The organism is Campylobacter sp. CH186 (genome assembly GCF_004378925.1).
Lineage (GTDB): Bacteria > Campylobacterota > Campylobacteria > Campylobacterales > Campylobacteraceae > Campylobacter_D > Campylobacter_D jejuni.
Genome location: NZ_RYYB01000002.1, coordinates 1 through 56,644, shown reverse-complemented (window position 1 = coordinate 56,644; position 56,644 = coordinate 1). Strand labels below are relative to the sequence as shown.

The window sequence follows — 56,644 nt, the reverse complement described above, 5'->3', positions numbered from 1 at the left end:
AAAAAATTTTAAAATTTTTTGTTATACTTTCATTTATGCAAAAAAAAGAGCTTGAAAAACTGCAAGAAAATTTACTTCTTTGGTATGAAAAAAATGGACGCAAAACTTTGCCTTGGCGTAATTTACAAAGTCAAAATTGTGATGAAAATTTAAAGCATATTGATAGAGCTTATGGGGTTTATATCAGCGAAATTATGCTTCAACAAACTCAAGTTAAATCAGTTTTAGAAAGGTTTTATTTTCCCTTTTTGCAAAAATTTCCTACTTTGCAAAGTTTAGCTAAAGCCAATGAAAATGAGCTTTTAAAGGCTTGGCAAGGGCTTGGTTACTATACTCGTGCTAGAAATTTAAAAAAGGTGGCCTTAGAATGCGTGGATAAGTTTGGAGCTAAATTGCCCAAAGAAGTTGAGGAACTAAAAAAACTAAGCGGTATAGGAGCTTATACAGCAGGTGCTATAGCTTGTTTTGGCTATGATCAAAAGGTTTCTTTTGTTGATGGTAATATACGCCGTGTGCTTTCTCGTCTTTTTGCTTTGGAAAATCCTAGTATGAAAGAACTTGAAAAAAGAGCTAAAGAGCTTTTAAATATAAATCATGCCTTTGATCATAACCAAGCTTTGCTTGATATAGGAGCATTGGTTTGTGTGAGTAAAAATGCAAAGTGTGGAATTTGTCCTTTGTATGATTTTTGTCAAGGCAAATTTCATACAGAGCTTTATCCAAGAGCTAAAAAAATACTTTATCAAAGTGTAAATTTAAATCTTTTTTTGTTTGAATTTAATAAAAAATTTGCCATAGGGCAAAGTCAAGATAAGCTTTATAAGGGTATGTATAATTTTCCTTTTTTTAAAGAAGGAGAGTATAAACTTTCTAAAGATATGAGTTTTGTAGGGGAGTTTAAGCACAGCTATACTAAGTATAAACTTAATATCAAGGTTTATCATCAAATTTTAAACAATGAAAATAAAAATTATGAATTTCAAACCTTAAAAGAGTTAGAAAGTACCGCACTTTCAGCACTTTCTTTAAAAGCGTTAAAATTAATTAAGCTCTGATTTTTTAGGCAAGCATAAAGTAGCTATAAGCATGATGATTGTAAAAATAGCTATATATATAAAAAAGCCATTTTCTATACCTGCATTTTTAAATTGCAAAGCAACCCAAGGAGCAGATCCTCCAAAAACAGCATTTGAAATAGCATAACCCAAACCTGTCCCTAAAGCCCTTACATGTTCAGGAAAAAGTTTTGCTTTAAAAATCCCGGCAACTGAAGTATAAAAACTTAAAATAACAAACAATAATACTACTAACATAAATGTCAAAGAAGGATTATTTTGCACGTTATTGGCTATAAGTGAAAAAATAGGATAAATTCCTACCAATGCCAAAATACAAAATACAATTAAAGAACGTTTGTGACCTATTTTATCTCCTATATATCCAAAAAGAGGTTGAATGATCATTAGTATAAATAAAGCACCTAAAAAAAGATTATTAACAAGCATTTTATCCATACCCGTATTTTCCATAAAAGTTTTAGTATAAGTTGTAATAGTATAAAAAGCTAAAGAACCCCCAGAAGTAACCCCAAGCACCATTAAAAAAGATTTCCAAGATTTGCATAATGCTTTTAAAGTACCACGATCTTCATGCTGGTGAAGTTTTGTAGCACTTTCATTCATCATTTTTCTTACAAAAAGCGAGCCTAGTGCTAAAATTCCACCTATTACAAAAAGTATTCTCCAAGCGTAATCTTTCATATCATCAATACTAAAAAATAAAAACATTATGCTAGTGCTTGCAACGGCCAAAAGTTGACCACCTATTAGGGTTACATACTGAAAAGATGAGTAAAAACCGCGTTTTCCTTCTGTAGCAAGTTCTGAAAGATAAGTAGCTGCTATGCCATACTCCCCACCTACACTAAGACCTTGAATGAGTCTTGCTATTAAAAGTAAGATAATAGCAAGATCGCCCACTGTATCTTTGCTTGGCAAGGCTGCTATCATAAAAGAGCCCAAAGCCATTAAAACCACTGATATAACCATAGATTTCTTACGACCTACTTTATCAGCTAAAGAGCCAAAAAGCCAAGAGCCTATAGGACGCATAAAAAATCCTGCTGCAAAAACCCCAAAGGCATTGATTTGCTGGATAACAGGATTATCTGAAGTTGAAAAAGTATGAGCAAAATAAGTTGCTGTAAAAGCATAGATATAAAAGTCAAACCACTCTACTAAATTTCCACTACTTGCAGCAATAATAGAGCGAATTTTTTTTGTGCGAGTAAGCTCTTGCATAAACCCTTCCTTAATTTTAGATTTTTATTTAAGTATAGTGTGATTTTTGCTTAATATATTTAAAAATAAAGAAGAGAAATAAAAAAGATAAAAATATTGATAAAAATGTTACATATTTTAATAAATTTCATAAATTTTGGTAAAATGTTTACTCTAGGAAATATAATGAAATTTAAAAAAATATATATAGAATTAAGCGATATTTGTGGTTTAAAATGCGATTTTTGCCCTTCTCAAAAAGGAATTCGCGGGGTAATGAGTGAAGAAAAATTTCAAAACTTAGCTTATGAAATTTCTAATAAAGCTGAGCTTTTTACCTTTCATCTTTTGGGTGATCCTTTGCTTTTGCCTAATTTTGAAAATTATCTAAAAATCGCAAAAGGTGAAGCTATGAAACTTGAAATTACTACAAGTGGCTTTTATCTAAATTCTAAAAATCAAGCTTTATTGTTAGGGTATGAGAATATCCATCAAATCAATATTTCTTTAATGTCTTTTTTAAGTCAAAGCAAAATTTCTTTAGAACAGTATTTTAAGCCTATTTTAGAACTTTGCAAAAAGCATTTAGAGCAAAAAAGCCTTTCTTTTATCAATCTAAGACTTTGGAATTTAGATGCTAATTTTAAAGCACCTAAGTCAAATTTAAAAATTTATGAGTTTTTAGCCAAAGAATTTGAAGTTAAGATCGATACAAACTTAAGTAAAAATCGCTTGCAAAGACATATTTTGCTTCATCAAAATAAACTTTTTAAATGGCCAAATTTAAAAGATGAACCCCTTTATAAAAAAGGAAAATGTCATGCTTTAAAAGAGCAAATTGGGATTTTAAGTGATGGAAGTTTAGTGCCTTGCTGTTTGGATACTAAAGCAGATATTAACTTGGGAAATGTTTTTGAAAATAACTTTGATAAGCTTTTTAAATCACCGCGTATAAAGATGATGAAAAAAGCTTTTAAAGAAGATGAACGCATAGAAAAGCTTTGTCAAACTTGCGAATTTTTTAAAGCAAGATTGGGTGATTAAAAATTGTTATTTTCTAGCTTTGTTTTAAATTCTTGAATTCTATCTATTATCTTAGGACTAAGACGTAATAATATATGTGTATCTTTGTTAAAATAAATACTCCCTGTTTTAACTGCTTTGGTATTTTTCAATAAAGCATTTGTATCCAAAAGATTGTTTTTAGCATTAATTCCAAGAATGAGTATGTCTGGATTTTGTTTCAGTATATATTCTGCTGATATAACAGGTCTTGAAATTTGACTTTGCGGACTTAAATTTTTAATCCCTATAAGTCTTAAAATATCAGCTATTAAAGAATTATTATTAAAGGCCATTAAAGGGTTGCTAGAATAAAGATAAATCGCACTTTTATTTAGGGGTTTATCGCTTAATTTTTTTAAATTTTGGGTAAATTCTTGTTTTAAAAGCTCTGCTTCTTTTTCTTTTTTGGTGATTTGGCCTAAGGTTGTGATATTTTTTGTTATATCTTCTAAACGCTCGGCTTTTAAATTGATACTTTTGATACCAAAATTTTTAAGTCCTTCTTCTAAATTTAAAGAATAAGAGCTTAAAATCACCAAACTTGGTTTTAATGCTACTATTTTTTCAAGTGAAGGATTTGAAAAAGTGCCTACACTTGTAAGTTTTGAGGTTTGATCTTTAGGATAGATATTTGAGTGTTGTAAAGTGGCAATGCCTACGATTTGATCTTCAGCCTTAAGCATAAAAAGGGTTTCTATGCTTGCAGGATCAAGCACTACAAGGCGTTCTTTTGCATTTAGTGTGATTAAAAATAAACTCATAATAATTAAAATTTTTTTCATTTTTTCTCCTTTAAAGCTAAAATATAAGGTTTAGAATTTTTATAAATAATCTCGCAGTTTAAATCATAAATTTCTTTTAAAATTTCTTGAGTAAAAAGCTCTTTGCTCGTTCCAAAATACTTTATTTCCCCTTCTTTTAAAAAAAGGATTTTATCGCAAAACATGGAAGCTAAATTTAAATCATGCAAGATAGCAACAACGGCTATATTTTTTTCTTTAACTAGTTTTTCGCAAAGAGTTAAAAGCTCTATAGCATAGTTTAAATCAAGGGCTGAAGTAGGTTCATCTAAAAAAAGAATTTTTGGCTTTTTAAGCAAAGCTCTTGCTAAAAGCATTCTTTGAAATTCACCTCCGCTTAAAGAAAGTATACTTCTTTCTAGAAAATTTTCAAGTCTTAAATCCTTAGCAAATTCTTTAATTTCTAAAATATCTTCTTTGGAATAAGAACTAAAAGCGTGTTTTAAATTCGCATATTTGCTCATTAAAAGCACATCGATGACTTTTAAAGGGGTGTTTAATTCTGATTTTTGAGGTACAAAACCACAAATTTTGGCAAATTCTTTAAGAGAAAAATCCTTGATATTTGTATTAAAAAGACTTATTTCTCCTTTATTTGGACTTAAATTTTTAAGTATAAGTTTTAAAAGAGTGCTTTTGCCTGAGCCATTTGGCCCTAAAATTCCTACAAAAGCCTGATTTTTAAGTTCTAAATGAATGTTTTTTAGTAAATTTTTTTGGTGATAAGCAAAGCTTAAATCATGTATTTTTAGCATTATAAAAATCTCCTAGCGCTTAAAGCCAAGTATAAAAAAATAGGAGCTCCAAAAAATGCAGTTAGGATTCCAATCGGAATTTGTACAGGGGCTAAAAGAGTTCTTGCTAAAGTATCACAAATAAGTAAAAATAATCCTCCAAATGCTGTACATAAAGGGATAACTAAGGCATTATCATAATTTTTAAGCAAAAGTCTTATAGTATGAGGAATGATGAGTCCAACAAAGCCTATAAGTCCGCTAAAAGCAACCGCAAAAGATACAGCCAAGGATGAGACAATGAGTAAATTTATTTTTAATTTTTGAGCATTTACCCCTAAATTTCTAGCTTCATCATCTCCGCTTAAAAGTATGTTTAATTCGTTTTTATGAGCGTAAAAATAAAACAAACAAAAAATTAAAGGCAAGATTAAAATTCCCACACGAAACCAAGAAGCATTGCCTATATTTCCCATAAGCCAAGCGACTATTTTAAAAGAATCCTCGCCTATAAGATAGGTGAAAAAAGAAGTAAAAGCCCCTAAAAAAGATGAAGCTGCTATGCCGATAATGAGTAAAGTCGCTATAGAAGCCTTAGAAGAAATTTTAAAAACTCCTAGGGCAAAAAAGGCAGAGCAAACAAAACCTAAAATTCCATAATAATAATCATTCAATTTTAACAAATACGCCAAAACCGCTCCAAAGGTTGCCGCAGAAGCTATACCTATGATATAAGGATCGGCTATAGGATTTGAAAATACATTTTGAGTGATAGCCCCACTACTAGCTAAAAGCATACCGATTAAAATCGCCATTATAATGCGTGGTAAGCGTCCATCTATGATGATTTGTCTTAGAATTTCATCTCGGCTAAAGATATATGAAAAAAGTTCTTTTGGGTTTAAATTCTCATCTCCTAAGCAAAGTGCTGTAAAAGAAGCGATTATATAAGCTGCTACAAGCCCTATAATCACTAAAATTTTAGAATGCGTATTTAAATTCAACATAGTAGTTTCTGCCATTCCCAGCTAGGTATTGATCATTTATACTGTCTTGGTATGTGTAGTATCTTTTATCGAAAAGATTGCGAATTCCTGCTAAAATTTGTAATTTTTTATAATTATATTTCATGCCAATATCTGTTAAAAAATAATCCCTTATCCAAGAATTTTTAGACATTTTTCCTGTATTTTCATCTATAATTCCACCATCTTTTGCTCTAGAAAAATAGGTTAAATCAATAAAATTTGAGAAATTTTTATTCCAAGCGTATTCGAGCCCAGCTGTGGCTTTGATTTTTGAAACATAAGGAATTCTCATGCCGTCATTAACGCCTTTAGAAATTTTAGCATCAAGATAAGTTAGACTTTCTCTAAAGATTAAATCATCATCTAAAAAATTTTGACTCAGGCTTAATTCTACTCCTAAACGGCGAGTTTGATCTATATTATAATATTGCCAAAATCCTCCACCTGTTGCGTGAGGGTTTCCAAGATAAGAAATTTCATCTTTGCTTTGGGTGTAAAATAAAGTTAGATTAAAGCCGTAAAAATCCCACCAAAAATCATCAATTCCTAGTTCAAAAGTATCAAAGATCTCAGGATTTAAATTTGCAGAATAATACTTTTGTGAATCTTTATCCTTATTCACAAATTGTGCTGGACTTGGAGAGACAAAACCTCTTTCGTATTTGATATAAAGCTTTCCTGTGTCTGAGTATTTAAAATTTGGAGTAATTTCAAAGGCGAAGTTATGACTTGTATCATCGGTTGAAAAAAGCTCTGGAGTGCTTGGTCTAGGAACGCTTGATATAATCATATTGCTAGTGTAATTTCTATTTGTGTCATAAAGACTATATTCATATCTTGCTCCACCTGAAATACTAAAAATATCGTTAAATTCATGAGAATCAAGAGCGAAAATAGAATGGCTTTGTTTAGTCATATCCATAAGCGTTGTCATAGTATGACTCATTTGAAACCTAGGGCTATTTACATCATAATGAATAATGCTTGTTCTTTTTGCATCATGGTTTGCAAATTCATAACCAAAAATAAAATAAGAATTATTTGCATAATTTAGCTTGTTTTTTAAACTTACCCCTGTAAGTGTGTCTTCAAAACCACTTCCATTTTGATATACAGGAAGATTCATATCTCTATAACTCATTGTAGAAACATCTTTTAGATAATTGATCTTTTGATTTTGCCAAAAAGCTTCTAGGTTAAATTCCCATATATCATCAAAATAGTAATGATAATCCAAAGAAATTTCAGGGCGATTGATTTGTGTGATATTGTCACTATTGCCTTTTTGAGTTGGATCGCTTTGAGCTTGTGCTTTTGTTAGATAGCCACTGCTGGTATTTTTGCTTTTAAAATAATTATAACCCAAAGTTAAATCGCTATTATCATTGATATCAATATAGGTTTTTGTGTTAATAAAATAACCTTTTTCATTATAACCTTCTTGATATCCATCAAGGTTAAAACTTTGTATATCAAAGCTAAAAGCTAAATTTTCATTTATTTGTTTGGCACCATTGATACCTAAATTTCCACCTAGTCCACCATGATCATAAGCACTGCTTTTTAAATTTATAGCAAAAGCATCTGATTTTTGTTTTTTTGTAATGATATTAATCACACCCCCTCTAGTACCACTTCCATAAAGCACAGACCCACCTCCAGGTATGATTTCTATGCGTTCTACATTATCTAAATTGATACTATCTAGCGGGGTTACACCATGGGAATTATCAAGAACATTAATAGCACGCCCATCGATCATAACTTTTACAGCTATATTGGATTTATCTCCTTGTCCACGCATATCTATATTGCGTCCAAGTCCAAAATTTACAAAGCTAATACCCGAAATTCTTTCTAAGGCTTGTTCTAAGGAAACATAACCTTTATTTTGCAGATCTTTGCCTTCTATGCTGATTACATTGCGTAAATTTGAGTCTGCATCTTGCTCAAAACCTGTTGCACTAACAACAACTTTTTGTAATTTAATAGCTTCATTTGATTCTTGCGCATTTAAATTAGTTATTAGCAATAATGCAAATAAAGATAACTTAAAAGCTTTTTTATTTGGATGCAAATTTTACTCCTTAAATAAAATAAATAATGATAATTTATATCATAATAATTTAGAATGAAATTTATCCTTTATTAACTTAATTTAGTATAAATTTTTGTTAAAATAGATAATTTGTATATTTTAAGTGCTTTTTAATTTGATAATTGATACCATTTTTTTTAATATTTTATTTTAAAATCAAGAAAGGATAAAAATGAATTTTCAAAGCATTATTTCTCATATGAATGATCATCATAAATCAAATTTAGTTGATCTTTGTAAAAAATTTGGTGGTATTGAGCAAGTGCAAGATGTTTTTCTAAAAAGTGTTGATTTTAATGGCTTGGATCTTGTTTACAATGATAAAGAAAATTTACGAGTGGAATTTCCTAAAAAAGCCGATGAAAACACAATTAAAGATACTATAATATCCCTTTGCATGAGTGCAAAGAGTGAGCAAAATTTTAGTGGTGTAGAAAAAGAATTAAATGAATTTATGCTAAGTTTTAATTCTGTAGCTTTGGCAACTTTAAATACAAATGGAGAAGTTGTTTGCTCGTATGCACCTTTTGTAAGCACAGAATGGGGAAATTATATTTATATAAGTGAAGTAAGTGAACATTTTAACAACATCAAAGTAAATCCAAACAATATGGAAATAATGTTTTTAGAGGATGAGAGTAAAGCTGCTTCTGTGATACTTCGCAAAAGATTGCGCTATAGAGTAAATGCAAGCTTTTTAGAGAGAGGTGAAAGATTTGATCAAATTTATGATGAGTTTGAAAAACAAACCGGAGGAGAAGGAGGCATTAAAACTATACGCAAGATGCTTGATTTTCATCTAGTAAAGCTTGAATTTAAAAAAGGACGCTTTGTAAAAGGTTTTGGTCAAGCTTATGATATAGAAAATGGAAATGTTGCACATGTAGGTGCTAGTGGAAATCCACATAAATTCCCACATAAGCATTAATTTGTATAAAACTTATAAATTTTGTTCTTGTAAAGCTTGGGCTTGATGATGAGTGATTAAAGGTTCTATGATTTCATCAAAAAGCCCATCTTGCATAATGGCATCTAAGCGATATAAAGTAAGATTTATTCTATGATCGCTGATACGATTTTGTGGAAAATTGTAAGTGCGAATGCGTTCGCTTCTATCTCCGCTTCCTACTTGTGATTTTCTTGCTTCACTTTCTTTTGCTAGTCTTTCACTTTCTTGCATTTCATAAAGCCTTGCTTTTAGGACTTTCATCGCACTTTCTTTATTTTTGTGTTGGCTTTTTCCATCTTGATTGACTACAACTATACCTGTGGGGATATGAGTGATACGAACAGCTGAATCAGTAGTATTTACACTTTGTCCACCATGTCCTGAAGATCGCATAACATCAACTTTAAGATCGTTTGGATTGATTTCGATTTCTATATCATCAACTTCTGGCATTACTGCCACGGTGATAGCAGAAGTATGCACGCGTCCTTGGGATTCTGTTTGAGGAACTCTTTGAACACGGTGCGTTCCACCTTCATATTTAAGTCTTGAATAAGCCCCTGTTCCTTTAACAAGCATGATGATTTCTTTAAATCCACCTACACTTCCTTCACTAGAGCTTACAATCTCAAGTTTATAGCCGCGATTTTCAGCATATCTTGCATAAGCTTTTACAAGATCTCCTACAAATAAAGATGCCTCATCGCCACCTGTACCTGCACGAATTTCAAGAAAAATATTTCTTTCATCATTTGGATCCTTAGGAAGAAGTAAAATTTTAATCTCTTCTTCAAGTTTTGGTTTTAATTCTTCTAAAGTTTTTAGTTCTTCTTTTGCAAGTTCCCCAAGTTCTGGATCGTTTAGCAAAGCTTTATTTTCTTCTATATTGTCTAAAGTTTTTAAATACTCTTTAGCTTTTAAAACGATAGGTTCTAAATTTTTTTGTTCTTTAGAGAGTGTAGTCATTTTACTGATATCGTTGAGTATATCAGAACTGCTAAGAAGAGAATTTAACTCTTCAAAGCGTTTTAAAAAAGGATCTAGTTTGCTAGCTAACATTAAAAACTATATAGAAAATTATGCGATTTTATTTACTAAAAGGGCTAAGCGGCTTACACGGCGAGAAGCAGTTTGTTTTTTAATGAAACCGCGACTTACCATAGCATGAATGCTTTTATTAGCTACTTTTAAAGCTTCATTAGCAGCATTTTTATCTCCATTTGCTGCAGCTTCTCTTACGGCTTTAGTTATATTTTTAAGTCTTGTTCTATAGAATCTATTTCTTTCTGTTTTTTTAATAGTTTGTCTTGCTCTTTTTTCAGCAGATTTATGGTTTGCCATTTATATTTTCCTTTTTTGAAATTAAAGACTAAATTATATAAGAATAAAATTTAAAATTTAATTAATTTAAGCAAAATTTCAAAATAAATCCTTTAAATTTATATCCCAAAAAACTAAATTAAATTTAAGTAAAAATCCATAAATTACCGCACTTAAAAGTCCAGCAAACAATCCTGCTAGCATATCATCAAGCATTACACCTAGTCCGCCTTTGACTTTTTTATCTATCTTGCCAATAATAGAAGGTTTTGTAATGTCAAAGAGTCTAAATAAAACAAAAGCCAAAATAAAATTGACTATCGAGTTTTCAACACTTGCTGCAATAGCACAAGCAAGAAAAACCCCAGCAACTTCATCGATAACTATGTGTTTGTCATCGTGAATTCCTGTTTTTTTTTCATAATCATCTATAACACGAATACTTGCAACAAAAATTAAAATACTTAGTAAAAACAAAGTATTAATTCCGAGATATTTAAGTATAAAAAAAGCAGGTATTAAAGCAGCGATAGTACCAAAAGTCCCACTTGCCTTTTTTATAGAACCTGAATAAAAAAAAGTTAAAAATAATTTTTGCATTTTGTTACACCATATAAGACATTTGATGAATTTCTAAAAGTTTTTGATAAAATTCTTCATCATTTTTGTATTCTAAAATTCCATCAGTTGGAAAAAGCTCATTATAAATTTTTTGCATATTTTTTAATCTATTTGGAAAAAGAGAAGTTAAAATAACACTAGATACTTCCTTGCGCATGAAAATTGCTGGAGGAATGATACCCGCTCTTAGTAAATCTTTTAAAGACTGAGAATTATAGTGCAAATGGTGATGACAACCATGAGGGCAAGATCTTGTGCTAACAATCATGCGACATTGATCGCAAAATACAAATTCAGGCAAAACAATCACTTCTATGCCATAATCCTTGGAAAAATCATCAAGTATGGTTTTTGGTTGATTATCATCATAAAACATTCCAAGTCCTGTATGATTTTGTCCTACTACTAGTTTGGTACAACCTAGACTTTTTGCGATAATGCTTTCTAAACCAGGATTTAAATGAGCGTGAAAAATATTAATATTTTTTAATGGAAAAATGAAAATTCTATCCGGTGGAAGATAGTTTTGAATAAATTTTTTCAAATAAGCTTCTTTAAGTTCGAATTCAAACCCATTTGCATCAAAAGATTCTACAAGAAAAATTACAACTAAATCTGCTTTATCAATAGTCCAACGAAACATTCTTTCATGGGCACGATGCAAAGGATCAAAACTTGAAACTATAGCGGTAATTTTTTGTGCATTAAGATTGTTTTTGATTTGTTGAAAATTTTCTTTTATTTTTTTAATTTGAGAATTGTAAATTTCTATTTTTCCACTTATACAAGTTGTTCCCATATCTTCCAAAGAGCAAGTGTTAGGACTGAAAATATCAGAAAAATTTTTATTATTTTTAAATCGGCTTTTAAAATCTATATGTCCTACTACTTTTTCGTCTAGTATGAGATCGATTCTATCGCCAGATTTTATATCATTTAGTGCTTCTTCAGCATTTTTTGGCGCAAAGCTTAAGGGATAGGGAAAACTTTCTCCTTTAAATTTTCCTGATTTAATGATTTCATTGACTTCTTTTTCATTCATTAAATGAGTGCAAGCACCTAGCAAACCTTCTTTAATAAGTGACAAGATACCAAATTCATTTTGATCTATGGTAATGTTTTTATTTTTTCTTGCTGATTTCATATTTCTTCCTTTTTTCCCATAAAGATTTACGTGAAATGCCTAATTTTTTTGAAAGATCAGTATCAGGAAATATATTTTGGTAATTTATAATAACATATTTTACATACTCATCTATGGTTAAAATTTCATTGCTATCGATATTTTTTTCATTATCATTTAAATTAATGCAGTTTATTTTTAAATCATCTGTATTTGAATTGGTATGCAAAATAACATTTTTGTTTTGTATAAAATCTAGGAGTTTTTCCTTTTCTGCTGCTTTTAATGCTTGAAAGTTACTCAAAAATAAGAGATTGTTTTCTGTGGGAAGTTTCATAACTTTTTCAACTGAATTTGTAGATGTTAAATCAATAAAAGAAAGAGTAATGTCACATTCATTTGCATAATTAAAAACAAAAGCATCAGCACTGCTTTGCTTGTTGGATTTTAATATCAATGGAAGTTTTAATTTTTTATAATTATACTCTGGAATTTTGATTGTTTCTAATCTTGATTTGATGTAGCTTTGATAAGCTTTATTAAGGATTGAAAGTTTTCTAAAATCTTGATAATGCTTTATTTTTCTAATCAGCTCTTCTATCATAAAGGGTTTTTGAATATAATCACTAGCACCTAATTTCAAAGGATTTGAAACTGTATCTGTACTTATATAAGAAATAAGCAAAATAATAATACTATGTTTAAACTGACCTACGGCTTTTAGAAAGTTATTAGTATTTGTAGAAAGCAGTACAATATCATAGTATTTTTCACCATTGTATTCATCAAACGAGTTGATAATTTCACAGCTATATCCAGCATCGCTTAGTTTAATGCTAATGCTTTGTGCTAGATAAATTTCATTTTCAATAATTAAAACTTTCATAATCTTGTCCAATCAAAATATTTTAAATTTACACTACTAAGCACCGCCATACCTTCTTTTCTTCCAATAAAACCCAATTTTTCCGTTGTTGTGGCTTTAACATTGATTCTAAATTCATCTAAATCTAAAGTATGAGCTATATTGCTTTGCATAGCTTGTTTAAAGTCTTTAAGTTTAGGGCTTTGTGCCATGACGCAAATGTCTATATTAATGAGTTCAAAACCTACTTCTCTGACTTTATCATAAGCCTGTTTTAAAAGCTCCATGGAGTTGGCATTTTTAAATTTCATATCAGTATCAGGATAAAGCTCTCCTATATCTCCAAGTCCTGCAGCACCTAAAATCGCATCGGTTAAAGAGTGAGCTAAAACATCTCCATCGCTGTGTGCTTTAAGCCCCATAGTAGGATGAATTTGCACTCCTGCTAAAAGCAAAGGGCGATTCTCTCCAAATTCATGCACATCAAAACCATTGCCAGTAAAAATTTCAAAGCTAGGTGTAGGCAAATCAAGCTTTTTAAGATCTTCTTTAAAGGTTAGTTTTCTTGCATTTTCTTCACCTTCAACAAACCAAATTTTTCCACCCATTGCAGCTATAGCTGTGCTATCATCTGTAAATTCTAGGTTTTGATCCAAGGCTTTTTTAAGCAATTTGGTTTTAGAAATTTGCGGGGTTTGAATGAGTTTGATTTTTTCTCTTTGCAAGGCTTCATTGTCAAAAAGTGTTGTATCTGCAACTTTTAAAGCAGGGGTAATACAATCTGCTTTATCTAAATTTTCAATCAAACGATCAAACAAATTTTTACTCACCAATACCCTTGCTACATCACTTACCATAACAAATTCGCTATCTATGAGCTCTAAGGCTTTTTTTAAGGATTCTGCTCTGGTATCACCACCTTCTATGAATTCATAGTTTTTAGTAAATTTTTTCATATAAGTGATATTACTAGAGGTAACAACTATTTTTTTAAAAGGATAAAAAGAGCTTAAATTTTTTGTTGCATAAAGCCAAAGAGGGTCATTTCCAAGTCGTAAAAATTGTTTTTTTACCTTTGTGTTAAAACGAGTAGAATTTCCAGCTGCTAACATAATGAGGCTAATTTCACTCATTTTTTCATTCCTCTTTTTAATATTGTTGGTTTTTATAATGTTACCATATTATACACTTATAAAAAGCTAAATTTTATCATTTTATTAGTAAAATTTATTTTTTTAAAAGACAAGGAAAAAATATGAAAGAACAAATTTTAGAGAAATTAAAAACTGTAAAATATCCTGGTTTTGAAAAGGATATAGTGAGTTTTAACTTTGTAAAAGATATTAAAATTCAAGATGATGGTGTATTTATTGATATAGAAATCGTTTCAGCAAATCCTGAAGTAGCTAATGAAATTCGTAAAAATGCTATTGAAGCTTTATCGAGTTTGGCTTTAAAAAATATTGAACTTAATATCATTACTCCAAAAATTCCTGAAGAAAAAAGCAATTCAAGAAGTGGAAAAAATATCGCTCCACAAGTAAAAAATTTCATCATGGTTTCAAGTGGAAAAGGTGGTGTGGGCAAATCTACAACTACAGTAAATTTAGCAATTTCCATGGCTAAAATGGGAAAAAGAGTAGGGATTTTAGATGCAGATATTTATGGGCCAAATATTCCAAGAATGCTAGGCGAAACCAAAACTCAGCCTGAAGTAGTAGGGCAGAGATTAAAGCCTATTTTAACTCATGGTGTTTATATGATGAGTATGGGGGTTTTGATCGAAGAGGGTCAAGGTCTTATGTGGCGTGGAGCTATGATTATGAAAGCAATCGAGCAACTTTTAGCCGATGTGATTTGGCCTGAACTTGATGTATTGTTTTTGGATATGCCTCCAGGAACAGGCGATGCGCAAATTACTTCTGCACAAAGTATTCCTATTACTGCAGGAGTTTGTGTAAGCACACCTCAAACCGTATCTTTAGATGATAGTAAAAGAGCTTTAGATATGTTTAATAAGCTTCACATTCCTATAGCGGGTGTGATTGAAAATATGAGTGGATTTTTATGCCCTGATAATGGTAAAGAGTATGATATTTTTGGCAAAGGAACGGCTGAGGATATGGCAAAAGCCTATAAAAGTGAAGTTTTAGCACAAATTCCTATAGAAATGATAGTAAGAGAAGGTGGAGATGAAGGCAAGCCTGTGAGTTTTTATCACCCTGAAAGTGTGAGTTCAAAGCGTTATTTAATGGCAGCTGAAAAAATTTGGAGCTTTATAGAAAAGATTAACAATGAAGGTGGTGCGGATAATTCTGCTATACAACCTGTGATGAATGGAAAAAGTGCGTGTTCGCATTAAAAATTAAGTGGATAAGGAAAAGAAAATGATTAATACTAAAGAAGATTTTTTACTTTTAATCAAACAAATCGAGCAAAAAAGTGGCTATAAAAAACCTAAAGCTTTTGGTATAGCAAGGCTTGATAGAGGACAGTTAAATAAAAATAAAATCTTACAAGCAAGTTTTGCTTTGATTAATTATGAGCAAAATTTTGGCTCAGCGGCAATCATGCTTGAAGCTTTTATGCAAAGGGGTGTGGAGATTGATTTTAATGCGAGCGAGTTTGTGCAAACTTTAAAATTAGAAGATATTGATTTTGCACTTTCTTGTTTTAAACCTTTTTTAGAAGAAGAAGGGCATCAAAATATTGATTTATTAAAGATTATCAAAGATAAATTTAAAGACGATGAGTTTGCTTTTGTTTGTCTTTTTGAAGATAAAGAACCTTTAAGTGTAGAAAGTGTTTATCTAAAACTTTATTTGCTTTCTACTAAAAAAGTACCTTTAAGAAGTATTAATCTAAATGGAGCTTTTGGACTTTTAAGCAATGTAGCTTGGAGCGATGATAAACCTATCGAGCTTGAGTATTTAAGAGCAAATGAAATGCGTTTAAAAATGAGCAATCAATATCCAAAAATCGATTTTGTTGATAAATTTCCAAGATTTTTAGCGCATATTATCCCTGAGGATAATACAAGAATTTTAGAAAGTTCCAAAGTAAGAATGGGTGCATCTTTAGCAGCAGGAACAACCATCATGCCAGGGGCAAGTTATGTGAATTTTAATGCAGGTACAACAGGAGCTTGTATGGTTGAAGGGCGTATTAGTTCAAGTGCTATAGTAGGAGAAGGTTCTGATGTAGGTGGCGGAGCTTCGATTTTAGGTGTTTTAAGTGGAACAAGTGGTAATGCTATAAGCGTAGGCAAGGCTTGTCTTTTAGGGGCTAATTCAGTGACAGGAATTCCTTTAGGGGATAATTGTATAGTTGATGCAGGTATTGCGGTGCTAGAAGGAACGAAATTTTTACTCAAAGATGCCGAAGAACTTGCTAAACTTAATCCTTATTTTAATTTTGATAAAGAAATTTACAAAGGCTTAGAGCTTAAAGGTTTAAATGGACTACATTTCCGTCAAGATTCTATAAGTGGTGCTATGATAGTAGCTTTAAATAAAAAAGCAGTCAAACTTAACGAAGCCTTGCATTGATATAAATTCATTTACATAAAGCTTTAAGCTTTATGCCTTTCTTTCAACTTTGAAATCACATCTGAGAAACTAAGATTTGCATCTGCAAGTAAAACACTTAAATGATACATTAAATCCGCTGCTTCACAAATAAGCTCTTCTTTATCTTTTACTGTCGCTGCTAAAGCTGTTTCTACGCCTTCTTCACCAACTTTTTGTGCTATGCGTTTTGTACCACTTTTGAAAAGTTTTGCTGTATAAGAAGTATTTTCATCGGCATTTTTTCGTGAATTGATAAGCTTTTCAAGTCTGGCTAGAAAAACAAAATCCGCATTTTTAGAAATTTTTTCAAAACAAGAAATATCGCCCGTATGACAAGTAGGTCCTACAGGATTTGCTAAAATTAAAAGCGTGTCATTATCACAATCTAAGCTTAAATCTATGATATTTAAGAAATTTCCACTTTCTTCACCCTTCATCCAAAGACGCTGTTTTTTGCGTGAAAAAAAGACTACTTTGCCACTTTCTAAGCTTTTTTCTAAGGCTTCATTATTCATAAAGCCTAGCATTAAAACTTCACAAGTTTTTGCATCTTGGACGATGACAGGTAAAAGATGATCCACTTTTTGCCAAGCGATTTTTTCATTAAGTTCTTTGAAATTTTGCATATTATATCCTTATACTTAAGCCTTGATTTTTAAGATAAATTTTTAATTCTTTAATGTCTATAAGTTTTTGATGAAAAACGGAAGCAGCTAAAGCCCCATCTATACCTAGTTTAAAAGCTTCTAAAAAATGCTCCATTTTTCCCGCTCCCCCGCTTGCGATCAAAGGTACTTTACAAATTTTATATACAGCTTCTAATTGTTCTAAATCATAGCCATTTTTAACACCATCTTGATTCATCATATTTAAAACAATTTCGCCTGCACCTAGATCTTGCACTTCTTTAACCCATTCTAAAGTACTTTTTCCACTATGCTTGCTTATTTTTTCATCGCCTGTGTATTGAAATACTTTTAAATTTCCATTTTTATCTTTGAAGCTATCAATCCCTACTACTACGCATTGCACGCCAAAGCTTTTAGCAAGGCGTGTGATTAGGCTTGGATCATTTAAAGCAGGAGAATTGATAGAAATTTTATCTGCCCCATTAGCTAAAAGTTCAGCTGCATCTTCTTCGCTTTTAATACCCCCTGCAACACAAAAAGGAATATTGATATTTTTTGCTACTTCACTTACCCATTCTCTTGATATGCGTTCTTTTCTAGCACTTGCAGCAATATCATAAAAAACAAGCTCATCAATACCATTTTGAGAATAATACTTAGCAAGCTCTATGATATCTCCCATATCTTTATGGTTTTTAAATTGTGTTCCTTTTACTACTCTGCCATCTTTGACATCTAAACATGCAATTATGCGTTTTGTAAGCATTTATTTCTCCAAAATACATTTTTCTTTAAGATATTTTTCCATTTTTTCATCGCTTTTAATTTCATCAAAATTAGCTTGAATTTTTGCTTCTTTGCCCACTTTAATTTGTTTGTTTATATCATCAATAAATTCTTTAAAATTTGGATTTTTATTAATCAGCATATTTAGTGTTTGAATATCAAGTTCTTTTTCTTTTGCACTAATTAAAATTTGAGAATTTGAAATATCTTTTTCAAGTTTTATCACTCCTATGCCAAAACTTTGATTTAAGCGTCTTAACTCGCTTAAAACCTCGCTATCAATTTCTTGTAAAACAACCAAATAGCCCTCATTTGCCCAGCTAGAATTGCTTACAGCTTGAAAATAGCATTCTTTTAAATTTGAAAAATTTAAAGCAATTTTAAGTTCAAAAGAAAAAAGTTTATAGCTGTTTTGTTTGATATTTTCTAAAAGTGTTATGGTTTCTTTTTCATAATCATCATAAGGAAAATAAACCCCTACAATATCAGGATAATTCCACTTATCTTCCCCACCTTTACCCTTTTTGCTTTGTTCGTGATAAATTGTTTTGCAATTTAAATTAAAATCTAAATTTTCATATAAAAATTTTACAATCAAGGGGTGTAAATCTCTTTCATGAAATTTATTTTTTTCTTGTTTTTCGTTAGTAATTTCATTTTTATCATCAAGCTTTAAAAGTTCATTTTCTCTTTCTTTTAACCAAAAAGTTCTGGGTTTTTGGGAAGCTTTAATAAATAAAGAATTGTGTTGCAATTCTTTTATATCAACATATATCCTAGCCCCTAAAGTAGCAATTGGAGTTTGTCCTATGCTAGAAAGCTTTTTATCTAAGCCTTTTTCAAGAGCTTTTTGCCAAATTTCATTAGCGCTTAAAGGCTTATCGCTTTGTTTTAAAATTTCTAAAGCAAGTTCTTTGTAACTTAATTTGCTAGACATCTTATTCCTTCTTCTACGCTAAAAACTCCGTCTAATAAAGCTTTTCCTACGATAACCCCACTACAAATTCCTTTTAAGTTTTCAAGGTCTTTTAAGCTCGCTACTCCACCACTTGCCTGAATGCAAATATTAGGAAAAATTTCATGGATAAGTTTGTAAAGTCTTACATTTACTCCTTGCATGGTGCCATCTTTTGAAATATCTGTGCAAAGTATGTGTTTTAAGCCTTTATTGCTATAAAAATCTAAAACTTCCATAAGCTTTTTATCGCTTGCTTCTTGCCAAGCATTTACAGCCACAACATAATCTTCTTTTAAAATCGTATCTAAGGCTAAAACTATAGCTTCACTACCAAATTCTTTTAAAATTTCAAAACATAAAGTCGCATCTTTAATCGCCATAGATCCTATAACTACTCTTTTTACTCCACAATCAAGCAAAGCTTTAACTTCTTCTTTAGAGCGTATGCCTCCGCCTACTTGTAAATTGACACTGACTTCTTTAGCTAATTTTTCTATCAAAGCAAGTTGTCTTTTGCTAGGATCTTTTGCACCTGTAAGATCTACAAGATGAAGTTCTTTCGCTCCTGCTTTTTCGTATTCTTTGAATTTCTTTAAGGGATTGTATTTATATACTTTTTTTTGTTCGTAATCCCCTTTTACAAGACGCACCACTTCACCATCTATAAGATCAAGTGCGGGTATGATTTGAGTCATCCTATATCCTTAATAAAATTTGAAATTAAAATTTCCCCCGTTTCGCTACTTCTTTCAGGGTGAAATTGCACCCCGTAAAAATTATCTTTCATTACACTTGCACTAAATTTTTGCGAATACTCACAATCTGCTATAGTGTATTCCCCAAGTCCTACACAATAACTATGCACAAAATAAAAATAAGCCCCTTCTAAGCCTTTAAACAAAGCATGAGAGCTATGAACTTGATTCCATCCCATATGTGGAAAAGTAAAGCCTTCTTTAGCTTTAAATTTTTGAGTTGTAAAATCTATGAGTTTTAAAGTTTCTTGATTTAATTCTTCAGAAAAATTTCCTAAAATTTGCATACCTAAACAAATACCAAGCAAAGGTTTTTTGGTATTTTTAATAAAATCAATAAGATTAAATTGTTCTAAATTTTTCATCGCTTCTTTTGCGGTACCCACTCCAGGTAAAAAAAGCTTATCCGCACTTTCAAGCTCTTTTAAATCCCTACTGATAGTTGCATTAAAACCTAATCTATCCAGACAAAATTTCAAAGATGCTAAATTCGCACAGGCTGTATCGATGATGATGATTTTCATATCACTCCTTTAGAGCTGGCTAAATTTTCACTTTCTATTTTCACTGCCATTTTCAAAGCTTTTGCAAAGGCTTTAAAAAGCCCTTCAGCTTTATGATGATCGTTTTTACCTTTAACTTTTAAATGCAAACTCACGCCCATAGCATAGCTTAAAGAATAAAAAAAGTGCTCGATCATTTCTGTGCTTAAAGCCCCTAAATGAGATTTTTTAAATTTGGCTTTATAGACTAAATGAGGACGATTGCAAAAATCCATCACACAACTTGCCAAACACTCATCCATAGGTAAAGTAAAACCATATCTTGCAATGCCAATTTTATCCCCTAAAGCTTTTTTGATACAAGCTCCAAGTGCTAAGGCTACATCTTCAACGCTATGATGCTCATCGATTTCCAAATCCCCTTTACAAGAAATTTCAAGCCCTATACCTCCATGTACAGCGATTTGCTCTAACATGTGATCAAAAAAATCAATACCTGTTTTAATGCTAACCTTACCCCCATTTAAGCATACTTTTACTTTTATATCTGTTTCTTTAGTAGTTCTTTGATAACTCGCACTTCTAAAAGAACTTAAAATTTCATTTTCTATTTCTTTCCAAGAAAGTTCGCCGTATTTTAAACCACGCACGCCTAAATTTGAAGCCAAGATCATATCACTCTCACGATCTCCTATAACAAAACTTTGCTCCTTATCATAAAGCTCGTGTTTGATATACTCTTCTAACATAGCGGTTTTAGGTTTTCTGCAAGTACAATTTTCATTTTCAAAATGCGGACAAATAAAAATATCTTGAAATTCTATACCGCAACTTTTTAAAATATCAAGCATTTTTTCATGAGCGATTTCAAAATTTTCCTTTGGAAAACTTGGTGTTCCAAGACCATCTTGATTGCTTACCATAACAAATTTAAATCCAAAATTTTTTAGTTTTAAAAGAGTGGGAATAGCATCTTTTTCAAAACGTAATTTTTCAAGAGTATCGATTTGAAAATCGCTTTTTGGCTCCTCTATTAAAGTGCCATCTCTATCTATAAAAAGGATTTTTTGACTCATTTTAAGCTCTCTAAACGAAAAGTTACTGCATTTTTGTGCGCGTCTAAATGCTCATTTTGTGCTAAAATTTCAACACTTTTACCTAAAGCTAAAAAACCTTCTTTACTTAATTCTTGAACGGTCATTCTTTTACTAAAATCTGCCAAACCTAAACTAGAATGCGTTTTAGTAAGTCCATAAGTAGGTAAAACATGATTTGTCCCACTTGCATAATCACCCATAGACTCCGGAGAATAAGCTCCTAAAAATACCGATCCTGCGTGTTTTACACCTTTTAAAAGTTCTCGTGGATTTTGAGTTTGTATGATCAAATGTTCAGGGGCATAAAGATTTGAAATTTCTAAGGCTTGATTTAAATCTTTAGCTATGATAATGCGTGAATTAGCAATGCTTTTGCTTGCAAGTTCTTTACGAGGTAAAAGTTCTAATTGACTTTGGACTTCATCACTTGTTTTTTGAGCAAAATCTTGACTTAAACACACCAAAATCACTTGAGAATCTGCACCATGTTCAGCTTGTGAAAGCAAATCACTAGCTACAAATTTTTCATTAGCCAAATCATCAGCTATTACTAAAACTTCACTAGGTCCTGCTTGCATATCAATAGCTGCTCCGTTTATATCGTTACTTACTTGGCGTTTTGCTTCGGTTACAAAGGCATTTCCTGGGCCAAAAATTTTATCCACCTTTAAAACACTTTGCGTACCGTAGGCCAAAGCTGCTATAGCTCCTGCACCGCCCATTTGATAAATTTCATCCACGCCACAAAGCTTGGCACAAAAAAGCACGGCATCATTGATTTTTGCAGGACTTGCTAAAACGATTTTTTCACAACTTGCAATTTTTGCAGGGATAGCTAACATTAAAACCGTTGAAAACAAAGGTGCTAAACCCCCTGGTATGTAAAGTCCTACTTTTTCTATAGGGCGTGTTAAAACCTCACATTTAACGCCTTTTGTAGTTTCAAGAGCGATTTCATGTGGGATTTGGGCTTCGTGGAATTTTTTGATATTTTCATAAGCTACTAAAATAGCGTCTTGTAAATCTTTATCCAAACGATTACTTGCTTGAGTAATTTCTTCTTGAGTGATTTTAATATTAGAAATTTCAGCCTTATCAAATTTTAAAGCTTGTTCTATCAAAGCTTCATCGCCTTTTTCTTGCACTTCTTTAATGATAGAACTTACTATTTTTGAAATTTCATCTTTCGCACTTATAGCAGGGCGTTTTAATGCTTCTTCTTTTTGTTTTTCATCTAAATTATCATATACTAAAATTTGCATTTTTTACTCACTTTAACATTTTTTCTATAGGCAGAACCAAAATCGAACTCGCACCTTCTTCTTTTAAAGCCTCCATGGTTTCCCAAAAAAGATTTTCTTTACTTACCATATGTAAAGCTACATTTTTTTCATCGTGTGCTAAAGGTAAGATGGTTGGTCTTTCAACTCCTGGAAGTAGGGCTTGAATTTTATCAAGCTTTTGTTTTGGAGCATGAAGCATAATGTATTTAGATTCTCTTGCTTGCATTACTCCTGCTACACGCAACATAATTTTATCCACTAAGGCTTGTTTTTCTTTACTTAAAGCATTTTCTTTTTGAATCAAACAAGCACGAGATTCATAAATGACTTTAACTTCTTTAAGATTGTTTGCTTGTAAAGTTGCCCCGCTTGAAACAAGATCGCAAATCGCATCGGCTAAATTTGCCCTAGGGGCTACTTCAACAGAACCTGTAAGCATACAATTTTTATAATTAATTCCATTTTCTTTCATAAAACGCTTTAAAAGTTGTGGATAAGAAGTAGCTATCCTTAAGCCTTCAAAATCTTTCAAATTTTGAAATTTATTTTCTTGAGGCAAGGCAAGAGAAAGACGGCAATATCCAAAATCTAGCTTTTTTAAAAGCTTATAGCTTGGATTTTCTCCTAAAGACTGGCGTTCAAGTTCATTTTCTTCTAAAACATTTTCCCCTATAATGCCTAAATCTACAACACCATCAAAAATAAGCCCTGGAATATCATCATCTCTAACGCGTAAAATATCTATGGGTAAATTTGTAGAAAAAGCGATCAAACTTTGTTCATGGATATGTATTTTAACACCACATTCTGAAAGAAGCTCTATGGATTCTTTTGAAAGTCTGCCTGATTTTTGTATCGCAATGCGTAAACGAGTGTTTTCTTGCATAACATATCCTTGAAATTAAAAATTAAAAACTTATATTAGCATAAGTAGTTGAATTTTTAGCAAGGGTTTTGAAAAATAAATAAATTTAATTTTATTTAAAATAATTATTTAAAACTTTTTATTTTTAGGATATTTAATTGAAGTATTAATCCTAGCAAAAGCTAGGATTTGATTAAGCTACAAATTCGATGAAAGCCATTTCAGCAGCATCACCACGGCGAATTCTTGTTTTGATGATTCTTGTATATCCACCATTGCGATCTTTGAATTTTGGAGCAATTTCAGTTACTAATTTATTAGTAGCGTTTTTATCTTGTAATGAAGCAAAAACTGCTCTATGAGCGTTAAAATCTCCAAGTCTTGCTCTAGTAATCAATCTTTCTACATAGCCTCTTAATTCTTTAGCTTTTGGTAGAGTAGTTTCGATTTTTCCGCTATTTACTAAAGCTATAGTTAAATTTTTTAATAAGGCAGCACGATGAGATGAAGTTCTGCCAAGTTTTCTATATCCATGTTTATGTCTCATTCTTTATCCTTCGTTTTGTGCTTTTAATTCTGCGATTTTATTTTTAAGTATTTCTTTATTATCGCTAAGCTTAGAAGTTCCCACAGGAAAACCTATGCTTTCCATGATGTTTTTAATTTCATCAAGAGATTTTTTACCTAAATTCTTAAGCCCTGCAAGTTCACTTACACTCATCAAAGCAAGCTCGCCTATGTAAACTACTCCTGCTTTTTCAAGACAATTATAACTTCTAGCACTTAAATTTAAATCTGTAATGTTTTGCAATAATTTAGTATTTTCTAACTCATTGCTTGTTGCTTGATTTTTAATTACACTTCTAACATTGGTAATTTTATCAAATACTGATAATTGTTTATACATAGCTTCTAGAGCATTTTGAAAAGCTTCATTTGGAGTGATTTGTCCATCAGTTGTTACGGTTAAAACCACTTTTTCATAATCAGGATTATCTTCAAATAAAACTTTTTCAATATCATAGGTTGCTTCTCTTACAGGTGTAAAGAAAGCATCTAAAGCTATAAATTTAGGATCATTTATAAGCTCTTTAATTTCTTCGCTTGGTACATAGCCAATACCTTTTTCAACGATCAATGTGAATTTGAGTTCAGCATCTTCGTTGATTGTTGCTAGATAGGCGTCTTTATTTACTACTTCTACTTGATCATTATTTAGATCTTTGCCGTAAATTTCTTTTGAGCCTTTAAAGCTAAATTCTACTATTTCTTTATTTGATTCGCCTTTAATTTTAAAGCGTAGTTTTTTTAGATTAATGATAAAAAGTGCTACATCTTCAAGCATACCACGCATGCTATCAAATTCATGAGCTACGCCATCAATATGGATCGCAGTTGGAGCATATCCTATGGTGCTAGTGTAAAGCAAACGGCGTAAAGGATGGGCTAGGGTGATTCCATAGCCGATTTCAAAAGGCCAAGCACTGATTTTAGCCACAGTATCACTAATGTTTTCTATTGTAAATTCTGTTGGCGTATAAGCAGATGTTGTAATATTTCTCATATTTAGCCCCTATTACTTAGAGTAAAGCTCAACGATAAATCTTTCCTCAACCGGAATGACAACTTCTTCTCTTTCAGGTTTTCTTGTGAAAATTCCAAATCTCTTATCTTTTTCAACATCAACCCAAGCAACGATTCCAGTTTGTGCTGTAAGTTCGATAGCTCTTGTTATTTGAGGATTGTTTTTGCTTTTTTCGATGATTTCGATTTTAGCACCTGCTTCTACTCTAAAGCTAGGAATATCCACTCTTTTACCATTTACTAAAACATGTCCATGTGTTACAAGTTGTCTTGCAAAACGACGTGTTGTAGCAAAACCCATTCTATATACCACATTATCTAATCTTTGTTCTAAAAGTTGAATAAGTAATACCCCTGTATTTCCTTCTCTTCTTGCTGCTTCAGCAAATAAGCGACGGAATTGCTTTTCGCTTACTCCATACATAAATTTAGCTTTTTGTTTTTCTCTTAATTGAAGTCCATACTCACTAATTTTACCTTTCCTTGCTCCGTGTTGTCCTGGTGCATAAGGGCGTTTATCTAGCGCACTTTTGCCAGCTAGCCTTCTTTCCCCTTTTAATGCTAAGCTAACACCAAAGCGTCTTTCTAATTTTTCTACTGGTCCTCTATATCTTGCCATAATATTCTCCTAAATTTTTCTTATATCTTAGACACGACGACGCTTAGGCGGTCTGCAACCATTGTGAGCTAATGGAGTGATATCTTTTAAGAAAGTTACTTTAATTCCTTCCATAGCACCTACACTCTTAACAGCAGTTTCTCTACCGCTTCCTGGTCCTTGTACTTTAATGCCTACTTCTTTAATTCCGTGTTCTTTTGCTTTATTTAAAGCGTCTTCTACTGCTTGTTGTGCCGCATAAGGAGTTGATTTTTTAGAACCTTTAAATCCTAAACCACCTGCACTACTCCAAGCGATAGCATTTCCCATTTCATCAGTTACTGTAACCATAGTATTGTTAAAAGTCGCACTGATATAAACAATACCTTTTGCTATATTTTTTTTAACTACTTTTTTCTTTACGATTTTTCTTTTTGCCATGATTTATCCTTATGATTTTGCACCAACAGTTTTTCTCTTACCTTTTCTAGTTCTTGCGTTTGTTTTTGTTTTTTGTCCGCGAACTGGTAAGCCTTTTCTGTGTCTTAAGCCTCTAAAGCTTCCTAAATCCATAAGTGCTTTAATATCCATAGCAACTTGTTTTCTCAAGTCCCCTTCAACCATATAGTTTTCTTGAATTTCTTTACGGATAGCTGCTGCTTCATCTTCACTTAACTCATGAACTCTTTTATCATAAGAAATTCCTACTTTATCTAGAATTTTTCTTGAAGTGAAAAGTCCTATACCATAAATATAGGTTAGTCCATACTCAATTCTTTTTTTCTTTGGTAAATCCACACCTGCAATACGAGCCATGTTTATCCTTGTCTTTGTTTATGTTTTGGATTTTCGCAAATAATGCGAACCACGCCTTTACGGCGAACTACTTTGCACTTGTCGCACATCTTTTTAACCGATGGTCTCACTTTCATGAGCGTCTCCTTGAATGAATTCCACTTGATTTACGACTACATCAGGTTTTATGAATAACCAACTATTTTCAAAATAAGTGGTGGATTTTAAAAATACTTCTTCATATAGTTCGATGTAATTTGTCGCAAAAACTCTAATTTTATCTAAAATTAGCTTTTAAATAACTTAGATTATTTATATCTAAAAGTTATACGCCCTTTATCAAGGCTATAAGGTGTAAGTTCTACTTTTACTTTATCACCTGGCATTATTCTTATATAATGCATACGCATTTTTCCTGCAATATGACATAAAATTACATGTTTGTTGTCAAGTTCAACCTTGAAATTTGCATTAGGCAATGCTTCAAGTACGGTGCCATCAATTTCGATTACATCATCTTTTGCCAAAATTTTCTCCTTTCATGAAATAAAAAGGCTATAATTTTAGCAAAAATTATTAAAATTTTTACTTAATTTTTAGTAATTTTTAAGTAATTAATCTAAAAATTTAGGCTCAATAAAAGGCACATGAGTCCCTATAACTTTGAGTTTTCTTTCTTTAAATTCTTTAAGTAGTTTTTCCCTTGTTTGTATAGCCTCATTTTGATCTATATCAAATTTTATAGCGATTTTAGGTTTTGGGATTTGTATATCATAAAGATGAAGTAAATCTCCCCAAAAGACTATTTTATCATCAATTATGATAGCATTTTGACCTGGGGTATGTCCATAAGCAGGTATGGCTTTAATGCCTGAATTTTGAAAGATCAAATCTTTAGAGTGGTTAATAAATTCTATATTTTTAAGTTTAAGCAAGGTGTTTTTAATTTCTTGTCTATCGCTTTTGATCCAAAAATCATATTCTTTTTTATCGATTAAAATTTGAGCTTTTGGAAAAAGATTTTCTTCGCTCATTAAAGCTCCTATATGATCAGGATGCGCGTGTGTTAAGATAATATGAGTGATATCTTTGAAATCGGTTTTGTGGGTATGCAATTTTTCTTTTAATGTGTCAATAGTATCTAAAAACCCTGCGTCTATTAAAGCATTAAAATTTGGATTTTTTATCAGAGCAATATTATGCTCATTTCTTTTGATTTTTGTGCGAGTTTTTCCTATAAAATTCTTATCTTCATCGCTTTGTGGCACTAAAAAAGAAAATAATAAATTTAAAAATTCATCATCAGATTGTTTAAGTGAGATTATATGGGTTTGATTTGAACTTTTGCTTGTGGTTTTTTCTTCTAAAAAATAAAGATTGGTTTTTAAAAGAGTGGTTATAAAATTAAACATATTTATCCTTAAATTTTTTAGATAAATATTTTGGAAATGATTATAGTATAATAAAAACAATGTTTTTAAAATTTAAGGTAATTAATCAATGAAAAAATCAAAATTTGGAACAAAGGAAATTAAGATCTTAGGACTTTCTTCGCTAGGAGGAACTTTAGAATTTTATGATTTTATTATTTTTGTATTTTTTGCTGAATATATAGCCAATGTATTTTTTCCTAAAGATATGAGTGAATTTTGGGCTTTATTAAATACTTATGGAGCATTTGCAGCTGGATATTTAGCACGTCCTTTAGGTGGTATAGTTATGGCACATTTTGGAGATAAATTTGGGCGTAAAAATATGTTTATGCTAAGTATTTTACTAATGGTTCTTCCTACCTTTGTCTTAACTTTTATTCCAGGTTATGAAACTCTTGGGTTTTTAGCTCCTGTTTTATTGATACTTATAAGAATTTTTCAAGGCATAGCTATAGGTGGAGAATTGCCTGGAGCTTGGGTTTTTGTAAGAGAACATTGTCAAGAAAAACAAAAAGCTTTCTTTTTAAGCTGTTTAAATTCAGCTATGGCTTTAGGAATTTTGTTAGGAAGTATAGTATTTTTAATCATTAATGCTTTTTTTAGTATAGAAGAAATTGCTGCTTATGCATGGCGTATTGCTTTTTTTGTAGGTGGAATTTTTGGGATTATTTCTATTTATTTGCGTAGATTTTTGCAAGAAACTCCTGTTTTTAAACAAATGAAAAAAGAATCATCACTTAGTTCTTTTCCACTTAGAGATTTATTTAAAGAAAAGGATATTGTAAAAAATTTATTTTCATCAATGATGATGACTTGGGTTTTAACAGGTTGTGTTATTGTGCTTGTTTTATTGATGCCTAAATTTATGCCTAGTATTTTAAATTTAAGTGGGGTTGAAGGAAGTTATTTACAGATATTAGGAATTTTGGGAATAGCTTTAGGCGGGGCTTTTATGGGTTATCTTGTAGATAAATTTGGTTTATTTAAAATTTGCATTTTCTTTTCTTTAACTTTTGTATTTTTTTCTTTTTTATATTTTTATACTTTATATGAGCTTAAAAATTTGGTTTTGGTGTGTATTTTGTATTCGATTGTTTGTTTTTTAGGTGGGATTAATGTGTTTGCGCCTATTTTAATGAGTGAAGTTTTTAGAGCTAAAATAAGATTTTCAGGAATTTCTTTTTCTTATAATATTGCTTATGCAATTTCAGGCAGTATTACTCCGCAACTCGTTTTTTGGCTTAATACACTTGCGAGTAAAAATGAAAATCCATTTTTATATGGTATGAGTATATATATGATTTTTTTAGCGTTATTGGCTATTTGTGCTGTTTTTATAGTAAAAGATAAAATAAAATTTTGATAATCACTCTTAAAATGTTATAATTAAAATTATATTTTGGAGTTTATAAATGCCTTTTATTATGGAATTACTTAAGCAAAATAAATTAAAGTTGATTTCTTTTTTGCTTTTTTCTTTTATTACAAGTGCTGTTGGAGTTTTAACTCTTGTTTTTATCAATGATTATTTGCTTAAAAATGCACAAAACATTCCTATTTTTTATTTTATTGTTTTGCTTTTGATATTTTTTATAAGTTCTACCATAGTTGAACTTGGACTTAGTATTTTTGGACAAAATTTTATTTTTAAAATGCAAAGGCGCGTAGTAAAGCAGATCTTAGACACCCCTTTGTTAAGAGTGGCTAAAGTAGGTAAGGCTAGAATTTTAGCTTCTTTGGGAAGTGATGTGAGAAATATATCTTTTGGGCTTTTAAGATTGCCTGATTTTTTACAATCAAGTATATTGATTTTATGCACTAGTGTTTATTTATGTTATCTTTCACCACAAATTTTTGCTTTGTGTGTGATATGGATTATGGTTATTTTTATTACTAATAATTTTTTGATGATGAAAGTATATCAGTATTTTCGAAAGGCAAGGGAAAATGACGATGCTTTGCAAAATAATTACCAAAATATATTAGATGGACATAAAGAACTTTTGATCAATCGTGACAGAGCCAAGCTTTACTATGAAGATGAATTTGAAAATAATGCAAGATTGAAAAAGAAAAATAGTACTTTAGGCAATCTTTTTAACAATCTCTCAAACAACTGGACAAATGTAACTCTTTTGGCTTTAGTGGGTGTAGAGTTTTACTTAGCTTTAAAATTTGAATGGGCAAGTGTTGCAGATGCTACAACTATAGCTCTTTCTATTTTGTTTTTACGAACCCCTTTAGTATCTATGATAGGATCTTTTCCTACTTTGCTTTTGGCAAAAATCGCTTTAGATAAGATCGCAAAATTGGAATTAGATGATTATATAGAAGGTTTTAAAAAAACACATTATATTAGTGAATGGAAAAAAATTTCTTTTAGAAATACTCAATTTGCTTATGAAGAAAATTTTCACTTAAATCCTGTAAATATAGAACTTAAAAAAGGTGAATTGGTATTTTTAATAGGTAAAAATGGAAGTGGTAAATCCACTTTTTGTATGCTTTTGACAGGACTTTTTAAGCCAAGCAAAGGCGGAATTTATGTTGATGATACGCTTATAGATGATAAAAAGTTAGATGAGTATAGATCTCTTATTTCTGCCGTTTTTAGCGATTTTCATCTTTTTACTAAAACCTTAAATAAAGAAAATTTTGCAAGCGAAGAAAAAATTGCTTTTTGGTTGGAGTTTTTAGAACTTAAAGATAAAACAAGTGTTAAAGATAATGAACTGACCTTAACCAAACTTTCTACAGGGCAAAAAAAGCGTTTAGCTATGCTTATAGCCTTGCTTGAAGAAAGGGATATTTTAGTGCTTGATGAATGGGCGGCTGATCAAGATCCTGTTTTTAGAAGATTTTTTTATAAAAAACTTTTACCTTTGCTAAAAGAGCAAGGTAAAACAATCTTTGCTATCACACATGATGATGCATATTTTGATAGTGCTGATAGAATTTTCTTGGCTCAAAATGGTGAAATCAGCGAATTAAAGGGTGAGAATATAAAGGAATTAGCTAAAAATTTAGTAGAAAAATTTGATTAAAGCCCAAAATGGGCTTGTATTATTTATCATAGAGCTTTTTTTCTATATCGATATAAAATTCAGCAATTTTTTCATAAGCAACTTCCCAAGCTTTAAGAGTGGCTTCATCAGGATTTAAAAGATTTTTAATAGCCTTTAAAAGGCAGGCTCCAACTATAGGATAATGCTCTTCTTTAACCCCTAAATTAACATGAGTTATGGCAACTTTATCAACAAAGCTTCTCATATTTTCTAAATTTTCTATATTTTTAGCTGCCATTAAAATCGCCATCGCTAAAGCTTTTGGTTGTTCTCCTGAAATTTGTTTTTCCATATTAAACATAGGTTTTACCTCAGGATAATCATTAAACATTATTTTATAAAACTCATTAGTTAAATCCTCTCCATTTTTTTGCAAAATAGGCACACAATCTTTGATGATTTGAATTTGTTCTTTTGTCATAATTTCTCCTTTTTAATGTAAAAGAGATATTTTATATCTTAAAAAGGAGAAAAAAATTGACTTGTGTTAAAATTTTGTATTTAGTTGATTGAAAAAGTCTTGCATTAACATTGTTAATGCTTTATAAAAATGTGTTTTAGCTTTATTGATAACATCAAAACTCCACATATTAAACCAAGTAAAAAATTCTTCTTTTAAGAATTTTTGCAAAGTTATATCATCTTGTTTTTTGATTAAAAAACTAATAAATAATAATTCATTTATCAAGCTATCTGCAGGTTCTTCATTAAAAAAAGAAAAAAAGTTATTTTGCGCAAAAATTTGCTTAACTTTATCAGAATTATCTGAATAAATTTCTTTATTTTCATCAAGATAAAAAGAAGCAAAAGGCGGTGCTTTTACATAATCAACATCGCTTAAAAACAAAGATGTAAAATCACTTGCTATTAATTTATCATCTTCGTTTGAAGATGATAAAAGCTTTAAAGCGGTGCATTGTAATTTGCTATTATTTTTTAAAAACCAATTTTGCCAGAATTCTTCTTTTTTAAGTTTTTCTAGCAAAAAATGATTAGGTGGATTTTGCAAAAAATTGATAAATATATCTATTGCCAATTTTTGCATCAAGAATGTCCCAACATGATTTGAGTACTTATAAGTCCATAAAATAGCATTCTAGTGGTAAACACCCCTAAAAATGCACAAAGTAGGGCAAAATAAGCAAAAAATTTACTTTTAAATTTTTCATGTAAATAATTATGCAAATACCAAGTAACAATCCCAAGTCCTAAGAATACAAAAGAAAGCGATATAAACCAATCATAGGTTCCACCTAAAAGTTCAAAAGGGTTTACAAGCCCCATAATCCAAGTTTGTCCTACATGTAGGGTTTGTAAAACTATAGCAGTGCTTAAAAGCCCTATGCCTATAAGTCCTGTAAAAAATGACATTTTTCTTTCATGTTCGCTATTTTCAAAAAAACAATAATAAACAATAGCACTTAAAAATATAGCACTAGCAAAAAAATAAAGCAAAGTGATCTTAAAATCCCAAGTAGGTACACTTTCTTGCATGGAACCATAAGCTCCACTCATAAAGAAAAGTCCTAAAATTCCACATATTAGCGTAAGATAAAACACCCAATTTGAAGTTTTTAGATAAAGCAAAAAGCCCAAAGCGCATACAAGAGATACAAATAAAATTTCATTATTCATCCAGCCTATATGCCACTCATTGTTTGCATAAAAAACACCCATTCTATTTAATACATTAAAAATATGTGTAATATCATTTAAATGAAAAAATGAAGGGATAAAAGCAACCATCATTGCAATTCCTAAGGCTAATCCAAAAGACTTTAAATTTGCATAATTTTTGTAACCATTTATAAATGCAGGTGCATAAACCAAACTAAGTCCAATTACAGCTTGTGCTAAAATAGTAAATAATACCAAAGACATTTCGCTTAAAATGTGATTAAATGATGTCATTTTTAACTCCTTGGTAGTTTTGAGGTAGATGAAAAATCGCACTTTTATTACCTGAAGGCAAACTATGTTTTTCAGGCACTATACATAAATTTGGATGCGTGATAGAAGCGTCAGGTAAAGGTGTGATAGAGGCTAAATTTCCATGTTCTTCTCTCAGTTTTGTTATATCTCCTGCTTTTAATGCTCTAAAAGGACAAGAGTCCACGCAAATTGGATTTTTACCTTCTTTTAATCTCTCATAACACCCATCGCATTTGCTCATATGACCACTTTCATGGTTAAATTGAGGTGCGCCATAAGGACATGCCGTAGCACAAGCTTTGCAGCCTATACACATACTATCATCGATTGCTACTATTCCCCATTTTATTTTCATTGTTGCACCGGTTGGACAAGCTTTAAGACAAGATGGATTAGAACAATGATTGCAAGAAATAGAAGTGTAGTAAGCAAAAACACTTTGCTCAAAACTTCCATCTTCTTTACAGGTCCAATTTCCCCCTTCAGTCTCAAACACACGGCGAAAATTAACCCCCACAGGCATGTTTTTATAATCCTTGCAAGAAAGTGAGCAAGTCCTACAGCCTACGCATTTGCTTTGATCTAGCATAAAACCAAATTGTGAATTTTCTTCTAATTTCATCTTTTTCTCCTTAAACTTTTGCAATTTCAACTAAAATAGAATGTTGTCCATTTCCTTTAGAAATAGCAGTTGGCACTATACTTGCCAAAGAATTCACACAAGTTCCCACATCGATACCATTTTCATATTTTGCCCATGCACCTTGTGGGGTTACTGCACAATCTGGTATGATTTTTGGAGTAACTTTTGCTATGCCTTGTATGATTCCTAAGTCATTTCTTACTTGCACCACATCGCCCGTTTTGATACTTCTTTGCTCTGCATCTATGGTATTTATCCAAATTTCTTGTGGATTAGCTTCTCTAATTTGTGGAATTTCCCAAAAGCTAGAATGCGTTCTACCTTTGTAGTGATAGCCAAAAAATTGCAAAGGATACTTTTGTTTTAATGGATCCAAAATCCCTTCTCTTTGGCTTTCAAAAACAGGAATAGGCACTATTTGTTGTCCTTCTTTTAATTTCCAAGTTTTTTGCATTTGTGCGAGTTTTGTGCTATAAATTTCTATCTTTCCGCTAGGAGTTTTTAAAGGATTATTGATAGGATCTTTTATAAAACTTTGTAATGCCACTACAGGTTTTACAGGCTCAAATTTTACAAGTCCTTTTTCGCACATTTCTTCAAAACTAGGCAAAAGTGGATTTTTTTCATACTTTCTTCATAAAGGTATTTTAGCCAATCTTTTTGTGTTCTTCCTTCGCTAAATTCTTTTTCTATGCCAAGTCTTTTAGCAAGTTCAAGACACATTTCATAAATAGGTTTTGCTTCACCAACTGGCTCGATAGCTTTTTGACAATAAATAATATAAGGCTTATTGCTATAATATCCTGCGCTAGGTCTTATAAAATCTTCTTGCTCTAGCATAGTTGCATCAGGTAAGATATAATCTGCGTAGTTATTTGATGGAGTTCTAGTTACATTAACATCTATTATACACTCACACAAATTCTCATCGCTTAAAATATCATACACTTCTTTAATTGTGCTGTGCTGATTTGTAAGACAATTTCCTGCTGTATTAAAAATAAATTTGATATTTTGTTTTAATTGTGTTGTGCCACGCACCCCATCGCTAATATCTGTCATTTCTTTTCCGCGATAAATAGCGTCTGTGAATAAAAAACAAGGAATAGAATCTTTTATTGGATTTTTAAAAGGCATACCCATTATATCATATGTTTTACTTGACCCTGTTCGAAATCCTGTATTTGTGCCTTCTATGCCAATATTTCCTGTAATACAAGCTAGAGTTGCTATCGCCCTTGCATTTTGTTCTCCATTTGGATGTCTTTGCACTCCCCAACCTTGTTCTATAAAACAAGGCTTTATGGTGGCAATTTCTCTTGCAAGTTGAACTATGCGGCGTGCTGGAATTTTTGTAATCTTGCTAGCCCAATCAGGAGTTTTTTCTACTCCATCGTTTAGTCCTAAAACATAGCTTTCATAGCTTGAGTTTTTGGCTGCATCTTGTGGCAGAGTATTTTCGCTAAAGCCTATGGTGTATTTATCAAGAAAAGTTCTATCAAGTAAATCTTCTTTTATCATCACATAAGTTAGTGCAGCAATCAAAGCTGCATTGGTTCCTGGTGCTATAGGTATCCACTCATCGCAATGCCCTATCATAGAATCATTGTATCTTGGGTCAATGTGAATTATTTTACATCCACTTTCTTCTAAGGCTTTTTGATAAGCATAGCCTACTCCACCACCTCCCATTCTAGTTTCAACATGATTTGCTCCAAAAAATATAGCTAATTTTGCAGAGCGTAAAGTGTATATATCGCTAGCAGGAGATCCACTATAGAAAAAATTCATAGCATTTGAAATTTGAGCCGTAGAATAAGAATTATGATAATTTAATAACCACCATAAAGACTTAAAAGTCTAGCCCATGGACCTTGTGTACAGCGATTGATTATTGTTCCTGTTGTTCCTGTTGCATAATTTATATAAAAGGCTTCATTGCTGTATTTTTCTTTAATTTCTTGCATTTTGGCAGAAATTTCATCAAAAGCTTGTTCCCAAGAAATAGGCATAAATTTACCTTCGCCTCTTTTTCCCACTCTTTTTAATGGTCTTTTTAAGCGATTTGCATTGTAAACTTTATATCTTGAGCTTCTACCTCTAATACAGGCTCTTGCTTGACGATTATCAAAGCTATCATCACCTTCATTATCAGTACTGACATATTTAATAATTCCATCTTGAGTATGCACTTTTACAGGACATTTTGTTCCGCAATTTACATTACATCCAGCCCATTTGCTGATCAATGGTGGAGTTTTTAATAAATTTGCACTTAGACTTATAGGACTTAAGGTTAAGCCGCCAAACAAAGAACTCCATTTTAAAAAATCTCTACGATTTTGTTCCATGTTATCTCCTTACATTTATGTGACAAAAGTAATTGCGATTATAATACAAATAATAATTTTATTCAATTAAAATTAAGACTTTAAAACTCCTAAATATAGGCTTTATAATGGATTTTTCGTTTATGAATTTAACTTCAAAAAAATAAAAATTTGAATAATATAATGATAAAAATTTATTAAAATAGTATTTAAATATAAATTTATAACTAAAATATAACTTTATCCCCCGTATAGGCTTGCGAGTTGAGTTTTTTTGTTTTATAATTTTGTGCGTTATTAAAATAAAAAGGTTTTTTATGTTGAGATTTTTAATTTTTGTATTGTTACTTTTTGTAAATTTAGAAGCAAAAATCCCAAAAGATACACTTATTGTAGCGGTTGAAAATGAAATCGCAAGGATAAATCCTGCTTATAGCGAGGATCACGATGCAGTGATTAATCTTGTATTTTCAGGGCTTACGCGTTTTGATGAAAATATGAGTTTAAAGCCTGATTTGGCTAAGTCTTGGGATGTTAGTAAAGATGGACTTGTTTATGATATTTTTTTAAGAGATGATGTTTTATGGCATGATGGAGTCAAATTTAGCGCTGATGATGTGAAATTTAGCATAGAAGCCTTTAAAAATCCTAAAAATAATTCTTCTGTTTATGTCAATTTTGAAGACATTAAAAGTGTGGAAATTTTAAATCCTTCTCATGTAAAAATCACACTTTTTAAACCTTATCCTGCATTTTTAGATGCTTTAAGTATAGGAATGCTTCCTAAACATTTGCTTGAAAATGAGAATTTAAACACAAGCTCTTTTAATCAAAATCCTATAGGTACAGGTCCTTATAAATTTGTAAAATGGAAAAAAGGTGAATATGTTGAATTTAAAGCCAATGAACATTTTTATCTTGATAAGGTAAAAACTCCAAGACTTATTATAAAACACATTTTTGATCCTTCTATAGCTAGTGCCCAGCTTAAAAATGGCAAGATAGACGCAGCTTTAATCGATGTTTCTTTGCTAAATATTTTTAAAAATGATGAAAATTTTGGAATTTTGCGTGAAAAATCAGCTGATTATAGGGCTTTAATGTTTAATTTTGATAATGAATTTTTGAAAGATTTAAAAGTAAGACAAGCTTTAAATTACGCAGTTGATAAAGAAAGTATAGTAAAAAATCTTTTACATGATTATGCTTTTGTAGCCAATCACCCTTTAGAGCGTTCTTGGGCAAATTCTAAGAATTTTAAAATTTACAAATATGATCCTAAAAAAGCCGAGGACTTGCTTGTAAGTGCAGGTTTTAAGAAAAATAAAGATGGAAATTTTGAAAAAGATGGGAAAATTTTAGAATTTGAAATTTGGGCGATGAGTAATGATCCTTTAAGGGTAAGTTTAGCTGGAATTTTGCAAAGCGAATTTAGAAAAATAGGAGTTGTAAGCAAGGTGGTGGCTAAACCTGCTGGAAGTTTTGATTATTCTAAAGTAGATAGTTTTTTAATAGGCTGGGGAAGTCCTTTAGATCCTGATTTTCACACTTTTAGGGTATTTAAAAGTTCGCAAGATAGTGCTTTAAATGATGAGGGTTGGAATTTTGGACATTATCATGATAAAAAAGTGGATATAGCCTTGCAAAAAGCAAGAAATACTTCAAATTTAGAAGAGAGAAAAAAATATTATAAAGATTTTATAGATGCTTTGTATAAAAATCCTCCTTTTATTTTTTTAGCTTATCTTGATTTTGCTTTGGTTTATAATAAAGATTTAAAAGGTATCAAAACAAGGATTTTAGGTCATCACGGAGTGGGTTTTACTTGGAATGTTTATGAGTGGAGTAAATAGTGCTAAAACGCTTAGTCTTTAGTATTGTCGTAGCATTTTTTAGCACTTTTTTATGTTTTGTTTTACTTTATTTTAGTAAAGGCAGTATAGCTTATGCTAATGGAGTTAATTCACAAAGTAAAGAATTTGTTCAAAGAATAGAACAAAATTTAGGGCTTAATAAGCCTTTGCTAGAGCAGTATAAAATTTGGCTTTTTAAGGCTTTAAAAGGAGATTTAGGGGTTTCTTTTTTAAGTGGAGAAAGTGTTTTAAAGCTTATAAAAGAAAGAATTTTTAATACTTTTATTTTGGGTTTTAGTGCCTTAATGCTTTTATTTTTACTCAGTGTTTTTTTGGCACTTTTGGGATATTATTATAAAGAAAGTTTTATAGATAAAATCATCACTTTTTTAGCTTTTAATTTTTTTGCTTTACCTCCTTTTGTTTTGGCTTTATTGTTTGTTTTGATTTTTGGAATTTTTTGGAAAATTTTACCTGTTATGGGAAGTAGTGATATAGGCTTTGAAGATGATTTTTTAAATCGTTTAGAGCATTTGATTTTACCTGTTTTGGTACTCGTTTTATCACATTTGGCGTTATTTTTAAGGATTGCTAGAAATTTTATCAATGAAAGTTTTTCTCAAATTTTTATTCAAAATTTATACGCTAGGGCTTTAAGGGAGAAAGATATTTATTTTTTAGTTTTGAAATATTCTTTAAGCCCTATTGTGGCTTATTTTGGGGGAAGTGCTTTAAGTTTTATGATGGGAACTTATGTGGTAGAAAGTGTCTTTGCTTACGAGGGACTTGGGTCTTTACTTTTTAAAAGTATTATTTTTAAAGATTATCCTGTTGTACTTGCGCTTATATTTTTTAGTGTTTTACTTGCAGCATTTTTTACATTTTTAAGTGATATTGTAGCTAGGATTTTAAATCCTAGATTAAGAAGGCTTGATTTTGTTTAAATTTCTTATCATTCTTGTGCCTTTAATTTTTTTGTTTTTATGCGCCTTGTTTGCACCTTTTTTGGCTCCTTTTGATATTTTAAGTACTCATTTAGAAAATTTGCATCAAGCTCCTAATTTTACTTATATTTTAGGGACTGATTTTTTAGGCAGGGATTTGTTTTCTCGTTTGCTTTTTGCTTTGAGAAATTCTTTGCTTATAGGTGTTGGTGGATCTTTATTGTCTATTATCTTTGCTTTGTGTTATTTGTTTTTAGCGCGATGTTTTTTTTATGTTTTTTGGATGCGTATTTTAGAGTTTTTTTTAGCCTTGCCTGCTTTTTTACTTATGATGTTTTTTCAAAGTATGATAACTTCTGATGTGTTTTTGATGATTTTTTTAATCGCTTTAATTCATTGGTGTTTCATAGCAAGAATTATAGAAAGTGAATTAAAAAGACTTGAAAATTTAGATTTTTACAAAGTAAATATAGTGCTTGGAAGAACTAAATTTAGAGCTTTTTTTAAAGATTTAATACCTGCTTTAAAAACACTGATTTTTACACTTTTTATATTTAATATCGTTCATGCTATAGCCACAGAAGCTACTTTGAGTTTTTTTGGACTGGGTTTAGGATTTGAAATTCCAACTTTAGGTACTCTTTTGAGTGAGTCTTCAAAAGCAGTTTTTATGGGTGCTTGGTGGATGATACTTTTTCCACTTTTAAGCTTGCTTTTGTTGTTTTTACCTCTTTTATGGTTGGGTAATTTTTTACAAAAAATTTGGGGTATAAGATCTTGAAGGTAAGAAATTTAAATATCAGTTTGAAGAATAATTTATTGCTTAAGGATATTAATTTAGATATAAAAACAGGCAAAACTTTAATGATACTAGGACAAAGTGGAGTGGGCAAAAGTTTGTTAGGAAAAGCTTTGGTAAGACTTTTAGATTCTAATTTCACAATAAGTTTTGATGAATTAAGTTTTCATAATTCTTGTATTTTTAATTTTAACAAAGAAGAACTTAGAGATTTTCGTTCTAATGTAGCACTTGTTTTGCAAGATGCAGAGCTTAGTCTTTATCCTTATTTGGATATTGGAAATTTATGTCATCTTGTTTTAAAAACTCATACAAAATTAAAACAAAAAGAAAGAAAAGATTACGCTTTTTCTTATTTTCAAAAATTAGGATTTGAAAATCTTGATCGTTTGTGGCATTCTTATGCTAATGAATTAAGTTTGGGTATGGCAAGAAGGGTGAGCCTAGCTTTGGCATTATTAAATCAACCCCAAATTTTAATTTGTGATGAAATCACAGCTTCTTTGGATAAAGAAAACGCTTCTAAGATTATATCGATTTTAGAAGAATTAAAAAATAACACAGCCTTAGTTTGCATCACTCATGATTTAAATTTGGTAAATTCTTTAGCAGATGAAATTCTTATGCTAGAAAAAAATAGTTCAAATTTATATAGCTTAGATGAGTTTTTAAGGTATTATAATGCTTAAAGTTTGTAATTTAAGTAAGTTTTATGAGCTTAAAAAGCATTGGTATTTAAAAAAAGAAAGACATATTATTTTTGATAATATCAATTTTTCTTTAAATGAAAATGACAATTTAATAATTTTAGGTAAAAGTGGTGCAGGTAAAAGTACATTAGCTAGAATTCTTTGTTTTTTAGAAGATCCAAGTGAGGGTGAGGTATGGTATGAAAATCTTAACTTACACAAGCTTGATAAAAACAAACAAAGACTTTTAAGAAAGCAAATTCAATATTGCTTTCAAGATCAAAAAATGGCTTTAAACCCTTATAAAAAAATCAAAAATCTCATACAAGATGGTTTGGAAAATTTTAATTTACAAAAGAATGGTGACTTGATTTTAGAATTTTTTGATTTTTTTAGTCTAAAAAAACAAATTTTAGAACAAAAACCCTATGAGTTAAGCGGAGGAGAAGCCACGCGTGTAGGTCTTATCCGTGCTTTGGTTTTAAATCCTAAATTGTTGATTTTAGATGAAATTACTTCAGCGCTTGATATTAAAACTTCTAAAGAAATTTTAACTTTTTTATATGACTATCAGCAAAAAAATAATATTTCTTATATATTTATAACCCATCAAAGTGATCTTTTTTATAAATTTAATCATAAAAAATTAAAACTTTAAAAAATATTTTTTAATATAAGTTTCAATATAGAAAGTTTAGAGTAAAATAAAGAAAAGTGTAAATTTAATTTTTGTTGTGGAGTGATTAAAGTGCTTTAAAAAAGGAGAATAAATGTCTCATATAGATGCTTCGCATCCTTATTTTGGTATTTTTTTAATGCTAGTACTTGCTAGTGTTATTTTTTTTGGACTGGTTTTTTTAGCTTCAAAAATCGGTAATAATTTTGCCGCAAAAAATCGCAAAAAATTAGGACTTGGAATTTATGAATGCGGTCCTATTCCTGTTAAACAAGCTAACAAGATTAACTCTCAATTTTTCATCATCGCCTTAATCTTCATACTTTTGGATATAGAAGTTGTGTTTTTATTTCCTTGGGCTTTGATTTTTAAAGATTTAGGTTGGTTTGGACTTTTAGAAGTTTTTGTTTTTATCGTACTTTTAGGAGTTGGATTTTTATATGCTTATAAAAAAGGAGCGTTTGCATGGCAGAGCATCAAGTAAATTATGCAAGTGGTTTGCCCGTAGTTTTAACTAGCGTTGATAAACTAGTTCAATGGGGCAGGAGTAATTCTTTATGGGCTTTATCTTATGGACTTGCCTGTTGTGCGATTGAGATGATGGCGGCTGGGGGTTCAAGATATGATTTTGATAGATTTGGAACGATTTTTAGAGCTTCACCACGCCATAGTGAAGTGATGATTATCGCAGGAACTTTATGTAAAAAGCATGCTGAATTTACAAGAAGACTTTATGATCAAATGCCTGATCCTAAATGGGTGATTTCTATGGGAAGTTGTGCCAATACAGGCGGTATGTTTAATACTTATTCTACGGTTCAAGGAGTGGATAGAATTATACCTGTAGATATTTATGTGCCAGGCTGTGCTCCACGCCCAGAAAGTTTTCAGTTTGCTTTGATGATTTTGCAAAAAAAGATCCGCAAAGAAAAAGCAAGTCGTAAAATCGCACCTAAAAGGTTGGTATAATGAGAAAGTATAGCGATAAAAAAAATGCTCAAACTCAAAATTACTACAAAGATAGATTTTATCACGCACCACACACTGTAAAATCTGATGTTAATGAAAGTGTTTTTAAAGATGATTTTGAAGTTTTAAAAACTCAAGTAGAAATTTTAAATTCCTTTGTAGAACTTGATTTTTGGGTAATAGAAATTAAAAAAGAAGACAATGTTAAAACCTTGCAAATGCTTAAAACTTTAGGTTATTTAAGTTTTACAGAAGCAAGTGCTATTGATTTTGTAGCAGATAAAAATGGTTTTGAAGTGTTTTATCAGCTTTTAAATTTAGAAAAAAAATTAAGAGTGAGAATAAAAACTTTTGTAGGCGTAAAAGAGCGTTTGCAAAGCGTGGCTCATATTTTTAAAGGAGCAAATTGGAGTGAGAGAGAAATTTATGATATGTTTGGAATTTTCATCATAAATCATCCTAATTTAAAACGCATTTTAATGCCTGATGATTGGTTTGGACATCCGCTTTTAAAAACTTATCCTTTAAAGGGCGATGAGTTTGCAAGATGGTATGAGATTGATAAAATTTTTGGCAAAGAATATCGTGAAGTAGTGGGCGAAGAGCAAAGAGATTCTGGTTTTGCTGATGATAAAGATACGCTAAATTTTGCAAGACTTTATCATGAAGTGCCAAAAGGTAGTCAAAAGAAGGAAATTTCCTTTAAACAAGAATATCAAGAAGATGAAGGCGTGGCTTTTGTAAAAAAAGTAAAACGTGATGAAGCAAAAATTTTAGAGAAAAGGCGTTAAAATGCAAATTCCTAGCAAGTTAAAACCTTATTATGAAAATATAGCTTTTGAGCAAGAAGACTCAAAGATGATTATCAACTTAGGTCCTCAACACCCTTCAGCTCACGGAAATTTACGTCTTATTTTAGAACTTGATGGAGAGCAAGTTGTAAAAGCGCGTCCTTGTATAGGTTATATGCATCGTGGTATGGAAAAAATGGCTGAAAATATGATTTATCAAGAGTTTATTCCTACTACTGATAGAATGGACTATATCGCTGCTTCAGCAAATAATTATGCTTATTGTGCGGCGGTCGAAAAACTTTGTGGTTTAGAAATTCCACGCCGTGCAGCAGTCATACGCATGATACTTTTAGAATTAAACCGTATCGCATCACATTTGCTTTGGCTTGCCACTCATGCACTTGATATTGGTGCGATGAGTGTGTTTTTATACTGCTTTAGAGAACGAGAATATGTTTTGGATTTGATAGAAAAGTATTGCGGTGCAAGACTTACGCATTCTTCTATGAGAATAGGCGGGGTTATGCTTGATTTACCTGAGAATTATTTAGAAGAAATGCTTGCATTTTGCGATAAATTTCCAAATGATTTAAAAGATTATGAAGATCTTTTAGATGATAATAGAATTTGGCGTTTAAGAACTGAAAATGTAGGTGTGGTTACTAAAGAACAAGCCTTAAATTGGGGTTGTACGGGTGTGATGTTAAGGGGAAGCGGTATAAAATACGATATACGCAAAGAAGAGCCTTATTTGCTTTATAATGAAGTTGAATTTGGTGTGCCTTATGCTACACAAGGGGATTCTTATGCAAGATATAAAGTTTATATGCAAGAATTTCGTGAAAGTTTGAAAATCCTTAGACAATGTGCCACGCTTTATAAAGATACTTCGCCTGAAATTTTAGCTACGCATCCTGAGTATGTAAGTGCTTCAAAGGAACAAATTTTAACGCAGAATTATTCTTTAATGCAGCATTTTGTTTTAATCACTCAAGGCTTAAAACCCCCTAAAGGCGAAGTTTATGTGCCTACTGAAAGTCCAAAAGGTGAGCTTGGCTTTTTTATCCATAGTGATGGCACAGGAAGACCTTATCGTTTAAAGGCTAGAACACCTAGTTATTGGCATTGTGCGTTTTTTGAAGAAATGCTTGTAGGTACTTATTTAGCTGATGTTGTAGCCATTATGGGTAATGTAAATATAGTTTTAGGTGAGATAGATCGATGAGAAGAGTAGATTTAAGAAAAAGCAAAGAACTTTTTGAAGATTTAGCGCAAATCATAAAAGAAGCAAAACAAGGCGAGGTTTTAGTGGTGCTTTTTGAAATCGGCGATTTTTCTCCTGTTGAAAAAAGTTTTTCTTTTATAAAAGAACAAGGCTGTGAGCTTTTAAATTCTTTGAAATTTAATCAAGTAGATTGGACTATTGTTATAAAAAAGGAGAGAGTATGATTTATGATAATGCTCTTTGTTTTTTAGATATGCTAAGCCTTAAAAACAAAAATTTATGTGAAAAAATAGGTGTAAATAGCATTAATATTTCTTGTTTGGAAGATAAAAATTTAAAAGCTAAATTTTATAAATGTGAAATTGCAAGTTTGAGTTTTGTTTTGGCTTTGCTTTGTAAATTAAGCGATGAAGGACAATTTAGCGATTTAGATGAGGGATATTTAAGTGCTGAATCTTGTTTTGGAGAGGAAGAAGCAGGTGAAGTGCTTGCTTTTTTAAAAGAGGCTAAGTATTTAATTATAGATAAAAATATCCATTCTTACAAAGATAGCGAAAATATCAAATATTTTTTGAATTTCTTAAGCGTAAAATATGAATTAAAGATTTTAGATAGCGATGAAGAAGAATGCGATTTTAAAAAGGCCAAATTAAACACCCTAAAAGAACTAGATAATTATGACGGTTTAGTGCTTTTTAGAGTAAATTTACAAGATAAAAATTTACATTGTTCAAAGCAATTTTTACAAATTGCAAAATGCAAAGATCAAAGTGAAGTTGAAATTTTGGCTAAAGATTTTAGTCTTAAAGCCAAGCTTTGTTTAGATGAAAATTTACAAGGCACCATAGCTTTTTTAAATTATGAAAACAATGGTTTTGATTTTATTCCAATTCGCATAAAGGAAGCAAAATGACAGTTAAGATTAATGGTATAGATTGCGCCTTTGAAGAAGGCGAATATATTTTAAATATAGCAAGAAGAAATGATATTTTTATTCCAGCGATTTGCTATCTTTCAGGCTGTAGTCCTACTTTGGCTTGTCGTATGTGTATGGTTGAAGCTGATGGTAAAAAGGTATATTCTTGTAATACTAAAGCAAAAGAGGGTATGGTTGTAGAAAGTGATTTACAAAATCTTTGGGATGAAAGAAATGAGATCATGCAAGCTTATTGTATCAATCATCCTTTAGAATGTGGAGTTTGCGATAAATCAGGCGAGTGTGAATTGCAAAATTTCACTCATAAAAGCCGTGTAAATGTTCAAAAGCATTGGATTAAAGACACACATAAACCACATAAACATTGGGGAATGATTAATTACGATCCCGCACTTTGCATAGTATGTGAGCGTTGCATTACAGTTTGTAAGGATAAAATCGGAGAAAGTGCTTTAAAGACTGTTCCTCGTGGCGGAGATAGTGTGGATAATAGCTTTAAAGAGAGCATGGGAAAAGATGCTTATGCGATTTGGACTAAATTTCAAAAAAGTTTGATAGGCCCTGCAAATGGTGATACGCTTGATTGTTCATTTTGTGGAGAATGTACAAGTGTGTGTCCAACAGGAGCTTTGATAGGTTCGAAATTTCAATACACTTCAAATATTTGGGAACTTAAAAAAATCCCTGCTTCAAATCCGCATTCAAGCGATTGTGAGTTGATGTATTATGATATTAAGCAAAGCGGCATTAGTAATCAAAAAGAAAAAATTTATCGTGTGAGTAATGATTTTGCCTTTGCGAGTTTAAATAAGGCTGCAAGATTTGCTTTTGATACGCAAAATGAGGCGGATAAAGATGAAAAAGCCTTTGAAGAACTTGTGAAACTTTTTGAGAAAAATGAAATTAAAAACATTAAATTTAATAGTTTTATTACCAATGAAGAAGCTTTGATTTTACAAAATTTAAAAAAGAAATTTAATCTTTCTTTGATCAATGAAGAAGCTTTGAAATTTAAAGAATTTTTACAAGAATTTATCGCTAATTCTGGCGAGTTTTATAGTGCTAATACTCAAGATATAACAAAAAGTGATTTTTTGGTTGTGGCTGGAACGCTTTTAAGATATGATGCTCCAACGCTTAGCTATAAAATCAATAATGCCTTAGTGATGAATAAAGGCTCAGGGCTTTATTTTCATCCTATGGAAGATGTGGGTATAGCAAAATATTCCAAAAATTTTATCTCACACATTCATAAAAGTGGCGATGAAGAGCAAATTTTATATTTTTTACTTCAAAAATTTAGTCAAGATGAAGGTATTAAAACTCATTTAGCAGAGTTTTTTGTTAGTGAAAATAAAGAAATAGAAGAAAGTATCAACGAAGAAGTTGTAGAACAAGTTATAGAAAAAGATGAAGAAGGCAATGAAATCCAAAAAGAAGTAAAAAAAGTCGTACCTAAAAAAGTGAAAAAAATCATAGAAGTGCAACGTTCTGTTTTTGCTAAAAATTTAGGTATAGATGAAGATAAATTAGAAGATTTATTGCTTAAAAAAGCAAATTTTACTCTTGTTATAGGGAGTGATTTTTATTTTCATAAAAATGCGAAAAAACTTGCTAAATTACTTGCTTTGATTCAAAATACTACTCCTTTTAAAGTCTTTTTAAATCCTACGCATACTAATACCTTAGGTGTGGCTATGATTTGTGATTTGGATAAAAATACACAAGAAGGCAAGACTTTAGGCTACAATGAAAAAGGTGATTTTAGTTTTTCTTATGAAGAGCATGCAAATTTAGCTAGTGCGAGTTTAAATCAGCAAGAAGGAACTTTTTTAAATTATGATAAAAGAGTGGTGCCAACTAACGCTGCTTTAGAATTTAAGGGATATTTTTTAAATGATTTGGCTAATGCTTTAGGTTTTGATGAGGAATATACTATAAATTATACTAAGAGACTCCCTATAAATAAAGGTTTTTCTCCGATTGATTTTGATCATTTAGATAATTTTTATACCAATGCAGGTGATTGTAAAAGGGGATATGAGCTTAATTTAGAATGTTTTAAACAAGTTGCTAAAAAAGAATTCATCTCTCCAAATTTTGAAAATTTAAACCCAAAAGAAGATGAAATTTTGCTTTATAGTGCTAATCCTAGCTATCAATTTGGTAGATTTTCAAATCGTGCTAGTGCGATTAATGAGGTGATTTTTTTAGGTGTAAGTGAAAATTTAGCTAAAGAGAAAAATTTAAAAGATAAAGATCTTGTAAAACTTAAAATAAAAGATAAAGAATTAAGCCTTAGCGTGCGTGTGGATAAGGATATAAAAAATGGAGCTTTCTTGCCGTATTTCGATGAAAAACTTGATACGCTAAGCTTTTTTGATGAAAGATTTGTTGTGGCGAATTTAGAAAAATTAGGAGCAAACCATGAGTGATTTTGCTTTTTTTGCTTTAGAGGCTTTAATTAAATGTATTATTATCATTGCAATATTTGCGAGTTTAGCAGGTCTTGCAACTTATGCTGAAAGAAAGGTTTTAGCTTATTTTCAAAGACGTATAGGGCCTGATATGGTAGGGCCTTTTGGGCTTATTCAACTTGTAGCTGATATGATAAAACTTTTTACTAAAGAAGATATAATCCCTTCAAATTCGCAAAAATTTATTTTTGCTATAGCACCTTTAATTTCTGCTATTTGTGCTTTTGTTTCTTTAGCAACTATTCCTATGCTACCTGAATTTACTTTATTTGGAAGGGTGATTCAGCCTATAGTGGCAGATATTAATGTAGCTTTGCTTTTTGTCATTGGTACTTCAGGACTTTGCTTTTATGCGGTGTTTTTGGGTGGACTTGCAAGTAATAATAAATGGTCGATTTTAGGGGCTGCAAGAGGGCTTGTAGCAATTATTTCCTATGAAAGCGTAGGAGCTTTAGCTTTGATTGCTATTGTAATGCTTGTAGGTTCTTTTTCTTTGGTGGATATTAACAATTATCAAAGCGATGGATTTTTTTCTTGGCTTATTTTTAAACAGCCCTTGGCTTTTGTGCTTTTTATAATTGCTTTATTTATAGAGACTAATAGAACTCCGCTTTGTTTGACGGAAAATGATGCTGAAATTGTAGCGGGTTATGGAACGGAGTATTCGGGTTTAAGATGGGGTATGTTTTTCATAGGTGAATATGCTTCTATGATAGCTGGAGCTATTTTGGTAACTCTTTTGTTTTTAGGGGGTTTTAATAGCTTTTGGATTATTCCTGGTTGGATTATGATGATAGTAAAATCAAGTTTTATTTTCTTTTGGTATTTTTGGGCAAGAGCTGCTTTTCCGCAATTGCGTCCAGATCAAGTGATGAAAATGTGCTATTTAATCTTAATCCCTTTAGCGGTTTTAAACCTTTTAATCACTGCTTTGGCAGTTCTTTTATAGGAGTTTGATATGAAAAATTATTATTTAGTAGATGAGAAAAGAAAAACTCCTGTTAGTACTTGGGAAAAAATTTCACAAGCTTTGCGTAGAAGCGTTAAACTAGAGCTTTTTGTAGGACTTTTTGTGATGATGAGAGAATTACTTAAGAGAAATAATAGCGCTACGATTAAATATCCTTTTGAAAAGGTAAAGCTTGATAATCGTTACCGTGCTGTTCATCGTTTGATGCGTTTTATAGAAAGCGAAAATGAAAGATGTATAGGTTGTGGGCTTTGCGAAAAAATTTGCATTAGTAATTGTATCAGAATGGAAACTTCTTTAGATGAAAATGGGCGTAAAAAAGTAGGAAATTATAGTATTAATTTAGGGCGTTGTATTTATTGTGGTTTTTGTGCTGAGGTTTGTCCTGAACTTGCTATAGTACATGGCACAGAGTATGAAAATGCGGCCGAGCAAAGGTCTTATTTTGGTTACAAGCAAGATTTTTTAACTCCTATTGATAAGCTTAAAAATCAAGTTGAATTTGAAGGAGCAGGAAGCCTTAGAAAAGATGCTGATTTACTGGTGGTAAAAACACCAAATTATTACGATGTGATGATTGAAAGAGCCTTAGAAAATCAAAATACACAAGAGCAAGGAGAAAATAAATGATAGAAAATTTGGCTTTTGTATTTTTTAGTGTAGTGGTTTTAGGCTTTTTTGGCATTGCGGTTTTAAGTAAAAATATGCTTTATTCTCTTTCGGCTTTAGCGGGCGGAATGGTGTTTTTATCGGGATTTTATTTTTTACTTGATGCAGAGTTTTTAGGCGTGATACAAATTATTGTTTATAGTGGAGCTGTGCTTGGACTTTATAGTTTTGCGATGATGTTTTTTGATGCTTCTAAAGAATTTAAAGAACAACTTAAAGCTAAAAAAAGTTTTTTTACTTTGGTGGTTTTAAGTGCAATTTTACTTTTGGCCATGCTTATAGGTTTTAAATACCAAAATATCAGCACGGATTTACCTTTAAATGATCCTGCTTTGTTTGATTTCAATAAACAACTGGCTTTAGCGATTTTTTCAAAATATCTTTTAGCTTTTGAGTTTATAGCTATTTTGCTTTTGATCGCTTTAGTTTGTGCTATCACTCTTACTCATAAAGAGCTTACAAAGGAAAAACAATGATAGAAAAGTATTTTTTCGTTGCTATTTTAATGTTTGTCATAGGGCTTGTAGGGATTTTAAAAAGACAAAATCTCATTATGCTTTTTATTTCGAGTGAAATTTTATTAAATAGTGCTAATTTAGCCTTAGTAGCAGCTTCTAAAATGCACAATGATTTAAATGGACAGGTTTTTGTGCTTTTTATCATGGGTGTAGCCGCTTGTGAAGTAGCTGTTGGCGTAGCTTTGTGTGTGCTTTGGTATAGAAGAAAAGGCACTTTGGAATTAAAAAGCTTAAAAGAAGTGGAGGCTTAGTATGCAAAATTTAGCTTTGATTTCTCTTTTTAGTCCTTTTGTAGCTTTTTTGTTTGCAAGCTGTTTTGCTTTGAGTGAGAAAAAACAATTTGTAGGGATAATTTGTTCACTTTTAGTAGCTTTAAGTGCTTTTTGTTCTTTGTATTTGCTTTTTTGCAATGAAGCTTTTAATGTGAGTTTGTTTGAATGGTTTGCTGGAGTAAATTTTGGCTTTGATATAGATGCCATTTCGCTTACTATGATGAGTGTTGTAGGTATTGTAGCTACTTGTGTGCATTTTTATAGTATTTTTTATATGGCTCATGATGAAGGTTTTAATAAATTTTTTGCTTATTTGGGGCTTTTTGTCTTTTCTATGCTTTTTTTAGTCATGAGTGATAATTTTTTAGGACTTTTTGTAGGTTGGGAAGGTGTTGGACTTTGCTCTTGGTTGCTCATAGGTTTTTGGTATAAAAATGATACTTATTCTTTTGCGGCTAATGAAGCTTTTATTATGAATCGTATTGCGGATTTGGGTATGCTTTTGGGAATTTTTTGGCTTTATTTACAAGCAGGAACTTTAAAATATGATGAAGTTTTTTCCATGGCACAAAGCCTAGATCACAACGCTTTGATCTTAATCGCAACTTGTTTATTTATAGGGGCTATGGGAAAATCTGCACAATTTCCTTTTCACACTTGGCTTGCTGATGCTATGGCAGGGCCAACTCCTGTTTCTGCATTAATCCATGCAGCAACCATGGTAACAGCGGGGGTTTATTTGGTAATTCGTGCGAGCACGCTTTATGATTTAGTTCCTGAGGTTTCTTATATTATTGCCTTACTTGGAGCTTTTGTAGCGATTTTTGCAGCCTCTATGGCTTTGGTGGCTAGGGATTTAAAACGCATTATTGCTTATTCTACCTTATCGCAACTTGGATATATGTTTGTGGCTGCAGGACTTGGGGCTTATGGTATAGCTTTATTTCACTTAGCTACACATGCTTTTTTTAAATCTTTACTTTTTTTAGGTGCTGGAAATGTAATGCATGCTATGAATGATAAATTAGACATTAAAAAAATGGGTGGACTTTTTAAACCTTTAAAATTTACAGCTATTTTGATGTGTATAGGATCTTTAGCTTTAGCAGGAATTTATCCTTTTGCAGGATTTTTCTCTAAAGATTTGATTTTAGGATATTCTTTTATTTCTTTTCACCATGGTATTTTTTTAGTGCTCTTAATCGCAGCTTTTTTAACAGCATTTTATAGCTTTAGACTTTTAATGTTGGTATTTTTTACCCCTGTAAGACACAATGAACATCCACATGAAGCAAGCAAAATCGCACTTTTGGCTATGAGTCCTTTGATGGTTTTAGCTATTATTGCAGGATTTTTTGAACATAGTTTTTTTGAATATTTAAGCACAAAATTAGTTTTTATTGATGCACAAAATCAAATTGTAATGATTTGTGCGAGTGTAGCAGCTATTTTGGGTGTAATTTTGGCTATTTTTGCTTATAAAAATTCTTGGTTTAAAGAAAGTATTGAAGAAAATAAAATTCACAAACTTTTAAGTAATGATTATTTTATTCCTCAATTCTATCATCAATTTATCGTTTCAAAATATGAAAGTTTATGTGCGATTTTAAAGCATTGTGATCTTTATATTTTTGATAGAATAGTTGAAAAAATTGCTTTGTATTCTCAAAATATTTCACAAAAAATGATTATGCCAAATAGCTTAAACTTAATGCTTAGATTTTTGGTGGCAGCTTTTGTGATTTTGTTGATTTTGGTATGGATGGTGTAAAATGCTAAATTATTTGATATTTTTTCCTTTAATTTCTGCTTTTGTGGTTTTGCTTTTAAATCGTGGGGGTGTTAAGGTTTTTAGCGTTGTTGTAAGTTTTATGATTTTGGCTTTAAATTTGGATATTTTTGCGGATTTTTTACAAGGGGTAAGCTTTGATTATAATCTCTCTTTTAAAATTTTGAAATTTTTTAGCTTTCACGTAGGAGTAGACAGTATCGCACTTATATTGATGCTTTTAAGTTCTTTGATGATATTTTTAAGCTTTTTATTTTTAAAGCTGGAACAAAAAGCACTTGTATCTTGTATATTCTTTTTAGAATTTGCTATTATGGGACTTTTTAGTGCAAAAGATGGTTTGTTATTTTATGTTTTTTGGGAATTTTCTCTTTTGCCTTTGCTTTATATTATGGGAGTTTATGGTAAAGATTTTAGAGCAGGGGTGAAATTTTTTATCTATGCTTTTGCGGGTTCAATTTTAATGCTTGTGGCATTGATTTATCAAGCTTATTTAAATTATCAACTTTTAAACATCTTCACTTTTGACTTAGAAATTTGGAAAAATAATGCCTCGGCGGTAAATTTTATAGAGCAACTTTTACTTTTTGGAGCATTTTTTATCGCTTTTGCTATCAAAGCTCCTTTATTTCCACTTCATACTTGGGCACCTAAGGTTTATGCAAATTCGCCTGTTCTTGTTTCTGTAATGCTTGTAGTTTTTAAAATGGCTCCTTTTGGATTTTTGCTTTTTTGTTTACCGCTTTTTCCAGATGCGAGTGTGTATTTTATGCCTTTAATTGTAGCTTTATGTATAGTGAGTATCGTTTATAATGCTTTAATTGCTTATAGGGCAGAAAATATTAAAGAATTGATTGCTTATAGTTCTATTTCACATCTTGGTGTGATGATTTTGGGAATTTTTTCTTTAAATGCTTTGGGTATTAGCGGTGCGGTTTTTTATATGTTTGCACATGGTATTGTAACGGGAGCTTTATTTTTAATGGTTGAACTTTTATATCAAAGATATCATACTTATGATATTTCTTTTTATCATTCTTTGGCTAAAAAAGCACCTTTATTTTCAATTTTCTTTATGTTAATTTTACTCGCAAGCGTTTCTTTGCCTTTAACTGTTTCTTTTGTGGGAGAGTTTTTAATTCTTTTAGGTATAGCAAAGATTAATTTGCTTTATGCTTTGTTGGCAGGTTTGGTGATTATTTTAGGAGCGATTTATATGTTCGCAGTATTTAGAAAAATATTTTTCATACAAAAACAAAGCTTTATAGAGAGTTTTTCTTTACGTTTTAGAGAAATAGTAGCTCTTGTGTGTATTGTAGTAATGATTTTTGGACTAGGGCTTATGCCAAATATACTTTTAAAGCCGATACAAAAAGATGTGGATAATCTTATAAAAATAATGAATATTAGAGCTGTTGAGCAAAATACTTTAGATTTTTTATCCAAAATAGGAGAGGCAAATGTTAAATAATTTTTTAAATTTAGAACTTTTAAATATAAGCTTATCTTATCCATTTTTATTTTTAATTATAACTGCAATAGTTCTTTTGCTTTGCTCTGGTTTTTGGAAATTTCATCGATCGTTTTATATCGGTATAAGTTCTTTATCTTTAATTGTAAGTGTTTTTTTGATTTTGAATAATGCAAATGCTCAAGGTTTAGAAGCAAAAGCTTTTTTGGCCACTTTAAATAATGATATTGTTTCATTTTATGCTTCTTTGGTGATTTTGTGTTTTTCATTTTTATATCTTTTTATGCAAAAAGAAGAAAATCAAGGTGAATTTTATGCTTTATTTTTATTTATGATTGCATCTTTGCTGTTGATGGTTTCAAGCTCAAATTTAGTACTTATTTTTATAGGACTTGAAAGTTCTTCTTTGGCACTTTATACTTTAATAGCAATGCGTGGAAGTGATAATGCTATTTCAAGTGCGATAAAATACTTTAGTGTAGCGGCTGTAGGAGCTGGGTTTTTTGTTATGGCTGTAGCTTTTATTTATTTAAAAACAGGAACTTTAGATTTATCTGCTAATTTAGCGTTAAAAAATGAGTTTCAAAAAGATCCCATGCTTTTGGGTGCTGGAGTGATGATTTTTGTTCTTTGTGCAATCAAGCTTTCTTTGGCGCCTTTTCATTTTTGGCTTAAAGATGTGTATTATGCAGCACATACAAATTTGGTTGCTTTTATTTCAGTTGTGCCAAAAGTTGCCATGTTGGTTGTGGTTATTCGTTTGTTTGATTTTTTAAATAATACAGGTTTTGAATATATCATAATAGTTCTAGCGATTTTTTCTATGTTTATAGGCGCTTTTGCGGCTCTAAGTCAAAACAATATCAAAAAAATGTTCGCTTATAGTTCTGTAGTACATTCTTCTTTGGTTTTGGTAGCTTGCATTCCTTTATTAAAAGAACAAAATTTTGATGGAATTTTGCTTGCTATTTTTGGATATTGGACTTTATTTGCTTTTGCAAATTATGCTGTATTTATGATTTTAAGCAATTATGAGAATAATTCTTATGAGAGTTTAAATGGGCTTTTGGTTAAAAAACCTTTAATTGCTTTTTGTTTGAGCATTAGTGTGCTTTCTTTAGCAGGTATCCCGCCTTTTGGAGTATTTTGGGGTAAATTTATGATTTTAAATACAGCAATTTTAAATGGATATTGGTATTTGGCGCTTTTTGTGGCTTTATCTTCTGTTATTATGCTTTATGCGTATTTAAAAATTTTAATTCATGCTTTATTTATGAGAAATGATAGGGTTCATAGTATTAAGTTTAGTTTTATACAAAATTTTATTTTAGCTTTTTGTGTTTGTGTAAGCACTTTTGCTATATTGTTAATGTTATAAGAGTTTTGCTATAATTATTTTATGAGAATATTATTTTTAATTTTATTAAGTTTTTTAAATGCTTTTGCTTTTGAGCTTGTTTTAAACACGGGTCGTGAAAATAATCAAGCTTTTGCAGTTTTACATGCGAGTAATGATTTAGAATTTACATGTCAAAAATTTATTACCGAAGCAAAAGTTCATTTTGAATGTGATATTGCAGGTATGGTTGATAATAAATTAAAAGATCAGAGTTTTTCTGCTTTTGATTTAAAATTTATACAAGAAGCTCAAAAAATTAAAATGATCATTTTGCCAAAAATACAAGCAAGAATGTTTGACACTTCTCAAAATATTTATATAGATAAAGAACTTAGTTCATCAAGTTCGTATAAAAGCAAAGCTTTTACTTTTATTTTTACACCAGAACTAGCACGCGTTAAAGACTATGATGGACTTGATTTTAATATCAATTTTCCACATGAGAGCTTGCCTTATGTTGGAGCTTTGGATTTAAATTCTGATCCTGTTGTCATCCCTCAAAGTGCAGATATCAATACTTATTTACGCATTAAAAAAGAATATGATAAGGCTAATTACAATCAAGTGGTGATTGATGCACAAAATGCTATCAATAGATATCGTGGCAGTATTTTTACTAGTGAATTTATACTATATAAATTAAGAGCTCAAAATAAACTTTACACCCAAGATCCAAGTATGCGTGATCAACAAATTTTAGAAAAGATGATTGATGATGCTAAAAATTGGACGCGTACTTTTACAAGTGATAAAAATTTTTCAGAAGTTTTACATATAATGTTAAGAACTTATATCGCTTTAGCTCAGCGTGCTGATGTAGAGTATACAATGTCGATTTTGGATAATGAACAACCCAATAATTATTTTACTCAGTTATCTAGGCTTGATTATGCAGACTATATTTATAATTTAAATGAAAAAGAAAAAGCTGTAAATATTTATGAAAATACTTATTTTAATACAAAAAATTTAGATTTAGCTGCAAGGGCAGCTATGAGTTTGGCAAAGAATTTGCTTTCAAATGAGCAGGTAAATAAAGCTATAGAATATATTAATACCATTTTAAAAGCCAATCCTGAATATTTTGGAAAAGATATTCCAAGATCTTTAGAGCTTGCTAAATTATTTAATCAAAAAGGACAATTTGATATAAGTGCAAGTATTTATGAAGATGCCTTTGCTAAAATGTCAAAACTTGATCCGAGTTATGAAGAAACTTTAAAAGACTTAGCCTTGGTTTTATCGCATACTAACAGACCTAGTGATGCTAAAAAATACCTTGATTTATATATGGATGATTATTTAGATGGTAAGTATTTAGATGAAATTAAAAAAGCAAGTGACGAGGTATTTTTTGCTTTAGGCGATAATAATGCAAGTTTTTTGCATCAACGTTATACAGATTTAATGAAGCAATATGCAAATAAAGATGAGAATATTGCAAATAAAGCTTTAGATGAAGATGTTGCACTTTATTATAAAGAGGGAAATTTTAGTGCGATTTTAGCTTATAAAGATCTTATAGAAAGTAAAAAAATTCCAAATGCCACTCAATTTTTAGAGAAAGCAGCCATTAATGATTTAAAAAATGCGATAAAAGCTGATAATTGTATCAATGCTGCAAATATTTTTATGCGTTTTAGTGCTTATGATATAGGTCAGAAAATTGAGAATAAAAAACAAATGTTAGCTTGTCTTATTAGAACTTCTAATGTTGAACAAGCGCTTGATTATATAGATAAAAATTATAATGAAGATTCTATATTTTATGGTCTTCAAAAAGCATCTATTCTTTTTGACAATAAACAATATCCTCAGGTTATCAAAATTTCTAAAGATATAGCTAATTCTAGAATTTTAAAAAGCGACGATGAGAATTTTAAGGCTTATTATTTACAATTTTTATCTTTATTGCGTTTAAATGACTACAATCAAGCCATTAAAATTTTGCAAATTTTAGAAAGTTTTCCAATGAATTTTAGTATAGTAGAAGCCTATGATGCTTTACTTTCTTATGCTAATGATCATAATATGCAAACAACCATTTTAACTTACGCACCTAAGGCTATTGACTATCAAAATTTTAAAGGTATAAATCTTTTTAGTCCTAATTTAGAATTTATGTATCTTGATACTTTGGCTAAAATCAATAAAAATGAAGAAAGTTTAGCTGTTTTAACAGATTTGCTTAAATTAAAACTTTCAGATGAAGATAGAGCAAGAGCTTTATATATCCAAGCTTTAACTTATGAAAGAATGCAAAATATACAAGCTGAAAAAGAAAGTTTAAAACAATGTCTTGAAATCAAAGGTGTTTCAAATTGGCAGAATTTATGCAAGAGTAAAAATCAAATTTTAAATCAATAAGTAAATTTAGAGATAACTAGCTTTTTAGCTAGTTATCTAAGGTTAAAACCTCTTCTTCTTAACATCTTCTAAGATATTATTAGCTATATCACTTACTGTGCTAGAAATAATAGCTGATT

General features: G+C 30.8%; 61 protein-coding genes. 27 read left to right on the top strand and 34 right to left on the bottom strand.

Annotated elements, in window-relative coordinates; all coding sequences use genetic code 11:
- The first annotated feature begins 35 nt into the window (after positions 1 to 35).
- Positions 36 to 1,055, top strand: coding sequence for an A/G-specific adenine glycosylase (mutY, locus tag ELQ09_RS03065; RefSeq protein ID WP_052858794.1), 1,020 nt, complete (start codon positions 36 to 38; stop codon positions 1,053 to 1,055).
- Here the strand turns inward: mutY and ELQ09_RS03060 are convergent.
- On the bottom strand, positions 1,041 to 2,300 hold the full coding sequence (locus ELQ09_RS03060; RefSeq protein WP_134224652.1) for an MFS transporter: 1,260 nt from the start codon (positions 2,298 to 2,300) through the stop codon (positions 1,041 to 1,043). The genes mutY and ELQ09_RS03060 overlap by 15 nt on opposite strands.
- Before the next feature lie 165 nt (positions 2,301 to 2,465).
- On the opposite strand from ELQ09_RS03060, the gene ELQ09_RS03055 reads away from it, so the two are divergent.
- The gene (locus ELQ09_RS03055) at positions 2,466 to 3,323 is read left to right on the top strand and encodes a radical SAM/SPASM domain-containing protein (RefSeq protein WP_208357099.1); all 858 of its coding nucleotides are present in this window, start codon (positions 2,466 to 2,468) and stop codon (positions 3,321 to 3,323) included.
- On the opposite strand, the gene ELQ09_RS03050 is transcribed toward ELQ09_RS03055, so the two are convergent.
- From ELQ09_RS03050 to ELQ09_RS03035, 4 genes are read right to left on the bottom strand one after another with little or no spacing between them, the layout of a single operon-like run.
- Positions 3,320 to 4,126: an ABC transporter substrate-binding protein gene (locus ELQ09_RS03050; protein ID WP_070241013.1), complete on the bottom strand. Its 807-nt coding sequence runs from the start codon at positions 4,124 to 4,126 to the stop codon at positions 3,320 to 3,322. The genes ELQ09_RS03055 and ELQ09_RS03050 overlap by 4 nt on opposite strands.
- Complete coding sequence (locus ELQ09_RS03045) at positions 4,123 to 4,899, bottom strand: ABC transporter ATP-binding protein (RefSeq protein ID WP_134224651.1); 777 nt, start codon at positions 4,897 to 4,899, stop codon at positions 4,123 to 4,125. Before ELQ09_RS03045 ends, ELQ09_RS03050 begins: the two co-directional genes overlap by 4 nt.
- On the bottom strand, positions 4,899 to 5,885 hold the full coding sequence (locus tag ELQ09_RS03040; protein WP_134224684.1) for an iron ABC transporter permease: 987 nt from the start codon (positions 5,883 to 5,885) through the stop codon (positions 4,899 to 4,901). Before ELQ09_RS03040 ends, ELQ09_RS03045 begins: the two co-directional genes overlap by 1 nt.
- Positions 5,860 to 7,983 carry a TonB-dependent receptor gene (locus ELQ09_RS03035; RefSeq protein WP_134224650.1) on the bottom strand — a complete coding sequence of 708 codons (2,124 nt, stop codon included), beginning with the start codon at positions 7,981 to 7,983 and terminating at the stop codon, positions 5,860 to 5,862. Before ELQ09_RS03035 ends, ELQ09_RS03040 begins: the two co-directional genes overlap by 26 nt.
- Positions 7,984 to 8,176: 193 nt before the next feature.
- Between ELQ09_RS03035 and ELQ09_RS03030 the strand changes: the two genes are divergently transcribed.
- Positions 8,177 to 8,932 (top strand): HugZ family heme oxygenase, encoded by a 756-nt coding sequence (locus tag ELQ09_RS03030; protein WP_052793662.1) that lies wholly within the window; start codon positions 8,177 to 8,179, stop codon positions 8,930 to 8,932.
- A gap of 12 nt (positions 8,933 to 8,944) precedes the next feature.
- Here ELQ09_RS03030 and prfA read toward each other — a convergent pair whose 3' ends face one another.
- From prfA to ELQ09_RS03000, 6 genes are all read right to left on the bottom strand, one after another.
- A complete protein-coding gene (gene prfA / locus ELQ09_RS03025; protein ID WP_002858952.1) occupies positions 8,945 to 10,012 on the bottom strand; it encodes a peptide chain release factor 1 in 1,068 nt (355 codons plus the stop codon).
- Between the two features lie 18 nt (positions 10,013 to 10,030).
- A complete protein-coding gene (gene rpsT, locus ELQ09_RS03020) occupies positions 10,031 to 10,294 on the bottom strand; it encodes a 30S ribosomal protein S20 (protein ID WP_002856547.1) in 264 nt (87 codons plus the stop codon).
- 78 nt (positions 10,295 to 10,372) lie between these two features.
- Positions 10,373 to 10,873 (bottom strand): phosphatidylglycerophosphatase A, encoded by a 501-nt coding sequence (locus ELQ09_RS03015; protein ID WP_002858951.1) that lies wholly within the window; start codon positions 10,871 to 10,873, stop codon positions 10,373 to 10,375.
- A 4-nt stretch (positions 10,874 to 10,877) separates the two neighbouring features.
- Entirely contained in the window at positions 10,878 to 12,038 is a 1,161-nt protein-coding gene (locus ELQ09_RS03010; RefSeq protein WP_096702725.1) for a sulfate adenylyltransferase, read from the bottom strand.
- A complete protein-coding gene (locus ELQ09_RS03005) occupies positions 12,016 to 12,903 on the bottom strand; it encodes a response regulator (RefSeq protein ID WP_002862251.1) in 888 nt (295 codons plus the stop codon). The genes ELQ09_RS03010 and ELQ09_RS03005 overlap by 23 nt, the downstream gene beginning before the upstream one ends.
- The gene (locus tag ELQ09_RS03000; protein ID WP_002877789.1) at positions 12,900 to 14,015 is read right to left on the bottom strand and encodes a bifunctional 2-C-methyl-D-erythritol 4-phosphate cytidylyltransferase/2-C-methyl-D-erythritol 2,4-cyclodiphosphate synthase; all 1,116 of its coding nucleotides are present in this window, start codon (positions 14,013 to 14,015) and stop codon (positions 12,900 to 12,902) included. The genes ELQ09_RS03005 and ELQ09_RS03000 overlap by 4 nt, the downstream gene beginning before the upstream one ends.
- Before the next feature lie 122 nt (positions 14,016 to 14,137).
- Between ELQ09_RS03000 and ELQ09_RS02995 the strand changes: the two genes are divergently transcribed.
- Together ELQ09_RS02995 and ELQ09_RS02990 are read left to right on the top strand one after the other, a co-directional pair.
- The gene (locus tag ELQ09_RS02995; protein WP_038816157.1) at positions 14,138 to 15,244 is read left to right on the top strand and encodes an Mrp/NBP35 family ATP-binding protein; all 1,107 of its coding nucleotides are present in this window, start codon (positions 14,138 to 14,140) and stop codon (positions 15,242 to 15,244) included.
- A gap of 25 nt (positions 15,245 to 15,269) precedes the next feature.
- Complete coding sequence (locus tag ELQ09_RS02990) at positions 15,270 to 16,430, top strand: 2,3,4,5-tetrahydropyridine-2,6-carboxylate N-succinyltransferase (protein WP_002866583.1); 1,161 nt, start codon at positions 15,270 to 15,272, stop codon at positions 16,428 to 16,430.
- A 23-nt stretch (positions 16,431 to 16,453) separates the two neighbouring features.
- Here ELQ09_RS02990 and hisIE read toward each other — a convergent pair whose 3' ends face one another.
- From hisIE to ELQ09_RS02910, 16 genes are all read right to left on the bottom strand, one after another.
- Positions 16,454 to 17,077: a bifunctional phosphoribosyl-AMP cyclohydrolase/phosphoribosyl-ATP diphosphatase HisIE gene (gene hisIE / locus ELQ09_RS02985; RefSeq protein ID WP_070261479.1), complete on the bottom strand. Its 624-nt coding sequence runs from the start codon at positions 17,075 to 17,077 to the stop codon at positions 16,454 to 16,456.
- A 1-nt stretch (position 17,078) separates the two neighbouring features.
- Positions 17,079 to 17,846, bottom strand: coding sequence for an imidazole glycerol phosphate synthase subunit HisF (gene hisF, locus ELQ09_RS02980; protein WP_134263757.1), 768 nt, complete (start codon positions 17,844 to 17,846; stop codon positions 17,079 to 17,081).
- Positions 17,847 to 18,803: an HTH domain-containing protein gene (locus ELQ09_RS02975; RefSeq protein WP_134263756.1), complete on the bottom strand. Its 957-nt coding sequence runs from the start codon at positions 18,801 to 18,803 to the stop codon at positions 17,847 to 17,849.
- On the bottom strand, positions 18,788 to 19,519 hold the full coding sequence (gene hisA / locus ELQ09_RS02970; RefSeq protein WP_052858818.1) for a 1-(5-phosphoribosyl)-5-[(5-phosphoribosylamino)methylideneamino]imidazole-4-carboxamide isomerase: 732 nt from the start codon (positions 19,517 to 19,519) through the stop codon (positions 18,788 to 18,790). Before hisA ends, ELQ09_RS02975 begins: the two co-directional genes overlap by 16 nt.
- Positions 19,516 to 20,103, bottom strand: coding sequence for an imidazole glycerol phosphate synthase subunit HisH (gene hisH / locus ELQ09_RS02965; protein WP_070317468.1), 588 nt, complete (start codon positions 20,101 to 20,103; stop codon positions 19,516 to 19,518). Before hisH ends, hisA begins: the two co-directional genes overlap by 4 nt.
- The gene (hisB, locus tag ELQ09_RS02960) at positions 20,100 to 21,158 is read right to left on the bottom strand and encodes a bifunctional histidinol-phosphatase/imidazoleglycerol-phosphate dehydratase HisB (RefSeq protein ID WP_134225631.1); all 1,059 of its coding nucleotides are present in this window, start codon (positions 21,156 to 21,158) and stop codon (positions 20,100 to 20,102) included. The genes hisH and hisB overlap by 4 nt, the downstream gene beginning before the upstream one ends.
- Complete coding sequence (gene hisD, locus ELQ09_RS02955) at positions 21,155 to 22,441, bottom strand: histidinol dehydrogenase (RefSeq protein WP_134263755.1); 1,287 nt, start codon at positions 22,439 to 22,441, stop codon at positions 21,155 to 21,157. The genes hisB and hisD overlap by 4 nt, the downstream gene beginning before the upstream one ends.
- Positions 22,442 to 22,448: 7 nt before the next feature.
- The gene (gene hisG / locus ELQ09_RS02950) at positions 22,449 to 23,348 is read right to left on the bottom strand and encodes an ATP phosphoribosyltransferase (RefSeq protein ID WP_052949833.1); all 900 of its coding nucleotides are present in this window, start codon (positions 23,346 to 23,348) and stop codon (positions 22,449 to 22,451) included.
- A 172-nt stretch (positions 23,349 to 23,520) separates the two neighbouring features.
- Positions 23,521 to 23,874 (bottom strand): 50S ribosomal protein L17, encoded by a 354-nt coding sequence (rplQ, locus tag ELQ09_RS02945; protein WP_002851332.1) that lies wholly within the window; start codon positions 23,872 to 23,874, stop codon positions 23,521 to 23,523.
- A gap of 3 nt (positions 23,875 to 23,877) precedes the next feature.
- Entirely contained in the window at positions 23,878 to 24,891 is a 1,014-nt protein-coding gene (locus ELQ09_RS02940; protein WP_002855748.1) for a DNA-directed RNA polymerase subunit alpha, read from the bottom strand.
- A 12-nt stretch (positions 24,892 to 24,903) separates the two neighbouring features.
- Positions 24,904 to 25,530 (bottom strand): 30S ribosomal protein S4, encoded by a 627-nt coding sequence (rpsD, locus tag ELQ09_RS02935; RefSeq protein WP_002856574.1) that lies wholly within the window; start codon positions 25,528 to 25,530, stop codon positions 24,904 to 24,906.
- Positions 25,531 to 25,557: 27 nt separating this feature from the next.
- Entirely contained in the window at positions 25,558 to 25,950 is a 393-nt protein-coding gene (gene rpsK / locus ELQ09_RS02930) for a 30S ribosomal protein S11 (RefSeq protein WP_002779544.1), read from the bottom strand.
- Positions 25,951 to 25,959: 9 nt separating this feature from the next.
- Positions 25,960 to 26,325 (bottom strand): 30S ribosomal protein S13, encoded by a 366-nt coding sequence (gene rpsM, locus ELQ09_RS02925; RefSeq protein WP_002800121.1) that lies wholly within the window; start codon positions 26,323 to 26,325, stop codon positions 25,960 to 25,962.
- A gap of 2 nt (positions 26,326 to 26,327) precedes the next feature.
- Positions 26,328 to 26,441, bottom strand: a complete 114-nt coding sequence (gene rpmJ, locus ELQ09_RS02920; RefSeq protein ID WP_002781429.1) for a 50S ribosomal protein L36 — start codon at positions 26,439 to 26,441, stop codon at positions 26,328 to 26,330.
- A gap of 171 nt (positions 26,442 to 26,612) precedes the next feature.
- A complete protein-coding gene (gene infA, locus ELQ09_RS02915) occupies positions 26,613 to 26,831 on the bottom strand; it encodes a translation initiation factor IF-1 (RefSeq protein ID WP_002781436.1) in 219 nt (72 codons plus the stop codon).
- A gap of 87 nt (positions 26,832 to 26,918) precedes the next feature.
- Positions 26,919 to 27,716, bottom strand: a complete 798-nt coding sequence (locus ELQ09_RS02910; RefSeq protein WP_134263754.1) for an MBL fold metallo-hydrolase — start codon at positions 27,714 to 27,716, stop codon at positions 26,919 to 26,921.
- An 88-nt stretch (positions 27,717 to 27,804) separates the two neighbouring features.
- Here ELQ09_RS02910 and ELQ09_RS02905 point away from each other — a divergent pair, with 88 nt between their 5' ends.
- A complete protein-coding gene (locus tag ELQ09_RS02905; protein WP_134239917.1) occupies positions 27,805 to 29,100 on the top strand; it encodes an MFS transporter in 1,296 nt (431 codons plus the stop codon).
- Between the two features lie 49 nt (positions 29,101 to 29,149).
- The gene (locus ELQ09_RS02900) at positions 29,150 to 30,781 is read left to right on the top strand and encodes a multidrug ABC transporter permease/ATP-binding protein (RefSeq protein ID WP_057042598.1); all 1,632 of its coding nucleotides are present in this window, start codon (positions 29,150 to 29,152) and stop codon (positions 30,779 to 30,781) included.
- Between the two features lie 19 nt (positions 30,782 to 30,800).
- Here the strand turns inward: ELQ09_RS02900 and cgb are convergent, their stop codons facing one another.
- The 7 genes from cgb to ELQ09_RS08480 all read right to left on the bottom strand — a co-directional run bounded on the left by cgb (position 30,801) and on the right by ELQ09_RS08480 (position 35,728).
- Positions 30,801 to 31,223, bottom strand: coding sequence for a single-domain globin Cgb (gene cgb / locus ELQ09_RS02895; protein WP_057042597.1), 423 nt, complete (start codon positions 31,221 to 31,223; stop codon positions 30,801 to 30,803).
- 66 nt (positions 31,224 to 31,289) lie between these two features.
- Positions 31,290 to 31,847: a molecular chaperone TorD family protein gene (locus ELQ09_RS02890; RefSeq protein WP_002877556.1), complete on the bottom strand. Its 558-nt coding sequence runs from the start codon at positions 31,845 to 31,847 to the stop codon at positions 31,290 to 31,292.
- Entirely contained in the window at positions 31,847 to 32,713 is an 867-nt protein-coding gene (locus tag ELQ09_RS02885; protein ID WP_057042596.1) for a DmsC/YnfH family molybdoenzyme membrane anchor subunit, read from the bottom strand. Before ELQ09_RS02885 ends, ELQ09_RS02890 begins: the two co-directional genes overlap by 1 nt.
- Positions 32,700 to 33,356, bottom strand: coding sequence for a DMSO/selenate family reductase complex B subunit (locus tag ELQ09_RS02880; RefSeq protein ID WP_057042595.1), 657 nt, complete (start codon positions 33,354 to 33,356; stop codon positions 32,700 to 32,702). Before ELQ09_RS02880 ends, ELQ09_RS02885 begins: the two co-directional genes overlap by 14 nt.
- Before the next feature lie 10 nt (positions 33,357 to 33,366).
- Positions 33,367 to 33,969 (bottom strand): molybdopterin dinucleotide binding domain-containing protein, encoded by a 603-nt coding sequence (locus ELQ09_RS08380; RefSeq protein WP_240692699.1) that lies wholly within the window; start codon positions 33,967 to 33,969, stop codon positions 33,367 to 33,369.
- Positions 33,948 to 35,168: a molybdopterin-dependent oxidoreductase gene (locus ELQ09_RS02875; RefSeq protein ID WP_250504749.1), complete on the bottom strand. Its 1,221-nt coding sequence runs from the start codon at positions 35,166 to 35,168 to the stop codon at positions 33,948 to 33,950. Before ELQ09_RS02875 ends, ELQ09_RS08380 begins: the two co-directional genes overlap by 22 nt.
- Before the next feature lie 41 nt (positions 35,169 to 35,209).
- Entirely contained in the window at positions 35,210 to 35,728 is a 519-nt protein-coding gene (locus ELQ09_RS08480; protein WP_250504748.1) for a molybdopterin-dependent oxidoreductase, read from the bottom strand.
- Positions 35,729 to 36,024: 296 nt separating this feature from the next.
- Here ELQ09_RS08480 and ELQ09_RS02870 point away from each other — a divergent pair, with 296 nt between their 5' ends.
- The 20 genes from ELQ09_RS02870 (at position 36,025) to ELQ09_RS02775 (ending at position 56,525) form a co-directional block, all read left to right on the top strand.
- Positions 36,025 to 37,560 carry an ABC transporter substrate-binding protein gene (locus ELQ09_RS02870; RefSeq protein ID WP_134263753.1) on the top strand — a complete coding sequence of 512 codons (1,536 nt, stop codon included), beginning with the start codon at positions 36,025 to 36,027 and terminating at the stop codon, positions 37,558 to 37,560.
- Positions 37,560 to 38,504, top strand: coding sequence for an ABC transporter permease (locus ELQ09_RS02865; protein WP_052782885.1), 945 nt, complete (start codon positions 37,560 to 37,562; stop codon positions 38,502 to 38,504). The genes ELQ09_RS02870 and ELQ09_RS02865 overlap by 1 nt, the downstream gene beginning before the upstream one ends.
- Positions 38,491 to 39,285 carry an ABC transporter permease gene (locus tag ELQ09_RS02860; RefSeq protein WP_079742591.1) on the top strand — a complete coding sequence of 265 codons (795 nt, stop codon included), beginning with the start codon at positions 38,491 to 38,493 and terminating at the stop codon, positions 39,283 to 39,285. Before ELQ09_RS02865 ends, ELQ09_RS02860 begins: the two co-directional genes overlap by 14 nt.
- Positions 39,282 to 39,992: an ATP-binding cassette domain-containing protein gene (locus ELQ09_RS02855; RefSeq protein ID WP_057042635.1), complete on the top strand. Its 711-nt coding sequence runs from the start codon at positions 39,282 to 39,284 to the stop codon at positions 39,990 to 39,992. Before ELQ09_RS02860 ends, ELQ09_RS02855 begins: the two co-directional genes overlap by 4 nt.
- Positions 39,985 to 40,650, top strand: a complete 666-nt coding sequence (locus tag ELQ09_RS02850; RefSeq protein ID WP_057042636.1) for an ATP-binding cassette domain-containing protein — start codon at positions 39,985 to 39,987, stop codon at positions 40,648 to 40,650. Before ELQ09_RS02855 ends, ELQ09_RS02850 begins: the two co-directional genes overlap by 8 nt.
- Positions 40,651 to 40,762: 112 nt before the next feature.
- Positions 40,763 to 41,152 (top strand): NAD(P)H-quinone oxidoreductase subunit 3, encoded by a 390-nt coding sequence (locus ELQ09_RS02845; RefSeq protein WP_002824972.1) that lies wholly within the window; start codon positions 40,763 to 40,765, stop codon positions 41,150 to 41,152.
- A complete protein-coding gene (locus ELQ09_RS02840) occupies positions 41,134 to 41,637 on the top strand; it encodes an NADH-quinone oxidoreductase subunit B (protein WP_002777888.1) in 504 nt (167 codons plus the stop codon). The genes ELQ09_RS02845 and ELQ09_RS02840 overlap by 19 nt, the downstream gene beginning before the upstream one ends.
- Positions 41,634 to 42,428 (top strand): NADH-quinone oxidoreductase subunit C, encoded by a 795-nt coding sequence (locus ELQ09_RS02835; protein ID WP_079742592.1) that lies wholly within the window; start codon positions 41,634 to 41,636, stop codon positions 42,426 to 42,428. The genes ELQ09_RS02840 and ELQ09_RS02835 overlap by 4 nt, the downstream gene beginning before the upstream one ends.
- A gap of 1 nt (position 42,429) precedes the next feature.
- Positions 42,430 to 43,656, top strand: a complete 1,227-nt coding sequence (gene nuoD, locus ELQ09_RS02830; RefSeq protein ID WP_057042638.1) for an NADH dehydrogenase (quinone) subunit D — start codon at positions 42,430 to 42,432, stop codon at positions 43,654 to 43,656.
- Positions 43,653 to 43,880, top strand: a complete 228-nt coding sequence (locus ELQ09_RS02825; RefSeq protein ID WP_052834354.1) for an NADH-ubiquinone oxidoreductase subunit E family protein — start codon at positions 43,653 to 43,655, stop codon at positions 43,878 to 43,880. The genes nuoD and ELQ09_RS02825 overlap by 4 nt, the downstream gene beginning before the upstream one ends.
- On the top strand, positions 43,877 to 44,569 hold the full coding sequence (locus ELQ09_RS02820) for a hypothetical protein (RefSeq protein ID WP_057042639.1): 693 nt from the start codon (positions 43,877 to 43,879) through the stop codon (positions 44,567 to 44,569). The genes ELQ09_RS02825 and ELQ09_RS02820 overlap by 4 nt, the downstream gene beginning before the upstream one ends.
- Positions 44,566 to 47,028 (top strand): NADH-quinone oxidoreductase subunit G, encoded by a 2,463-nt coding sequence (locus ELQ09_RS02815; protein ID WP_057042640.1) that lies wholly within the window; start codon positions 44,566 to 44,568, stop codon positions 47,026 to 47,028. The genes ELQ09_RS02820 and ELQ09_RS02815 overlap by 4 nt, the downstream gene beginning before the upstream one ends.
- Positions 47,021 to 48,019, top strand: coding sequence for an NADH-quinone oxidoreductase subunit NuoH (gene nuoH, locus ELQ09_RS02810; protein WP_134263752.1), 999 nt, complete (start codon positions 47,021 to 47,023; stop codon positions 48,017 to 48,019). Before ELQ09_RS02815 ends, nuoH begins: the two co-directional genes overlap by 8 nt.
- A gap of 9 nt (positions 48,020 to 48,028) precedes the next feature.
- Entirely contained in the window at positions 48,029 to 48,670 is a 642-nt protein-coding gene (gene nuoI / locus ELQ09_RS02805) for an NADH-quinone oxidoreductase subunit NuoI (protein ID WP_002873772.1), read from the top strand.
- Positions 48,667 to 49,185, top strand: coding sequence for an NADH-quinone oxidoreductase subunit J (locus ELQ09_RS02800; protein ID WP_002856161.1), 519 nt, complete (start codon positions 48,667 to 48,669; stop codon positions 49,183 to 49,185). The genes nuoI and ELQ09_RS02800 overlap by 4 nt, the downstream gene beginning before the upstream one ends.
- Positions 49,182 to 49,478, top strand: coding sequence for an NADH-quinone oxidoreductase subunit NuoK (nuoK, locus tag ELQ09_RS02795; RefSeq protein WP_042635946.1), 297 nt, complete (start codon positions 49,182 to 49,184; stop codon positions 49,476 to 49,478). Before ELQ09_RS02800 ends, nuoK begins: the two co-directional genes overlap by 4 nt.
- A gap of 1 nt (position 49,479) precedes the next feature.
- A complete protein-coding gene (gene nuoL, locus ELQ09_RS02790; protein WP_057034799.1) occupies positions 49,480 to 51,270 on the top strand; it encodes an NADH-quinone oxidoreductase subunit L in 1,791 nt (596 codons plus the stop codon).
- A 1-nt stretch (position 51,271) separates the two neighbouring features.
- Complete coding sequence (locus ELQ09_RS02785; protein ID WP_134263751.1) at positions 51,272 to 52,759, top strand: NADH-quinone oxidoreductase subunit M; 1,488 nt, start codon at positions 51,272 to 51,274, stop codon at positions 52,757 to 52,759.
- The gene (locus ELQ09_RS02780) at positions 52,749 to 54,137 is read left to right on the top strand and encodes an NADH-quinone oxidoreductase subunit N (RefSeq protein WP_070316543.1); all 1,389 of its coding nucleotides are present in this window, start codon (positions 52,749 to 52,751) and stop codon (positions 54,135 to 54,137) included. Before ELQ09_RS02785 ends, ELQ09_RS02780 begins: the two co-directional genes overlap by 11 nt.
- A gap of 21 nt (positions 54,138 to 54,158) precedes the next feature.
- Positions 54,159 to 56,525 carry a flagellar protein gene (locus ELQ09_RS02775; protein WP_134224642.1) on the top strand — a complete coding sequence of 789 codons (2,367 nt, stop codon included), beginning with the start codon at positions 54,159 to 54,161 and terminating at the stop codon, positions 56,523 to 56,525.
- Positions 56,526 to 56,644 lie beyond the last annotated feature (119 nt).

Coding starts and splice junctions, on each gene's coding strand:
- mutY (WP_052858794.1), top strand. CDS start 36: ATGCAAAAAAAAGAGCTTGAAAAACTGCAAGAAAATTTACTTCTTTGG.
- ELQ09_RS03060 (WP_134224652.1), bottom strand. CDS start 2,300: ATGCAAGAGCTTACTCGCACAAAAAAAATTCGCTCTATTATTGCTGCA.
- ELQ09_RS03055 (WP_208357099.1), top strand. CDS start 2,466: ATGAAATTTAAAAAAATATATATAGAATTAAGCGATATTTGTGGTTTA.
- ELQ09_RS03050 (WP_070241013.1), bottom strand. CDS start 4,126: ATGAAAAAAATTTTAATTATTATGAGTTTATTTTTAATCACACTAAAT.
- ELQ09_RS03045 (WP_134224651.1), bottom strand. CDS start 4,899: ATGCTAAAAATACATGATTTAAGCTTTGCTTATCACCAAAAAAATTTA.
- ELQ09_RS03040 (WP_134224684.1), bottom strand. CDS start 5,885: ATGTTGAATTTAAATACGCATTCTAAAATTTTAGTGATTATAGGGCTT.
- ELQ09_RS03030 (WP_052793662.1), top strand. CDS start 8,177: ATGAATTTTCAAAGCATTATTTCTCATATGAATGATCATCATAAATCA.
- prfA (WP_002858952.1), bottom strand. CDS start 10,012: ATGTTAGCTAGCAAACTAGATCCTTTTTTAAAACGCTTTGAAGAGTTA.
- rpsT (WP_002856547.1), bottom strand. CDS start 10,294: ATGGCAAACCATAAATCTGCTGAAAAAAGAGCAAGACAAACTATTAAA.
- ELQ09_RS03015 (WP_002858951.1), bottom strand. CDS start 10,873: ATGCAAAAATTATTTTTAACTTTTTTTTATTCAGGTTCTATAAAAAAG.
- ELQ09_RS03010 (WP_096702725.1), bottom strand. CDS start 12,038: ATGAAATCAGCAAGAAAAAATAAAAACATTACCATAGATCAAAATGAA.
- ELQ09_RS03005 (WP_002862251.1), bottom strand. CDS start 12,903: ATGAAAGTTTTAATTATTGAAAATGAAATTTATCTAGCACAAAGCATT.
- ELQ09_RS03000 (WP_002877789.1), bottom strand. CDS start 14,015: ATGAGTGAAATTAGCCTCATTATGTTAGCAGCTGGAAATTCTACTCGT.
- ELQ09_RS02995 (WP_038816157.1), top strand. CDS start 14,138: ATGAAAGAACAAATTTTAGAGAAATTAAAAACTGTAAAATATCCTGGT.
- ELQ09_RS02990 (WP_002866583.1), top strand. CDS start 15,270: ATGATTAATACTAAAGAAGATTTTTTACTTTTAATCAAACAAATCGAG.
- hisIE (WP_070261479.1), bottom strand. CDS start 17,077: ATGCAAAATTTCAAAGAACTTAATGAAAAAATCGCTTGGCAAAAAGTG.
- hisF (WP_134263757.1), bottom strand. CDS start 17,846: ATGCTTACAAAACGCATAATTGCATGTTTAGATGTCAAAGATGGCAGA.
- ELQ09_RS02975 (WP_134263756.1), bottom strand. CDS start 18,803: ATGTCTAGCAAATTAAGTTACAAAGAACTTGCTTTAGAAATTTTAAAA.
- hisA (WP_052858818.1), bottom strand. CDS start 19,519: ATGACTCAAATCATACCCGCACTTGATCTTATAGATGGTGAAGTGGTG.
- hisH (WP_070317468.1), bottom strand. CDS start 20,103: ATGAAAATCATCATCATCGATACAGCCTGTGCGAATTTAGCATCTTTG.
- hisB (WP_134225631.1), bottom strand. CDS start 21,158: ATGAGTCAAAAAATCCTTTTTATAGATAGAGATGGCACTTTAATAGAG.
- hisD (WP_134263755.1), bottom strand. CDS start 22,441: ATGCAAATTTTAGTATATGATAATTTAGATGAAAAACAAAAAGAAGAA.
- hisG (WP_052949833.1), bottom strand. CDS start 23,348: ATGCAAGAAAACACTCGTTTACGCATTGCGATACAAAAATCAGGCAGA.
- rplQ (WP_002851332.1), bottom strand. CDS start 23,874: ATGAGACATAAACATGGATATAGAAAACTTGGCAGAACTTCATCTCAT.
- ELQ09_RS02940 (WP_002855748.1), bottom strand. CDS start 24,891: ATGAGAAATATTACAACATCTGCTTATACGCCAACAGAATTTACAATA.
- rpsD (WP_002856574.1), bottom strand. CDS start 25,530: ATGGCAAGATATAGAGGACCAGTAGAAAAATTAGAAAGACGCTTTGGT.
- rpsK (WP_002779544.1), bottom strand. CDS start 25,950: ATGGCAAAAAGAAAAATCGTAAAGAAAAAAGTAGTTAAAAAAAATATA.
- rpsM (WP_002800121.1), bottom strand. CDS start 26,325: ATGGCTCGTATTGCAGGTGTGGATTTACCAAAGAAAAAAAGAATTGAG.
- rpmJ (WP_002781429.1), bottom strand. CDS start 26,441: ATGAAAGTGAGACCATCGGTTAAAAAGATGTGCGACAAGTGCAAAGTA.
- ELQ09_RS02910 (WP_134263754.1), bottom strand. CDS start 27,716: ATGTTTAATTTTATAACCACTCTTTTAAAAACCAATCTTTATTTTTTA.
- ELQ09_RS02905 (WP_134239917.1), top strand. CDS start 27,805: ATGAAAAAATCAAAATTTGGAACAAAGGAAATTAAGATCTTAGGACTT.
- ELQ09_RS02900 (WP_057042598.1), top strand. CDS start 29,150: ATGCCTTTTATTATGGAATTACTTAAGCAAAATAAATTAAAGTTGATT.
- cgb (WP_057042597.1), bottom strand. CDS start 31,223: ATGACAAAAGAACAAATTCAAATCATCAAAGATTGTGTGCCTATTTTG.
- ELQ09_RS02890 (WP_002877556.1), bottom strand. CDS start 31,847: ATGCAAAAATTGGCAATAGATATATTTATCAATTTTTTGCAAAATCCA.
- ELQ09_RS02885 (WP_057042596.1), bottom strand. CDS start 32,713: ATGACATCATTTAATCACATTTTAAGCGAAATGTCTTTGGTATTATTT.
- ELQ09_RS02880 (WP_057042595.1), bottom strand. CDS start 33,356: ATGAAATTAGAAGAAAATTCACAATTTGGTTTTATGCTAGATCAAAGC.
- ELQ09_RS08380 (WP_240692699.1), bottom strand. CDS start 33,969: ATGTGCGAAAAAGGACTTGTAAAATTTGAGCCTGTAAAACCTGTAGTG.
- ELQ09_RS02875 (WP_250504749.1), bottom strand. CDS start 35,168: ATGAATTTTTTCTATAGTGGATCTCCTGCTAGCGATATATACACTTTA.
- ELQ09_RS08480 (WP_250504748.1), bottom strand. CDS start 35,728: ATGGAACAAAATCGTAGAGATTTTTTAAAATGGAGTTCTTTGTTTGGC.
- ELQ09_RS02870 (WP_134263753.1), top strand. CDS start 36,025: ATGTTGAGATTTTTAATTTTTGTATTGTTACTTTTTGTAAATTTAGAA.
- ELQ09_RS02850 (WP_057042636.1), top strand. CDS start 39,985: ATGCTTAAAGTTTGTAATTTAAGTAAGTTTTATGAGCTTAAAAAGCAT.
- ELQ09_RS02845 (WP_002824972.1), top strand. CDS start 40,763: ATGTCTCATATAGATGCTTCGCATCCTTATTTTGGTATTTTTTTAATG.
- ELQ09_RS02840 (WP_002777888.1), top strand. CDS start 41,134: ATGGCAGAGCATCAAGTAAATTATGCAAGTGGTTTGCCCGTAGTTTTA.
- nuoD (WP_057042638.1), top strand. CDS start 42,430: ATGCAAATTCCTAGCAAGTTAAAACCTTATTATGAAAATATAGCTTTT.
- ELQ09_RS02825 (WP_052834354.1), top strand. CDS start 43,653: ATGAGAAGAGTAGATTTAAGAAAAAGCAAAGAACTTTTTGAAGATTTA.
- ELQ09_RS02820 (WP_057042639.1), top strand. CDS start 43,877: ATGATTTATGATAATGCTCTTTGTTTTTTAGATATGCTAAGCCTTAAA.
- ELQ09_RS02815 (WP_057042640.1), top strand. CDS start 44,566: ATGACAGTTAAGATTAATGGTATAGATTGCGCCTTTGAAGAAGGCGAA.
- nuoH (WP_134263752.1), top strand. CDS start 47,021: ATGAGTGATTTTGCTTTTTTTGCTTTAGAGGCTTTAATTAAATGTATT.
- nuoI (WP_002873772.1), top strand. CDS start 48,029: ATGAAAAATTATTATTTAGTAGATGAGAAAAGAAAAACTCCTGTTAGT.
- ELQ09_RS02800 (WP_002856161.1), top strand. CDS start 48,667: ATGATAGAAAATTTGGCTTTTGTATTTTTTAGTGTAGTGGTTTTAGGC.
- nuoK (WP_042635946.1), top strand. CDS start 49,182: ATGATAGAAAAGTATTTTTTCGTTGCTATTTTAATGTTTGTCATAGGG.
- nuoL (WP_057034799.1), top strand. CDS start 49,480: ATGCAAAATTTAGCTTTGATTTCTCTTTTTAGTCCTTTTGTAGCTTTT.
- ELQ09_RS02785 (WP_134263751.1), top strand. CDS start 51,272: ATGCTAAATTATTTGATATTTTTTCCTTTAATTTCTGCTTTTGTGGTT.
- ELQ09_RS02780 (WP_070316543.1), top strand. CDS start 52,749: ATGTTAAATAATTTTTTAAATTTAGAACTTTTAAATATAAGCTTATCT.
- ELQ09_RS02775 (WP_134224642.1), top strand. CDS start 54,159: ATGAGAATATTATTTTTAATTTTATTAAGTTTTTTAAATGCTTTTGCT.